Origin of the sequence: Streptomyces sp. NPDC093252 (assembly GCF_040683675.1) — a bacterium.
In the GTDB taxonomy this organism is placed as follows: Bacteria; Actinomycetota; Actinomycetes; order Streptomycetales; family Streptomycetaceae; genus Streptomyces.
In genome coordinates this window covers 1-57,671 of the sequence record NZ_JBFBEM010000026.1, presented here as the reverse complement: position 1 = coordinate 57,671, position 57,671 = coordinate 1, and the positions used below count along the sequence as shown (strand labels likewise).

Here is a 57,671-nt window from a genome sequence, read left to right as displayed (position 1 = left end):
CCCCCTCGATCGAGGACAGCAGCGCGTCCAGGAAGACGGCGCCCTTCGAGGACCAGCGGCGGTAGACGGTGTGCTTGCCCACGCCCGCGCGGGACGCGATGCCCTCAATGCTCAGCTTGGCGTAGCCCACTTCCTGGGCGAGCTCGAGGGTGACCCGCATGATGTCGGCGGTGCGTTCGGCACCGCGGCCGTCACGTGAGGGAGGAGATTTGTCAGTCACACCACCACCATAATGACACGGCACGTGCCGTACCACATTTGCTCCCGGCGTGCGGACACATCATGGAAGCCCTTTCACCCTCCCGCCCGGACAGGCGCTCCCGTCACCCCGCGGGGCGAGGCCCCGGCCTTCCCGCCCGCCCTCACCCCTCAGTCACAGGGAACTGCGGACGCTTCCGCCGGTCGGCGGAAGGAACCGAGCGAGACCGACGATCCATCGTGGGCTGCGCCGGAAGCGCCGCCGGCCGCCGGGGGAGGCATCCCGGGTGCGCTCGACGCGCCCGACGCGGTGGGTCAAGGGCGGACGGCGATTGCGTCGACCTCGAAGAGCATGTCGGGCAACGCCAGGGCGGCGACGCCCAGCAGGGTCTGGGTGGGGGGCGCGTCGCCCCAGATCCGCTTGATCACGGCAAGGAGCGTGTCGAGTCTGCCCGGTTCATGGCCGACGATGTATGTACCCAGGCGTACGACGTGGCTCGTGTCGAGTCCCACGGCGGCCAACGCCGTGGCCAGATTCTCGAACGAGCGCTCGACCTGTTGGGCGAAGTCCGCCGACATGACGTGACCTTCGGTATCGGAGGCGTACTGGCCTGCTACGAGAACGATGCCGGGGGAGGGTGCGTCGACGAGGTGGCTGTAGCCGTATTCGACGGGGTTGTGCAGTCCGGCCGGGTTGATGACTGTATGCGACATAGTGTCATTTCTCCTGTGTTCGAATGCGCGGGTCGCCATGTGAGGAGCCGTGGCAGAGGGCGGCTCGGGTGAAGGGAGCGTCACCATCCTCGGAAGGCGGGAGATCGCGGAATCAGGCCGGCGCCTGCCGCAGCGGTCAGCCGTCGAGACGGACGAGCATCCTGTCGGCTCGCCGGGCGTGATTCGAGGTGGTCCGGAGGGCGTACGGGCGAAGACATGGTGCTCCGACGATGGAATCGACGGGGCTCGTGCGTCGAGCCGGGCCACGTAGGTGGCCCAGCGTCGTTGCGGGCCGTTGGGGCGGTGCCCGCTCCCTGCGCCGACCGGTCCCCGCGATTTCGACCCACACGCCGACCGTGTCCGTCCATCCCCGCATGCGTCGTCACCTTCCTTCGAGGGATCGGAGGTCCGGGGTATCCCGCGGTGTGTCGAACGCCCACGCCGTTCGCCATCGACCGCAGCCCACGCCGTCCTCGTCTCGGCCAAGCGCGCGGAGCGCTCGCTTGCCCGCCCACTGGGGATCACGTCGTTCCCAGCCGTCCGGCGAACATGACAGGCCCGTGTGCGCTGCCCTCAAGCCTCCATCGACGTCATCGTCCGGATCAAGATCGATTTTGCCCGGTTCTGTTGACCTTGACTAAACGATCGGCGGACGCAACAGACTTGAGGGACCACGGACATCGAGCGTGACCCGAGTACGCCAGCGGTACACCTCATCCCCACAGATGGAGAACGGGAGGGTTCCTCGGTTACTACCAGCGACTCGTGGCCCCCGTCGGCAACGGCGACCGCACCTTCGGGCCCCCTGCCGGCACGAACAGCGTGGTCGCGAGGACGAACCCACCAGCCCGAAGTCGGTGGGAACATCCAAGGAGAAACCACCACCAGCCCGCTGCCACGCGTCTCCGTCCTCATCCGTTTCGGCTGCTACCGCCGCCGGCAACGCGGATGACACCGTTGACGCGACATCGCGCGGACCCCGCACAACTCGTCTCGGGCTGGACCGCCGAGTAGTCAGCGCGACAGCCGACGCGGGTCTGATCACCACCGAGGTGACGCAGGTGAGTGACATCGGGCGGGTTATCCCCTGACGCCGGGTTTGCACAGGGTGGCGTATACGGTGGCCGTGCGCGCGGCGACCGTCCGGTGCAAGGGACTGGTGGGCGGATCGTCGCGCAATGGGCGCATTGTGATCGGATCGGCCATCCGGGTTTGTGCGTACACGGCACGCACCGTGCCGTGTCGCTATGATGGGTGGGTGACGGACAACCTTCCCTCCCGGGGCAGCCGTGGCGCCGACCGCACTGCAAGCATCATGCGGGCCACCCTGGACCTGGCGCAGGAAGTGGGTTACGCGAAGCTCAGCGTCGAGGGCATCGCGGCCCGCGCAGGCGTAGGCAAGCACACCATCTACCGCCGTTGGCCCTCCAAGGGGGCGGTGTTCCTGGACGCGCTGCTGTCCTCGCTCGACCACGATCTCAATTTCCCGTACACCGGCGACATCGTGGCCGATCTGCGCGAGCAGATGACCAATGCCGTCGCACTGCTCGCGAGCCCACCCTTCGGCCGCCTCTACGCGGCGCTCGTGGGAGAGGCACAGCACGATCCGGCGGTCGCCGCGACCCTGTACGAGCGGTTTGTGAAGCCGCAGATAGACAAGGCGATCGCCCGGCTCAAGACGGCGCAGGACGAAGGGCAGTTGTCCCTCGATCTGGACCTGAGGATGGCGCTGGCGATCCTGTACGGCGCCTACTATCACAATCTTCTGCTACTGCCCGACGCAGTGTCGGTGAAGGATGTCGACGCTGTCATCGACACCCTCTTCAAGATCGGCTTTGGTCCCCCGCAAGGAGCCTAGCCCCCAGCGGGTGACTTGAAGGGCTTGCTCCTGGTTCGTTCACCGCCGGCCCAGAGGTCGAATCGCTCTTCCAGGTGTGCCCGCATGACGCCGGCCCGACGGCCCCACCCGCGACCGAGAACCGGGCCATGACGTGACGTGACGCAAGCTGTACGAGCTGTACGAGCTGTACGAGCTGTACGAGCTGTACGAGCTGTACGAGCTGAGTGAATCCGATGGCATTCACCCCCGAATCAGCAGCCATCTGTTGCACAGGTTCCTGCTTCCAGGGCCCACTCGCCGCGGAGCCAAATCAGACAAGACACACAGAGTGGACAGGCGGGCACTCGCCCTGTCCGGGGTGTCCCGGGCGGGTGCTTGCAGTCGGCCCGTTCGCGAACGGGCCTGATTCGGCATGCCCGGCGCACTGAATCATCCGAGGCCCGGCTCGCCATGTCCGCGGCGGCCTCCGAGCCCACCTCGCTTCCCGATGCCCACCCCTTCACACCAGAAACGGCACGGCACGTGCCGTTGACAAGTGGCGATTTCTTCCGCATTCTCGATCTACAGAACGGCACGTGCCGTTCTGTAGATCGAGGGGTTTGTCATGTCTTCAGTACCGAGAAGCACACTTCACCAGAGCCCAGGGCGCCGCCCAGGCCCGGTGCTGGCCCTCCTGGCCTTCGCCCAGGTGATCATCTCGATCGACTACAACATCGTGTACGTCGCGCTGCCCGAGATCGGCACCGCGCTGGGCTTCACGCCACAGACCCTGCAATGGGTGATCAGCGGGTACGCTGTGGCGTTCGGCGGATTCCTGCTGCTGGGCGGCCGGGCGTGCGATCTGTTCGGCCCCCGCCGGATGTTCGTTCTGGGACTGTCGCTGTACGCCGTTTCTTCCCTGGTCGGCGGGCTGGCCCTGAATCCCGAACTGCTCATCGCGGCCCGCGCCGTGCAGGGCCTCGGTGGCGCATTTCTGTTCCCCGCGACGCTGACGCTGGTCAGCACGAGCTTCGCCGAGGGGCGGGAACGCAATCGCGCCTTCGCGGTCTGGGGCACCGCCGGCGGTAGCGGCATGATCCTCGGCTCGCTCCTGGGCGGCGTGCTGACCCAGTCGCTCGGCTGGGAATCCGTGTTCTACGTCAACGTCCCGCTCGCCGTAGCCGCAGCGCTTCTGGCCTTCCCGCTGCTTGCCCGAGACCCGGCCCGCGCGTCAGGACGCAGGTTCGACCTGGCGGGCGCCCTCACCTCCACGGTCGCGAGCACACTGATCGTCTTCGCCATCGTCGAAGGACCCGAATCCGGCTGGACATCCCCCTTCATCGTGGTCACCGCCCTCGTCGGCGTGGTGTTGATCCCCGTGTTCGTCATGATCGAGAAGCACAGCGGCGACCCGCTCATGCCACTGAGGCTTCTGCGCAACCGAAACCTGAGCACGGGCATGCTCATCACGTTCCTGTTCATGGCAACCTTCGGCACCCTGCTGTACTTCCTCACCGTCTACTTCCAGAGCGTGCACCGCTACAACGCCCTGGAGACGGGCCTGGCATTCCTGATCCCGATGGTCGCCATCGCCGCAGGCGCTCAGGGCGCCGGACGGTTCGCGACCCGGTACGGGATCCGCGCCGTGATGATCGCGAGCCTGGTCGTCGGTGCCGCCGGTACGGTCGTCCTGGGCCTGAGCATGGGCACCGACGCTTCCTATGCCGCGCTCGTTCCCGGCCTGGTGATCGTAGGTCTGGGCCAGGGCGCCGGCTACACCCTGATGTTCGGGGCCGCAGCCGTCGGCATCGCGAGCCACGAACAGGGCGTCGCCTCGGGCATGGCTTCCACCAGCCAGCAGGTCGGCGGAGCCGTGGGCCTTGCCCTGCTGGTCGCGATCGCCAACTCCGGCACCGAAGGCGTCACCGGCCACGCCCTGCGCACCGCTGTCACCGACGGCCTGCGCACCGCCGTTTTCATCGCCGCCGCAGGCATCGCCGCCACGGCGCTGATCGCCCGCAACCTCGGCCGAGGCACCGCCGGGACCATCGTGGAGGCACCCACCAAGACCACGCGCCAGCGGAACCCCGCCGACTTCACCGCGCTGTCCGATCGCCACCGCGTCGGGCGCCGGGACGGTCCCGGCGCATGACACCGCGGCGCCCCCAGACCACTACCAAGTCAGCCGTACGCCGGCCCCGGAGCCGCGGGCCGCCGAGGTTCTCATCGCGGACCAGCAGCGGCCGATCACCGCCGACAGCAGCACGCCGAGCCCGGAACCGGTCACCGACACCACGTTCGCCAACCCCGGAGCACTGAGGCTGCCCGGACCTCGTTCCACGGTCACGGCCCGCTCCATCAGGTCCGAATCCGTACACGTCAACAGAACCAACACCGGCCCGAAGCCGGTGGAAACAGCACAAGGAGAAACCCTGTGAACGCCACCACCCCTCAGCCGCAGCTCCCCGTCCTCGTCCGCGCCGACCAGGCCGCGACCATCCAGGACGGCGCGACCAGCCTGATCACCCTGCTCGCCGAGGCCGACGACCCCGGCGCCGCGCTCACCGCGAACCGGGCCACCCTCCGGAAGGGCTCGCCCGGCGCGCCGGCGCACTTCCACACCAAGGCAACCGAGATGTTCTTCGTCCTCGGCGGCGCGATGCGGTTCCTGGTCGGCGAGGAGGTACTGACGCTGCGCACCGGCGACTTCCTCACCGTCCCTGCGACGGTGCCGCACGCCTTTGCTCCCGCCGCGGGCGAGGAGGGCGACATGCTCGTCGTCTTCACCCCCGGCCTGCAGCGCTTCGACTACTACCGCCTCCTGGAGCGGGTGTATCGCGGCGAAGCCACCATCCAGGACATCCGCGACAGCTCCGAGCAGTACGACAACCACTACTTCGACAGCCCGGTCTGGAAGCAGTCACTCGAACAGGGCTGATCCGACGCCGGAGCGCCGCCCGCCGAACGGGGAATCCGCAGTCCCTGTTCGGCGGGCCGCGCCACACCCGTGCCGGCCGGCGCAACGACGGACACGGTTCCCGAGACCCGGCCGGATCCAGGAAGTCCTCGGTCCTCAGCGGGATCGGCAACCCTTGTGCCGTCCGCTGCGCACCACCCTGGCGGACCAGGGAAGTTCGAGAAGAGGGAGTATCGATGAGCCGCGCCGGGACCCACGTACCGTCCGGCTACTTCGAGGGACACGGAACCGGTGCCGGCGATCCGTCGCCCTCGCTGCACTACACACCAGAGCGCGGACGGTACGTTCGCACCGCTGCCGCCGACGCCGGTCGGGGATCGCCGGGTACTCCCGGTCGACCACCGGCTCCACGGGCCACGACGGTCGTCGACCGTCCGCCGCGATGGGAACCGTCGGTGGATGACATCGCCGCGCTGGTCACCCCGAACCAGTTCGCACCGCCTCCACGACCAGCCATTGAGGGATCCATGGAACGCTGTGAGATCGAGGCATTTCTCACCCTGGCCGAGGAGCTTCACTTCACCCGGGCCGCAGAGCGGATGCACCTCTCCCCCGGCCGGGTGAGTCAGGTGATCAGCAGGCTGGAGCGCCGGATCGGCGCGCGCCTGTTCGACCGCACCAGTCGCCGGGTCGCCCTCACCCGGATCGGGGCACAGTTCCACGAGGACCTGAGCCCCGGTTACCGCCAAGTCCAACACGCCCTGGAATACGCCGTCATGGCCGCCCGAGGCTTCGACGGCCCTTTGAACATAGGGTTCCTGGGCGCCGCCGGAGGCCAGTTCCTGCTGCGAGCGACGCGCGCCTTCCGCGCCGAGCACCCGACGGCGGAGATCGGTCTCCAGGAGTTCCAGATGAACACCGTCATCACCGGCCTGCGCGCGCGGGACTCCGACATGGCTCTCCTGTCACCGTTCGCCGACCCGGAACTGGTCGCCGGACCTGCTCTGTGGACCGAGCGGCGGTACTTGGCTGTCTCGTCCCGCCATCCTCTGGCGTCCCGCGCCGAGATCCGCCAGGAAGACCTGGCCGAGGTCGTGCTGTTGCGCATGCCGGACAACTGCCCGGCCTCCATCTCCGAGGACCGGGTCCCCTCGCGCACCCCCATGGGCAGACCGATTGCCCACGGCCCGGCCGCCACCACCTTCCTGGAAGTCCTCCTCCTGGTAGGCGCCGACGAGGGTGCCTTTACTGTGGGGGAGGAGGTGAATCGTTTCTACACCCGCCCCGAAGTCACCTACCTCCCCATCACAGACGCGCCTCCGATCGCACGGAGCCTGGTTTGGCGCCGGTCCCATGAAACCGAAAGGATGCGCGCCTTCAACGAACTGGCCGTCAGACTCAGTCGCGAACACACCACGCCATGAGGACACCCGGCTTTCCGTCCGGCGCCGGGACGTTCGGCACCCCACAGTCGAAGGAGGCACCGGAGTTGAGCGACGCGGCCAACTCGGGACCGGTGCCGGACGTCGCAGCGCCGGTGACTCAAAGACGGTTTCTTGAGACCTTCGTGATCGGCCGGGAGGGTAGATCCAGTGAATGGGAACTACCAGTTCCCACTACACTGAGCCGACCCGTCCACGGCCTGCATTGACTAGACAGCCACCGTATGCCAACCACCTCAACCGGAGGCTGGAATTGGCGGCTGATTCGATATCGAGCGGGCCAGTCAATGGGGAAGCGGAAATGTGATACAGGTCCCATCCGGAGCGTTAGTCAACCGTTGTGAAACGTGAAGTCGCGGAAGCGCCGAGCATCTCCCGCATTCTGCGGCAAGCCCGTGCACGTCGCGGCACTTCGAACATCCCGGATTCACTGCGACTTTCGGCAGCAGATCGGCTCCCGGTCTCCCCCAGGAGGAGACGGCGACACTGGCGGGGGTGAGCAGGCGCTGGTACAGCGCGCTGGAGTCCGGCAGGCCCGCGTCCTACAGCGACTCCCTCCCCGGACGCGATCCGGGAACTCGTCGAGAACAGCGAGAACTGCCCCGCCTACGCCAGCGATCACCGCTGGGACGTCCTGGCGCACAACCCGCGGATGGGCGAGATCTTTCCCTGGATGGGCTATGGCCTCAATGTGATGGAGTGGGCGCTGACCTGACCCGAGGCCCGGAAGCAGTTGATCGGCTGGGAGAAGGAATGGGCACTGCCCATGATCGCCAAGCTCCGGTTGCACGCCGAGCAGTATCCGGGTGACGAGCGCTTGAAGGAGGTCATCCGCACCGTCCGTACCGACCGTACCGACGCCACAGCACGGAAGCTGTGGGACTCCCCCGACCTGCCGAGCGTCACCCACCCGTCCTTCATCCGTCCTCCGCCCGTCCCCGGCGCCTCTATCTGCCCCGGCAGGGCGGAAAGGAACTCTCCGTCCGCCTCGTGGCTCTGATGCCGATGGATTTCCCTTTCCTGCCGCCTCCTGTCCATCTCTCCCGCGTAGACCAACGCCACCGGGAAATGTCCGCTGAAGGGTTGAGCGGTGCGTGCGGCAACCGTTGGAATGACGCGGCAAGCCGTGGTTGAGGATCTCCGCTGTGGAGTCACCCGGCCAGTTCTGCAATGACGTTGCTCCAGCAGCGATTGGCTCAGGCAGACACGAATGGTGCTGATGCTGCGGGCGCCGGGTGAGCCCGTGCAGGCCGTGCAGGCCGTGGCCGAGACCGCCGGAGATGCTGGAGCGGGTTCAGTCGCGCGAACGGCGGATCTATCGTGTCGTCCATGTCCGAGAGTGTGCGTGCCGATCCGTCTTCCCGGCTCCGGTCCACCCTGGCCGGCCACGAGCACGGCGTCTGGTCGCTGGCCGCTGCCGTGGTGGACGGCCGGCCCGTCGCCGTCACCGGCAGCCAGGACGAGACGGTCCGGATCTGGGACCTCTGTGACGGCCGGCCTGTGGGTGGACCCCTGGTCGGCCACAACGGTCTCATCCGCAACGGCGAAGTGTGGTCGCTGGCGACAGCCGTGGTCGGCGATCGTCCGGTCGCGGTATCCGGCGGCGGGAGCAATCTCATACAGATGTGGGACCTGGCAACGGGCCGGCACGCGGGTGAGCCGCTGGATCACGGCACCGGGGGCGTGTGCGCGGTGGCGACGGCTGTTTGCGACGGACGTCCCCTCGCGGTCACCGGTCATGCCGACGCAACAGTCCGGGTATGGGACCTGGCCCGCCGCGAACAGATCGGTGAGCCGCTGGCCGGGCACACCGACTGGGTGGAGGCGACAGCCACGGCCGTGGTCGACGGCCGGCCCGTCGCGGTCACCGGCAGCAACGACGAGACGGTACGGGTGTGGGACCTGACCGACCGGAAACCGATCGGCGAGCCGCTGGCAGGCCACACCAGCGCGGTGTGCGCCGCAGCGACGGCCGTGGTCGATGGCCGTCCCGTCGCCGTCACCGGCGACTTCGGCGGGACGGTGCGGGTCTGGGACCTGGCGACGCGTCGGCCCGCGGCCGAGCCCCTGGAAACGCGTTCCGAGACCGGTGCGATAGCGCCGGTTGTGGCGCGAAGCCGTCTCCTCGTCCTGGTCGGCAGTGGGGGCGGGACGGTGCGGCTGTGGAATCCGGCCACCGGCGGTCCGGTCGGCGAACCCCTGGAAGGCCACAGCGGCACGGTACGGGCGGTGGCAACGACCGTGCTGCACGGCCGGTCCGTCGCCGTCACCGGCGGCAACGACAGGACGGTACGCGTGTGGGACCTGGCCGGGCTCGCCAGGTCGCCCGGCCGCAGACACACGGGCTGAACAGCACGGCGAACCACACCGACGGCCCCTCCGCCCGCGTGCTCACGCTCATCACCACACAGTTCACGGCGTGCTGCTGGCGCGAGTGAGGAGAACTCCCGTCGGCTGATCAACCAGCCGACGAGGAAACCGGGCGGGAGGCGACACTCAGTGCGAGCCCAGGTGTTCGGAACTGCGGGCGCTGCTCATGCGGGGGCGTGCGTCTGCTCCGTGCCGGCGGAGATGGTCCGGCGGTGCGTTGCCCGGCCGCCAGTCCTCAGCTCACCGCCCGCCCTTGCCCAACGTGCGCCTGACACCCCATCAGAACGAGCGTCAAATGAGCGTCACGAGCGTCATTCCAGCGTCAAGATATCCCCCGTAACGCCCCCACCGCACATAACTCACACGCGCAAGACCACAGGTCAGGAACCCTTCCCCACCGGCTCCAGAATCGCCACGCACTCCACATGGTGCGTCATAGGAAACAAATCAAACGCCCGCAACATCCGCACCCGATACCCCCCACCCCGGAAATACCCCAGATCCCGCGCCAACGCCGCCGGATCGCACGCCACATACGCGATCCGCCGCGCCCCCAGCCCCACCAACTGCTCGACCGTCTTGCGTCCCGCCCCCGCCCTCGGCGGATCCAGGACGATCAGATCGACCTCCGTGATCCCGGTCCGCGGCAGCACCGCCTCCACCTTGCCCTGCTCGATCCGCACCCGGTCGAAGTCCGCCAGATTGTGCCGCGCGTCCTCCACCGCCCGCTTCCCGGACTCGATGCCGAGGACCGCGCCCTTCTCGCCGATCCGGTCGGCCAGCGCCCCCGCGAAGAGGCCCACCCCGCAGTACAGGTCGAGCGCCATGTCGCCCTTGCGCGGCAGCAGCCCCTGCATCACCGCCGTCACCAGCGTGTCCGCCGCCTTCGGATGCACCTGCCAGAAGCCCCCGCTGCCGACCCGGTACGTACGGCCGTCGGCCCGCTCCCGGACGAAGGGACGACCGTGCACCCGGTGCACCCCGCCGTCCTTCTCCCCCACCCGCATCACCGACACCGGCCGGTCCAGCTCCACGATCGGCAGCCGCGCGCCCTCCCTCGGCGTCAGGATCACCTGCCGGTCCTGCGACCCCGTCGCCGCGATGGCCTCCACCGACTCCATCCCGGTCCAGTCCCGCTGCTCGACCCCCAGCTCGTCCACACCCTCCGCGGCGATCATGCAGTGCTCGACCGGCTCGACCTCGTGCGAACGGTGCCGGCGCAGCCCCGCCCGACCCGTCCCCGCGTCCACCGCGTACTGCACCCGCGTCCGCCACCGGGGCACCTCGCCCGCCGGCAGCTTGTCGCCCTCGGCCGGCATCACCGTGCCGTCCCAGCCGGCCTCCTCCGGGGTCAGCCCGGCCAGCCGCTTGAGCTGCTCGGTGAGCACCTCGCCCTTCAGCCGCCGCTGCGCCCCCGGCTTGGCATGCTGCCAGTCGCACCCACCGCACCGGCCGGGACCGGCGTACGGGCACGGCGCCTCGATCCGGTCCTTCGACGCCTCCCGCACCTCGACGGCGTCCGCCCGCAGAAACCGCGCCCCCTCCTCACCCTCGGTCACCCGCGCGACCACCCGCTCCCCCGGCAGCGCGTGCCGCACGAACAGCACCTGCCCCTCGTCGGTCCGCGCGATGCAGTGCCCCCCGTGCGCCACGGGCCCGACCTCGACCTCGTACTCGGCCCCGACCAGCGATTTCCTAGGTTCTGCCTGCATGGCGGGATGACTCCAGTACGTGAAGGGGGGAGGGAACGGGGAAGGAGATGAGCGACGAGCCCGGACAACAGCCCACCAGTCTACGTCGCCCCACCCAGCCCCCACGCACGCTCACACCCGCAGCGCCACCCCCACTCCCGCTCACACCCGCAGCGCCACCCCCACCCCCTTCCCACCCGAAGCCCCACCCCTCAGCCCACCCCACCCACACCAGGAGCCCCACCCTCACCCCAAGCCCGACTCCTCAGCCCACCCCCCGCTCACACCCGGAGCACCCCCTCACCCCTCACCCCGCTCAGCATCCACCCCCCGCTCACCCGCACCCGAACCACTACCCGCACCCCTACCCGTCCCCACACCCTGCCCTAGACCTTGCCCCGCACCCTGCCCCGCCCCCCGCACCGGCCCCCGCCGCACCGCCCCCGGCGCATTCCAGTCCTGCCGCCGCCGCGCCCGCTGCCGCGCCGCCTCCGACGACTCCAACTGATACGGCACCGACGTCACCATCACCCCCGGCGTGAACAGCAGCCGCCCCTTCAGCCGCAGCGCGCTCTGGTTGTGCAGCAACTGCTCGTACCAGTGCCCCACCACATACTCCGGGATGATCACCGACACCGCGTCCCGCGGCGACTCCCGCCGCAGGCTCTTCACGTACTCGATCACCGGCCGGGTGATCTCCCGGTACGGCGAGTCCAGCACCTTCAGCGGGACGTCGATCCCCCGCCGCTCCCACTCCTCCCGCAGCGCCTTCGTCTCGGCCGGGTCCACATTGACGCTGAGCGCCTCCAGCGTGTCGGAGCGCATCAGCTTGGCGTAGGCCAGCGCCCGCAGCGTCGGACGGTGGATCTTGGAGATGAGGACCACCGAATGCACCCGCGAGGGCCGCACGCTGTCGTCGCTGGGCTCCTCCGGCGCGGCCAGTTCCTCCGAGACCCGGTCGTAGTGGCGCCGGATCACGGTCATGACCCCGTAGAAGAGCACCATGCCGAGCAGCGCCACCCAGGCCCCATGGGTGAACTTCGTGACCAGGACCACCACCAGCACCAGCCCGGTGAAGAACGCGCCGAACGCGTTGATCGCGCGGGAGCGGATCATCTGCCGCCGCTTCGCCGGGTCCTTCTCGACCGCGAGATGACGGTTCCAGTGCCGGACCATGCCGGTCTGGCTGAGCGTGAAGGAGACGAAGACCCCGACGATGTAGAGCTGGATGAGCCGGGTCGAGTCCGCGCCGTAGACCCAGACCAGCAGGCCCGCCGCGCCCGCCAGCAGCACGATGCCGTTGGAGAAGGCGAGGCGGTCGCCGCGGGTGTGGAGCTGGCGCGGGAGGTAGCGGTCCTGGGCGAGTATCGAACCGAGCACCGGGAAGCCGTTGTACGCGGTGTTGGCCGCGAGGAAGAGGACGAGGGCCGTGGCCGCCGCCAGGAGCAGGAAGAAGAAGCTGCCGTTGCCGAAGACCGCCTCGGCGACCTGGGAGATCACCGGGTTCTGGACATAGTCCGAGCCGACCGGGACGCCGTTGTCCAGCAGTTCGTACGCCGGGTTCTCCGCCATCCGTACGTCGCTGGCCATGGCCAGCCCGATGATCCCGCAGAACATCGTCACCGCCAGCAGCCCCATCAGCGCCAGCGTGGTCGCCGCGTTGCGGGACTTGGGCTTGCGGAAGGCCGGCACCCCGTTGGAGATCGCCTCCACACCCGTCAGGGCGGCGCAGCCGGACGAGAACGCCCGCAGCAGCAGGAACACCAGGGCGAAACCGGCCAGCCCCTGATGCTCCGCCTTGATCTCGAAGCCCGCGGTCGGCGCCCGCATGGTGTCGTCCAGGACCAGCCCCCGGTACGCCCCCCACGCGATCATGATGAAGACACCGGCGACGAACACATACGTGGGGATCGAGAACAGCGTGCCCGACTCCCGCACCCCGCGCAGATTCATCACCGTCAGCAGCACGATCACCCCGATCGCGCAGGCGACCTTGTTCTCGACCACGAACGGGATCGCCGAGCCCAGGTTCTCGATGCCCGAGGAGATGGAGACGGCGACGGTCAGGACGTAGTCGACGAGCAGCGCGCTGGCGACCGTCAGTCCCGCCTTGGGGCCCAGATTGGTGGTGGCCACCTCGTAGTCGCCGCCGCCGCTCGGGTAGGCGTGCACGTTCTGCCGGTAGGAGGCGACCACGGTGAACATCAGCACCACGACCGCCAGCGCGATCCAGGGGCTGAACTGGTACGCCGACACACCCGCGATGGACAGCACCAGCAGCACCTCGCCCGGGGCGTACGCCACCGAGGAGAGCGGGTCGGACGCGAACACCGGGAGGGCGACGCGCTTCGGCAGGAGCGTTTCCCCCAGCCGGTCACTGCGCAGTGCGCGCCCGATGAGGATCCGTTTGGGCACGTCGGTCAGTTTGGACACGACTGAGCATCGTACGGGCTCGAACGCCCGACCGCCCACATCGTGCACGAGATCCGGGCCACAGATCCGGCGCCCCCCGCACAGCCGCCCCCGATCTGCCCCACGGGTGAATCACACCCCCGATTCGGCCGCACCACCCCCCACCTTTCCGGTACGACAACCACGCCTGTACGACGATCCCCCCAGCGCCCCCCTCTCAGCCCCCAGCGCCCCCTCACCCCCTCGGCGCCCCCGCAGCGCCCCGGAACGCCGGACAGGCACCGACCGCCCTCCCTGCGTCTCCCTTCACAGACACCCGCCCCCTCCTTCCCCTTGGAAGCCTCCTTGAAAGCCCTCTGAAAGCACCCTGAAAGCCCCCGCCCTCCCCAGAGCCCCCTCGGAAGCCCCTCGGAAGCCCCTCGGAATCCCGGAGGTCCCATGCCCGCCACCGCAGAGCTGATCGGCGCCACCGCCGCCCTCATCGGCCTCGGCATCCTCACCCTGCTCAGCGTCCGCCGCATCAGCAGGCGCTGACCATCCCCCTGCCCCCAGAAAAGGACCCCATCGGACGGAACTGCACAGGGGTGCCCTCCGGCCACCGTGCGTGTGTAGCTTGGGCGGCGGTCTGAGACCCTAGAACCAGCCACGTCAACAACACCCGTGACCTCGGAAGGACGGTCGTGCACATCGTCATCATGGGCTGCGGCAGAGTGGGTTCCGCTCTCGCCCAGACCCTGGAGCAACAGGGGCACACGGTCGCCGTGATCGACCAGGACCCCACCGCCTTCCGACGCCTCGGCTCCTCCTTCGGCGGTCGCCGGGTCACCGGTGTCGGCTTCGACCAGGACACCCTGCGCGAGGCCGGCATCGAGGAGGCGGGCGCCTTCGCCGCCGTCTCCAGCGGCGACAACTCCAACATCATCGCCGCCCGGGTGGCCCGCGAGATGTTCGCCGTGGAGAACGTCGCGGCCCGGATCTACGACCCCCGCCGCGCCGAGGTCTACCAGCGGCTCGGCATCCCCACGGTCGCCACGGTCCGCTGGACCGCCGATCAGATGCTGCGCCGTCTGCTGCCGTCCGGCTCGGAGCCGCTGTGGCGCGATCCCACCGGCGGTGTCCAGCTCGCCGAGGTCCACGCCTCGCACGCCTGGGTCGGCCACAAGATCAGCAGACTCCAGGAGGAGACCGGCGTCCGGGTGGCGTTCCTGACCCGGCTGGGCGAGGCGATCCTGCCGTCGTCGCAGACGGTGCTCCAGGAGGGCGACCTCGTGCACGTCATGATGCGCACGGACGAGGTCGAGAAGGTCGAGGCGGCCTTCGCCGAGGGCCCGAAGGAGGGCGGCAACTGATGAGGGTCGCCATTGCCGGGGCCGGTGCGGTGGGCCGCTCGATCGCGGGCGAACTGCTGGAGAACGGCCACGAGATCCTGCTGATCGACAAGGCCCCGACCGCGATCTCGGTCGAGCGGGTGCCCCAGGCGGAGTGGCTGCTGGCCGACGCCTGCGAGATCACCTCCCTGGACGAGGCCGCGCTCCAGCGCTGCAATGTCGTCATCGCCGCGACCGGCGACGACAAGGTCAACCTGGTCGTCTCCCTGCTCGCGAAGACGGAGTACGGGGTTCCGCGGGTCGTCGCCCGGGTGAACAACCCGAAGAACGAATGGCTGTTCAACGAGGCGTGGGGCGTGGATGTCGCCGTCTCCACACCGCGGCTGATGTCGGCGCTGGTGGAGGAGGCGGTGAGCGTCGGCGACCTGGTCCGGCTGCTGCGCTTCAGCCACGGTGACGCCAACCTGGTCGAGCTGACCCTCCCCGAGGAGTCCGCCCTGGCCGGGACGCAGGTCGGCGATGTCGACTGGCCGGAGGACACGTCCCTGGTCACGATCATCCGCGGCACCCGTGTCCTCACCCCCACCCGCGAGGACTCCTTGGAGGCCGGCGACGAACTCCTCTTCGTCGCCGCCCAGGCGAGGGAGGAGCAGTTGGAGGACCTGCTGTCGGAACGCCGGGAGGGGTCGGCGGGGTAGGTGGGAGGAAGAGGGGCCCCGCGAGAGGAGAAGCGGGGCCCTTTGTGGCTTCTTTGCGACCTGGCGACTTTGTAACGACGACTTTTTGACGAACCGAGACGGTCGGCAGGGTGGGCACAGGCCCGGAGGTCCGGGGGCGAAACCCCCGGCAGGCTCACGGCAACGCCGGGCCCCCACCAACCGCCCCGCACCCCTGCTTCTACTTCACGGCCCCCTTGGCAGCTTCCTCCCGCTCGGCCGCCTCCATCTCCGCGAACACATCGATCGGCGCCGGCGCCTTCGCCAGGAAGACCCACGTCAACCACACCGCCAACAAGAACGGCGGAATCTTCAGACCCACCAACACCCACCCGAGCTGCGTCGTGTCCGCCCACCAGTACAGCGGGAACAGAATCGCCGACTTGCCGAGCAGAATCAGCCCCCACGCCCAGCTCGCCTTGGCGTACGCCTTCTTCCGCCCGGGATTGCGGGTCCGCCAGGACAGGTTCTCCTTGAACACCGGCCCCAGGATCAGCCCGATCAGCGGCACCCCGCACAGCGTGGTGACGATGTAGGCGAGGCCCAGCCCCACCGTGTAGAGCATGCCCGGCAGATAGAAGTCCTTGGCGTTGCCGGTCATCATCGCGAAGACCACACCGAAGGCGACCCCGAAGACCCCGCTGAAGGCGTGCTTGACGGTGTCCTTCATGGCGAGCCGGACCACCACGAGCACCAGGGACACGGCCAGCGCGGCGATGGCCGACAGATGCAGGTCCTTGTTGATCGTGTAGATGCTGACGAACAGCAGGCCCGGGACGACCGTCTCGACCATGCCCCGGACGCCGCCGAACGCCTCGAACAGGGCGGCCTCGGTGACCGCGCGGGAATCGTGCTCCCGCTCCTGCTGGGCGTCTTCGGTCGGCTTGTCGAGCGACGTCACCGGCTACTCCCGTCCGAGGGGTCTCAGTTCGTACTTGGGATTGAACAGCACTCTGCGGCCCCGGCTCATCGAGATCCGGCCCGACGCGATCATCCTGCGGCCCGGCTCGATCCCGACGATGGAACGCCGCCCCAGCCACACCACGTCCAGCGCGGCGGAGCCGTCGAACAGCTCGGCCTCCAGGGCCGGGACACCGGCCCGCGGACGCAGCGTGACCGTGCGCAAGGTACCAGTAACCGTCACGATCTGTCGGTCGTGGCAGTCACAGATACGGGTGCACCCGGTGATGTCCGCGTCCTCGCGCAGCTCCTCGGACTCCAGGTCCTCCTGCGATGAGGAGAGCCGGTCGAGCATGCGCCGGAACCGGCCCACCGGCTTGTCGGAACCAGGAACAGCACTCATGTCTGAAGGGTACCGGGGCACCCCGACAGCCCAGTACCCCCTCATTTCTCGAAGCGGTATCCCATCCCCGGTTCGGTGATGAAGTGCCGGGGGTGCGAGGGGTCCGCCTCCAGTTTCCGGCGGAGCTGGGCCATGTAGACCCGCAGATAGTTGGTCTCCGTCCCGTACGACGGCCCCCACACCTCCTGGAGCAGTTGCTTCTGGCTGACCAGGCGCCCGGTGTTGCGCACCAGCACCTCCAGCAGATGCCACTCGGTGGGGGTGAGCCGTACGTCCTTCCCCGCCCGGTTGACCTTCTTCGCGGCGAGGTCGACGGTGAAGTCGTCGGTCTCGACGGTCACCTCGTCCTCACCGGCCCCGGTGGGCTCGGCCCGGCGCACGGCGGCCCGGAGCCGGGCGAGCAGTTCGTCCATGCCGAAGGGCTTGGTGACGTAGTCGTCGGCGCCCGCGTCCAGCGCCTCGACCTTCTCGTCGGAGGAGTGCCGCGCGGAGAGCACCAGGATCGGTACGCGGGTCCAGCCCCGCAGCCCCTTGATCACCTCGACGCCGTCCATGTCCGGGAGCCCCAGGTCCAGCACGACCACATCGGGGTGGCGGGCGGCGGCGAGCTGGAGGGCGGTGGCCCCGTCGTGGGCCGCGTCGACCTCGTACTTGCGGGCCTTGAGGTTGATCACGAGGGCGCGCACGATCTGCGGCTCGTCGTCGATCACGAGCACCCGGGTCATGAAGCCCGCCTTTCGGTTCGTAGGGGGCCCTCGGCCCCGGTGCGCGGCCGGTCGGCCCGCGCTGTCGTCACATCCGCCGGCTGCCCGGCATCCACCGGTTTCCCGGCGCCGTCCGCCCTGGCCGGTTGCCCGGTACCGGGCGCCTCGGCCGGTTGCCCGGTGCCGGGCACCCCGCCCGGTTCCCCGGTACCGGGCGCCGCGGCCCGGTCCGCGTCCGCCCGGCCCCCGTGCACCCGCCCCCCGTCCGTCCGGTCCCCGCCCGCGCGGTCCGCGTCCGTCCGGTCGCCGTCCCACCGGTCGTCCCCGTCCCGCCGGGCCGCCCGCAGGGTCAGCACCATCGTCAGACCGCCGCCCGGGGTGTCCTCCGCGGTCAGTGTGCCGCCCATCGCCTCGGTGAAGCCGCGCGCGACGGCGAGGCCGAGGCCGACACCCGCCCCGCGGGGGACGTCCCCGTGCCGCTGGAAGGGCTCGAAGATGCGTTCCTTCGCCTCGTCCGGCACTCCCGGCCCCCGGTCGACCACCCGCACCTCCACCCGGTCCGCGATGGCGCTCGCGGCGACCAGCACCGTCTGCTCCGGCGGGCTGTACTTGACGGCGTTCTCCACCAGGTTGGCCACCGACCGCTCCAGCAGCCCGGCGTCCACGGACACCATGGGCAGAGTCTCCGGAATATCCAGTTCCACGCTGTCCTCGGGCACCCCGCCGAGCGCCATCGGCACCACCTCGTCGACGTCGATGTCCCGGATGATCGGGGTGACGGTCCCAGTCTGGAGGCGGGACATGTCGAGCAGATTGCCGACGAGGTGGTCGAGCCGGTCGGCGCCCTCCTCGATGCCCTCCAGCAACTCGGCCTGGTCCTCCTCCGACCAGGCCACGTCGTCCGACCGCAGTGAGGAGACGGCGGCCTTGATCCCGGCGAGGGGCGTGCGCAGATCATGGCTGACGGCGGCCAGCAGCGCGGTGCGGATGCGGTTGCCCTCGGCCAGTGCCCGCGCCTGGTGGGCCTCCTCGCGCAACCGGCGCCGGTCGAGCACCACGGCCGCCTGCGCGGCGAAGGCGGCCAGCACCCGGCGGTCGGAGGCGGGCAGCACCCGGCCGGTGAGCGCGAGCGCCATGTGATCGCCGACGGGGACGTCCACATCGGCGTCCTCGGGCCGCTCGGGGGCCGGCCCGACGCCCGCGCGGCCGACGCAGGTCCAGGGGTCGACGTCGCTGGACCGCTCCAGCATGGCCGCCGATTCCATGCCGAAGGTCTCCCGGACCCGTTCCAGCAGCTCTTCGAGGCTGGTCTCGCCGCGCAGCACATTGCCCGCGAGGAAGGAGAGTATGCCCGCCTCGGCTCTCAGCCGGGCCGCCTGATGGGTGCGCCGGGCGGCGGTGTCCACGACGGACGCGACGGACACCGCGACCCCGATGAAGATCACCAGGGCGACGATGTTCTTGGGGTCGGCGATGGTCAGCCGGTGCAGCGGATAGGTGAAGAACCAGTTCAGCAGGAGCGAGCCGACGGCGGCCGAGGCGAGCGCCGGATAGAGCCCGCCGAGCAGCGCGGCGGCGACCGTCACGGTGAGGAAGAGCAGCATGTCGTTGGCGAGGCCGATACTGACCGTGCTCAGCAGCAGCGTCAGCAGCGGCGGCCCGGCCAGTCCGACGATCCAGCCCCACAGGATCCGCCCCCGCCCGAGCCGGGCGCCCCGGGCGACGGGCAGTCCGCGCCCCTTGGCGGCCTCCTCGTGGGTGACGATGTGGACATCGAGGTCGGGCCCGGACTCGCGGGCGACGGTCGCCCCGACACCCGGTCCGAAGACGTACTGCCAGCTCTTGCGGCGGGAGGAGCCGAGCACGATCTGTGTGGCGTTCACACCCCGCGCGAAGTCCAGGAGGGAGGCGGGAATGTCGTCCCCCACCACATGATGGAAGGTGCCGCCGAGATCCTCGACCAGCGTGCGCTGGACGGCCAGTTCCTTGGGCGAGGCACCGGTGAGTCCGTCGCTGCGGGCGATGTAGACGGCGAGGACCTCGCCCCCGGCGCCCTTCTCGGCGAGCCGGGCGGCCCGGCGGATCAGCGTCCGCCCCTCGGGACCGCCGGTCAGGCCGACGACGATCCGCTCCCGCGAGCCCCAGATCTTCGACACCCGGTGCTCGCTGCGGTACTCGGTCAGATACTCGTCCACCCGGTCCGCGACCCAGAGGAGGGCCAGTTCCCGCAGGGCGGTGAGGTTGCCGGGCCGGAAGTAGTTGGAGAGGGCCGCGTCGACCTTGTCGGGCTTGTAGATGTTGCCGTGCGCCATCCGGCGGCGCAGGGCCTCCGGGGACATGTCGACCAGCTCTATCTGGTCGGCCCGCCGCACCACCTCGTCCGGCACGGTCTCCTGCTGCCGCACCCCCGTGATGGACTCCACGACATCGCCGAGTGACTCCAGGTGCTGGATGTTGACGGTGGAGACGACATCGATCCCGGCCGCCAGGAGTTCCTCGACGTCCTGCCAGCGCTTGGGGTTGCGGGAGCCCGGGACGTTGGTGTGGGCCAGTTCGTCCACGAGGGCGACCTTGGGGCGCCGGGCGAGGACCGCGTCCACGTCCATCTCCGTGAACGTCGTGTCCCGGTACTCCAGCTCCCGGCGCGGGATCTGCTCCAGGCCGTGCAGCATCACCTCGGTCCGGGGCCGGGCGTGGTGCTCCACGAACGCGACCACGCAGTCCGTGCCCCGCTCGACCCGGCGATGGGCCTCCGAGAGCATGGCGTAGGTCTTGCCGACGCCCGGTGCCGCACCGAGGTAGATCCGAAGCTTGCCGCGTGCCATGTCCCTATTGTCTTCCCGTCACTGCCGCGTACGCAGCGTAGACCTTACGGCCAACGATGCCGACAAAGGGGACGAGCGTGAGTCGAGGGGACGTCTTTGACAGAACTCTGATGCGCCGCCGTACCCCGTGGTGACCGAGCGGATGGCCCCGGTCACGCCTCCACGATCGTCCCGTCACTCAGCTCCAGCACCCGGTCGGCGAGGTCCAGCAGGGTCGCGTCATGGGTGGCGACGAGGGCGGTGACGCCCTCGCTGCGGACGACCGCTCTGAGCAGCTCCATCACCGCGTGCCCGGTCTCGGCGTCGAGCTGGGCGGTGGGTTCGTCGGCGATGAGCAGGGCGGGGTTGTTGGCGAGGGCGCGGGCGATGGCGACCCGCTGCTGCTGGCCGCCGGACAGCTCGCCGGGCCGCTGGGCGGCGTGCTCGCTGAGGCCGACCAGGGCGAGCAGCAGCGCGACGCGTTCGTCCCGCTCGCGCGGGTCGGTCCGGCGCAGCCGCAGCGGCACCCCGACGTTCTCGGCGGCGCTGAGGATCGGGATGAGGCCGAAGGACTGGAAAACGAAGCCGATCCGGTCCCGGCGCAGCTCCAGCAGGCCGCTCTCGCCGAGCCCGGTCAGATCCCGCCCGTCGAGGGTGATCCGGCCCCGGTCGGGGGCGTCGAGCCCGCCGACGATGTTGAGCAGGGTGGTCTTGCCGGAGCCGGAGCGGCCCTTGAGGGCGACCAGCTCGCCGCGCGGCACGGCGAACGACACCCCGCGCAGGGCATGGACGGCGGCGGCGCCCTGCCCGTACGACCTGTGGACGTCCTCGACGCCGACCATGGTGTCGGTGACCACCTGATGCATGCTCTTCCTCCCCCGTGACCGGCCCGGGAGCGTCCGGAACCACTCGCTGGGCCGGGCGCCAGTATCGCCGGGGGCGCCCGGCCGATCAACGGATAAGACGCGCCGGGATCAGTTCGGGTTGTCACCGTGAGTGAGGGTTTCCCAGGCGACGAAGAGATTGTTGCTGCCGGACGGACGGTTGCGCTCGGTCAGCGCCTGGGTGTTGGACATGGCGATGCCCAGCCGGTTGTGCAGGGCGTTGTAGCCGACCTCGGTGATCGGGCCGAGGCCCCGGTTCAGGGTGCCGCCGCACAGCCAGCCCGGCGCGGCCTCGCCCAGTTCGTAGCGGGCCTGGAAGCCGAGGGCGTGCCGCAGCCGCTCGCCGACGTCGGTGCCGTAGAGGTCCTGGCCCTGGATGCGGCTGGTCTCGGCGACATGGGAGATCGCGGAGATGCCGTATCCGGTGTGGGTGAAGTCGCGGCAGGTCTCCTGGGTGAGGCCGGTGACGAAGGTGGACTGGCCCTGCCAGTAGCCGACGATCTTCTCGCGGGTGTTGAGGTTCTGGCTGGGCACGGTCCTCGGCAGGTCCCCGTCCGACGCGAGGTACACGAAGGCGGCGGTGCGGGTGCGGAAGGTGGCCATGGCCCGGTCGTAGGACGTCTTGTCCTCCAGGAAGACGGAGATGCCTATGGCGGCCTCCATCATCGACAGCTCCCAGTTCCCGTTGGAGTTGGAGCCGTTGATGATCTCCGGGAGGTAGACATTGCGGAGCATGGTGGCGAACCGCCCGGAGTTCGGCCAGCCGCCGGTGTACGTGTACTTGATGATCTCGGCGGCCTTGGGCCAGGAGGAGCCGGCCCAGCCGGTCTGGAGCGGGGCGTTGCTGTTGGTGTGGTCGGTGAGGGTGCCCGACCATGCGTCCATGAGCTGGATGGCCTTCTGCGCGTAACGGGCGTCCCGGGTGACGTACCAGGCGAGCGCGTTGGTGTAGGCGGCGATGGCGTCCTCGCGCTCATCGGTGCACCCGTTGTTGGGGTTGGAGTACGAACCGCACTCCACGACCGCGCGCGGCTTGGGCGCCCGGCTCTGGACGGCGTACTTGCTCGCCATCATCTGGTCGTAGGCGCCCTTCCAGGGCTGGGCTCCGGCCAGAACCTTCTCGCGGGCGAAGTCGAGCTGGCTCTTGGAGACGGTGACGCCGGGGTGGGTGAACGTGGCAGGGGCGGCGCCCGCGGGGGCGGCGCCCGGTCCGGCGAGCAGTCCGGCGACGAGCGCCGTCGCGGCGGTGACGATGGTGGCGGTGAGGGACGTGGCTCTGCGGCGGTGCCGTGTGGGGGTGTTCGGCATCGTGGAGGTCCATCCGTTCTCGACTGCGAATGCCCTGGCGGGCATTCTCGTATATGAACGACGACTCCCTCCATGAACAGGAGGGTTGGCCGGAGACGATAGGTATGGACCAGGAGGGCGTCAAGGGTCGCCGTCACGGAAACCGGGTGACCGGTGACTGATGACTGATGACCGGCGATTGACGACCGGCGATGGATGACCGGTGACCGGTGCCCGCCGGAAACGGCGATGGGCCGCGCCCCTCTCGGGAACGCGGCCCATCCTCGTTCGACTGTGAATGCTGTGGAATGCGGTGGAATGCGGTGAATGCCGCGGATCCGGTGACCGTCGGCTAGCGGACCTCCGTGATCTCCGGTCCGCGCTGGAGCTGGCCCATGCCGCCGGAGAAGCGGGAACCGGCCTGGTCCTCCTGCTGCACGCCCTCGGGGACCATCTGGGCGTCGTTGGGCAGCTTCAGGACGATCGGGTCGCGGGGCGCCATCGGGCCCTCGCCGCGCACCACCACCGTGTCCCGGAAGATCTGCTCCAGGAGCCCGGCGGCCTGCGGCTGCACCGCGCCCTGCCCGGAGATCACTCCGCGCAGGAACCAGCGGGGGCCGTCCACACCGACGAACCGGACCACCTGGAAGCCGCCCGTGCCGTCCGGGAGCTGCACCGGCACCTGGGCCCGCAGCTCCCAGCCCAGCGGCCCCTCGACCTCGTCGACGATGCCGCCCTGCTGGGTGATGCCGGTGGCGATCTCCTCGCGCACCTCGCCCCAGATGCCCTCGCGCTTCGGCGCGGCGAACGCCTGGAGCTGGACCGCGCTGTCACGCAGGACGACCGTGGCCGCGACGATCGCGTCACCGGCGACCTCGACCCGCAGCTCCATGCCGTCCACACCCGGGACGAAGATGCCGCCCAGGTCGACCCGGCCCTCGGCCGGCTCGGTCACCTCGGTGCTGTCCCAGGGCCCGTCGGGCCGGGGCTCGGGCTCCAGGCGTACGCGCTCGCGCCCGCCCTCGCCGCCGCCGTCCGCTGCGTCGTCCGCCTCAGTGCCGACACTGTCGACGACCTGCTCGGCCTCGCCGGCCGCGTCCTCGGCGGCATCCTTCTTCTTGCGACGTCCGAACACGTCACTGTCCTTCCCGGTCGGATACGACCGATGCGTATCGATTCCCACCCGTCGTGCCGCCCGCGGCGGCATGACCGTTTGTGCCGCTTGTTGTGTCGCTTGTTGTACCGTTTGCTGTGCCGCTGACCGTCCCGTCGGCGGCACCGGTCGTGCCCACGGCGGCATGGCCTCCGGTGGACCCGAAGCCCCCCGCGGCCCGCGCCGAGCCGGGAAGTTCCGCCACCTCCTGGAAGCGGACCCTCTCGACCTGCTGGACAACCAGTTGGGCAATCCGGTCGTAGCGCTCGAACCGCACGCGGTCGCGCGGGTCGAGATTCACCACGATCACCTTGATCTCCCCACGGTACCCGGCATCAACCGTCCCCGGGGCATTCACGAGGGCGACGCCGCAGCGGGCGGCGAGCCCGGACCGGGGGTGCACGAAGGCCGCGTACCCCTCCGGGAGCGCCACGGACACCCCGGTGGGCAGAACGACCCGCTCCCCCGGCTTCAGCTCGCACGCCTCGGTGGTCCGCAGATCGGCCCCGGCGTCCCCGGGATGCGCGTACGCGGGCAGCGGTACGCCGGGGTCGACACGGCGGACGAGAACGCCGAGCGGTTCGCGGCTCACGGGTTCACCTCGAAGGCGCGGGCACGCCGGATCTGGTCGGGATCGTTCATGGCGGCCCGGATCTCCTCCTGGCGGCCGTTGTCGACGAAGTGGTCCACCTTGACCTCGATGAAGAGGGCGTCCGCGCGGACCGCGAGGGGCCCGTCGGGGCCGCCGATCCGGCCGGTGGCCGTGGAGTAGATCTTCCGCCCGGCCACCGCGACGACCTCGGCCGCCAGATGCAGGGTGGTGCCGACCGGGACCGGCCGGACGAAGTCCGTCTCCAGCCGCCCGGTGACGGCGATGACCCGCAGCAGCCAGTTCAGCGAGCCGAGGGTCTCGTCCAGGGCGGCGGCCAGTACCCCGCCGTGGGCGAGGCCGGGGGCGCCCTGGTGGGCGGCCTGGACGGTGAACTCGGCGGTGATCGACACGCCCTCACCGGCACGGGCCGCCAGATGCAGTCCGTGCGCCTGTTCGCCACCGCAGCCGAAGCACTGGCCATAGTGCGATCCCAGCAGCTCACCGGGTGCGGGAGCGTCGGGATGCCGGACCGGCGGCACGGCGTCGGCCGGGGGCTTCGGGCTCGGGGAAGTACCACTCACAGCCGCAGACCTTACCCGCCCGCACTGTGACCTACGGCTCTCCCTCCCACGGTCCCTCCACCCGGCTTCCCCCATGGCCTCCCACCCGGCTCGCCCCACGGCCTCTCGTACGGCTCCCCCTACGGGCTCTCGTACGGGGTTCTTGTACGGCGTCTTGTACGGCTTCGGCGACGGCCTGGGCGGGACCGCCCTGGCGACGGCCCCCCGCACCCTCCGTGCCAAGCTAGTGCGCATGGAGCAGCTCTCGGCGACCCCGTACGAAGAACGCCTCACCGCGCCCAAGACCTGGTGGGGGATCTCCCTGCTGGTCGGGATCGGTCTGGCGCTGACCCTGCTGCCGTTCGGCACCCTGCCGCTGCTGGGCGGTCTGGTCGGCGGCACCGCCGTGGCGGCCGTCGCGGGCAGCTCGTACGGCTCGGTGCGGATCCGGGTGGTCGGCGGCGCGCTGGTCGCCGGGGAGGCGAAGATCCCGGTGACGGCGCTCGGCGAGGCGCACGTGCTGGACCGCGAGGAGGCCGCCGCCTGGCGGACCCACAAGGCGGACGTCCGCGCCTTCATGCTGCTGCGGGCCTACATCCCGACCGCGGTGCGCATCGAGGTCACCGACCCGGAGGACCCCACTCCGTATCTGTATCTGTCGACCCGCCACCCGGAAGAGCTGATCGAGGCGGTACGCGGGGCACGCGCGGCGGTCGCCTGAGGGACGGGGCCGCCCGGCGGGCTGCGTTTTGCCCGGTGGGGCGGGGAGCCTGGGGGCGGAAGTCATCTGCGGGGCCACCGTCGCTCGGCAGGTCGCGGTCGTTCGGCGGGGCGCGATCGCTCGGCGGGGCACGGCTGTTTGGCGGGGCGCAGTCGCCTGAAGGGCCGGAGAGGCTTGGCGGTCAGCGATCACGAGGCAGTGGGCAGGCCCTTGACGGTGGCGCGGGCCCTTGACGGTGGGCGGGGGCCTGGTGGGTCGAAGTCGCCCGAGGGGCCGCGGTCGCTCAGCGGCTCGCGGCCCTTTTGGCGGGCTGCGACTGTCGCGCGTGCCCCAGTCGCCCAGAGGGCTGTGGCCGCTGGGCAGTCAGCGGTCACCCGGCAGGCACCTGACGGATCGCGAGTCATTGACGGTGGGCGGACGCCCGGCGCGCCGTGGTCGCTGGGCGGTCGGCGCTCGTCTGGCGATGGGCGGCCCGCTTCTGCGGCGGATGCTCCTCCGACAGTGGGCGGCCCGCTTCTCCGGCGGACGCTCCTTCGACGGTGGACGGCCGCTCCGCGGCGGGCGCTCGGCGACGAGCGGGGCTCCGGCGGTCAGCGGGCGCCGGGGGCGCCGGAGGCTTCCCCCGGACCTTCGGGGGCTCCCCCAGGGGTTTGCCCGGAGGACTTCCCGGAGGGCGCCCCGGAGGACTCCCCGAGCGCCTCGCGCAGCGGCAGGGGCAGCGGCTCGGCCGGCTGCTCCAGCGTCGGCAGCTCGGTGAGCTGCTCCCAGGGGATCTGCATGCCGTGCAGATCGGCGCGGATGCGGTGGGCGAGCTTCTTGGTGTCGCGGCGGTTCATGACCGCGCCGACGGCGGCGCCGACCATGAACGGCATCAGGTTCGGCATGTTGCGCACCATGCGCTTCATGATCTGCTGGCGCAGCTCGCGCTTCATCTGGCCACCCAGGGCGGCGTTGACCGACGCGGGTTTCATCACGTCGATACCGCGCTCGCCGGACCAGGAGCGCAAGTAGGCCGTACTGCGGTCCTTGAGGGTGCCGGGCGGTCTGAGGCCGTACACCTCGTGCAGCTCGGCGATCAGCTTCAGCTCGATCGCGGCGACCCCGGTCACCTCGGCCGCCAGCTCCGTGGGCATCGCGGGCGGTACCGGCATCATCGCGGCGGCGCCGACTCCCGCTCCGACGGTCGCCGAGGCGTTGGCGGCACCGGCCACCAGCTTGTCGGCGATCTGCTCCGGCCCGAGCCCGGGGAACTGCCGGCGCAGGGTCGCCAGATCCCGTACGGGGATCCGCGGTGCCAGATCGATCAGCCGGTCGGCGAGAAAGGCCAGGGACGCCCTGGCCCGGTTGCCGCCCTTGCGGGCGCCTTCCACGGCCAGGTCCCTGGCCCGGTCCCTGATGACCGCCACCCGGCGACGGGCGACGGGCGCGGGCCCTTCCAGCGGCAGAGGCCCTTCCAGCGGCAGGAGCCCCGCCGACGGTGCCGGGAGGTCGGCCCCGGCCGCCGGTTCGAGCGAGGCCGAGCCAGGGCCGGGTTCCGTACCGGAATCAGCCGTGGAAGGGCCTCGCTCGTCGTCACGCACGCCGTACGGACCGTCCTGGGACGGTCCCGAGTCCGCCTTCCGTCCTGGAAAGCGGCGCTTCCAGGGGGAGGTCGAGCCAGTCATGCCCGACCCCTCCTCAGTCGCAGTCGCGGCAGATCGGCTGGCCGTTCTTCTCGCGGGCCAGTTGGCTGCGGTGGTGGACCAGGAAGCAGCTCATGCAGGTGAACTCGTCCTGCTGCTTGGGCAGCACCCGGACGGCCAGCTCCTCATTGGAGAGGTCTGCTCCGGGCAGCTCCAGGCCCTCCGCGGCCTCGAACTCATCGACGTCGACGGCCGAGGCGGACTTGTCGTTCCGCCGGGCCTTCAGCTCTTCGAGGCTGTCCGAGTCGACGTCGTCGTCGGTCTTGCGTGGGGTGTCGTAATCGGTTGCCATGTTCGCTCTCCCCCTCCGGGTGTCTGCGGTGTCTCCAGCGCACGTAACGCGTGAGAGGCCGGACTTGTGCCCGACCCGAGGCGGAGATTTTGCCTCACATCAAGGTCTGTTACTCAATCGACACCCAACCGGACTCCTCAAGAGTGATCGGCTGGGATGGCGATGGGGACCGTACACGGTCCGCGTAGTGCACTCCAAAGGCGTCCCACCGTGTACTTCCCGTGATCAAGCCCCTGGAAAACCAGGACTTTCCCGGCCTAGCCTTGGCCGAAACAATTACGGAGAGTATATGGCCGGAAATTCGCCCCTGTGATCGATCACACAATGGTCTACTCCGCTCGCGGCTCAAAAATTCAGCGCAAAGCGAACAACCCCGCGTGTGTCATCACTCAGGCCCGTCATGATCTCAGACGGGCAGGGTCACTCTCATCACCAGCCCACCCCCTTCACGGGGCTGCGCGGCGATGTGCCCGCCGTGCGCCCGCGCCACCGACCGGGCGATGGAGAGGCCGAGGCCCACGCCCTTGTCGCTGCCCGTGCGCTCGGTCCGCAGCCGCCGGAACGGCTCGAAGAGATTGTCGATCTCGTACGCCGGCACCACCGGCCCGGAGTTCGCGACCACCAGCACCGCGTGCCCGTGCTGCATCCCCGTGGTCACCTCGACCCAGCCCCCGTCCGGAATGTTGTACCGGACGGCGTTCTGTACGAGGTTCAGCGCGATCCGCTCCAGCAGGACGCCGTTGCCCTGAACCACCGCCGCCTCCCGCGTGCCGCGGATCGCCACGCCCTTGGCCTCCGCCTCGGCGTGCACCTGGTCGATGGCCTGCCCGGCCACCTCGGCGATGTCCACGGGCTTGCGCTCGACGATCTGGTTGTCGCTGCGGGCGAGCAGCAGCAGGCCCTCCACGAGCTGCTCGCTGCGCTCGTTGGTGGCCAGCAGGGTCTTGCCGAGCTGCTGGAGCTCGACCGGGGCGTGGGGGTCGGAGAGATGGACCTCCAGGAGCGTGCGGTTGATCGCCAGGGGCGTGCGCAGCTCGTGGGAGGCGTTGCCGACGAAGCGCTGCTGGGCCGTGAAGGCGCGCTGGAGGCGCTCCAGCATGTCGTCGAAGGTGTCCGACAGCTCCTTCAGCTCGTCGTCCGGGCCGTCCAGCTCGATCCGCCGGGACAGGTCCGAACCGGCGACCGCGCGGGCGGTGCGGGTGATCCGGCCGAGCGGCGAGAGGACCCGGCCGGCCATCGCGTAGCCGAAGGCGAAGGCGATCACGGCGAGGCCGAGCAGGGCCAGCAGGGAGCGGCTGAGCAGATTGTCCAGGGCGTGCTGACGCTGCTGGTTGACGCAGGCGTTCATGGCGTCGTTGAACTCGCTCGCCTGGCCCGACTCCGGGAAGTTGCAGATCCCGCTGGAGATCTTGCCCTCGACGATCCGGAAGGGCAGCTCACTGCCCACATTGAGCGCCTGCGCGGCCAGCAGGTAGATGATCGACAGCAACAGGATGCCGGCGATCAGGAACATCCCCCCGTACAGCAGCGTGAGCCGTATCCGGATGGTGGGGCGCAGCCAGGGCACGGGCGGCACCGGCCTGCGGGGGTCCCAGGTGGGTTTCGGGGGCGCCTGGGGAGGCGCGGGTGTGGCGGCCACGCTGGATCAGATCCGGTATCCGGAGCCGGGCACGGTCACGATCACGGGGGGCTCGCCCAGCTTGCGGCGCAGGGTCATCACTGTGACGCGGACCACATTGGTGAAGGGGTCCGTGTTCTCGTCCCAGGCCTTTTCCAGCAACTGCTCCGCCGAGACCACCGCCCCCTCGCTGCGCATCAGCACCTCCAGCACCGCGAACTCCTTCGGCGCGAGCTGGATCTCCCGGCCGTCCCGGAAGACCTCGCGGCGGTTGGGGTCCAGCTTGATGCCGGCCCGCTCCAGGACGGGCGGCAGCGGCACGCTGGTACGCCGGCCCAGCGCGCGCACGCGCGCGATCAGCTCGCTGAAGGCGAACGGCTTGGGGAGGTAGTCGTCGGCGCCGATCTCCAGGCCCTCCACCCGGTCGCTGACATCGCCGGACGCCGTCAGCATCAGCACGCGGGTGGGCATGCCCAGCTCGACGATCTTGCGGCAGACGTCGTCGCCGTGCACCAGAGGCAGGTCGCGGTCGAGGACGACCACGTCGTAGTCGTTGACGCCGATGCGCTCCAGGGCAGCCGCACCGTCGTACACGACGTCGACGGCCATGGCCTCCCGGCGCAGTCCGGTGGCCACCGCATCGGCGAGCAGTTGCTCGTCCTCGACGACGAGTACGCGCACGTCGCTAGTCCTTCCTGTGTCCGCCCGGCTGCGCGAGGGCGCGGCCGGGCAGGGGTCGCTGGGGAGTGTTGACCTCCATCCTGCCCTTTTCGGTCGTAAGTCGGCGGTAAGCCGGTGTCACGGCCGTCCCACGGGGGCCTCTGGCGTGATCGGGCACCGCGACGGAAGGATCTCCGCCGGGCCCGGGGAATGCCGGATTTTCTGTTCCGGTTGAGGTTTCCGCGGAAGGGAGCGGGGGGAGGACGGCTTTACACCCCGCGATCACGCTCTGCACGCACCGTCGTATCCGTCGGTGCTCCGCGATCCGCTTGCCGCAGAGTGGGCGTGGGTGTCCGGCACCGTCGCCGCCCGGCACGGCAGCGCCGGGCACCCGCATCGGCGTGATCGCCCCTTCCGATCGGCACACCCCCGTGCCACCGACCCACGACCCAGGACGAGGGGGCGCAGCATGGACGCATTCACCGCAGGGCTTTTGCAGCGCATAAGGGCTACCGAGTCCGACCTGACGCGGGCGCAGGACGAGGGCGACGACTTCCTCGTCGAGGTCGAGCAGAGCGAGCTCGACGACCTGCGCCGCCTCGCCGCCGAGCATGGTGTGGAGGTCGGCGCGACCAGCGTCTGACCGGCGAGATCGAGGAGAGAGCAGCACGAGGAAGCCCCCGGCGGTCCAGGGCCGGGGGCTTTGTCGTGGGGTGATTCGGGAGGGGGCCCGGGGCGTCCGGTGTGGGGGTGAGGGTGGAGGGCTTGGCGTGGGGCGGCGTGCCGGGTGGCTCGGTGGGAGTCGTGCCGGGTGGCTCGGTCCAGCGGCGCGGGCAGCCCGGTGTCGGGCGCGGCGGGTGACACGGGGTGAAGCGTGCGAGGCGGGCCGCCTGTGCCGGTGCCGGTCGTGCGAGGCAGCTCGGTGCGGCGCGCCGGGTGGTCCTGTGGGGGGCATGCGGGGGCTGAGCCCGGGGCGGGCGGGACGGTCGGTTCTTGCGTGGCAGTGGGTTCGGCGCGAGGCGTGGGGCGGTCCCGGTGTGCGTCGCGCGGGGTGGCTCGGTTCAACCCGCTCGGGTGGGCCGGCGTCTGTGGAGCCGAGCGGGTCGGCGGGCGTCGTGCCGGGCGCTCGGTCTGCGGCGGGTGAGGCGCCGATCCCGGCCGGTGTGAGGCGTGCGAGGTGGTCCGTTCAGTCGCGCCGGACGGCACGGTGCCGGGTTCACCTGGTGACCCGGTGTGACGCATGCCGGGCGACTCGGTCTGAACCCGTGCGGGTCGGCGGTCCGGTATCAGCCGCGCAAGGTCGCCCGGCCCGAGTCCTGTCGGCCGGTCACCCGACCTGGCGTCGGTCGAGTTGCCCGGCCCGGCCCGGCGGGCTGCCCGGAGGCGGTCGAGCTACCCCGCTCGGCCCGACGCGATGCCCTGCGGCTCGTCGCCGGTCGTGCCGGGCAGGGCGGTGTGCGTCGTGCCGGACGGCTTCGCCTCAGCCGCTCCAGGCGGCCCCATCTCGTCCGGTCGTTCCGGGCGAGCCCGCGTGAGGCGTGCCCGGTGGCTCCGCCCGGGCCGTACTCGGTGCCCCGTCACCCGCGCCAGGGCTGCCCGGCTGCGCCGCGCCGGACAGATCGGCGTCGGTCCCGTCGCCCCGCCCCGCGGGACGCCACGCCGCGCCCAGCAGCTCGGCGCCCGGTCGTGCCGGACAACCCCTCAGTCGTGCCACGCCCCGAAGTCCTCCAGCAGGCGTTGGAGGGGCTCGAAGACGCCCGGTGTGCCTGCCACCGTCAGGTCGCGTGCGGGGCGCTCTCCGGGGCGTCCACCGGTCAGGGCGCCCGCCTCCCGGGCGATCAGGTCACCCGCGGCCACGTCCCACGCGTTGAGGCCGCGCTCGTAGTAGCCGTCGAGCCGACCGCAGGCCAGGTCGCAGAGGTCGACGGCGGCCGAGCCGCCCCGGCGGATGTCCCGCAGCAGGGGGATGAGCCGGGCGGCGACCTCGGCCTGGTGGGCGCGGACCTCGGCCACGTAGTTGAAGCCCGTGGAGACCAGGGCCTGGTCCAGCGGCGGAGCCGGGCGGCAGGCGAGGCGGCGCTCGCCCTCCCAGGCGCCCGTGGCATGGGCGCCCGCGCCGCGCACGGCGTGGAAGGTCTCACCGCGCATCGGGACGGCGACGACCCCGGCGACCGTCTCGCCGTCCTGCTCGGCGGCGATGGAGACCGACCAGGTGGGCAGGCCGTAGAGGTAGTTGACCGTGCCGTCGAGGGGGTCGATGATCCAGCGGATGCCACTGGTACCAGCGGTGGAGGTGCCCTCCTCGCCGAGGAAGCCGTCGTCGGGGCGGGCCTCGGAGATCAGGCCGGTGATCAGCTTCTCCGCGGCGATGTCCATCTCGGTCACCACGTCGATCGGGCTGGACTTGGTGGCGGCGACGGCCAGGTCCGCGGGGCGGCCGTCACGCAGCAGGGCACCCGCGCGGGCGGCGGCCCGCCGGGCGAGGGTGAGCAGCTCGGTGTGCAGGGGATCCGTCACGGGGGTCCTCACGCGTAGGGGCTGTCGGCGCCCGCGGCGGCGGGACGCGGGGTGCGGGCGGGGCAGCAGCCGACGGGACAGAGGTCGTGGGCGGCGCCGAGGGCACCCAGGGCGCAGCGGGTGACCGGCTCGCCGCGCTCGGTGCGGGCGCGTTCGAGGACCAGGTCGCGGATGGCGGCGGCGAAGCGGGGGTCGTCCCCGACGGTGGCGGAGCGGCGGTAGGGCAGGCCCAGTTCGGCCGCCTTGTCCTTGGCCTCGGTGTCGAGGTCGTAGAGGACCTCCATGTGGTCGGAGACGAAGCCGATGGGGGCGACGACGACGGCCGGGGCACCCGCCTTGTGCAGGTCCTCCAGGTGGTCGCAGATGTCGGGCTCCAGCCAGGGGATGTGCGGGGCGCCGGAGCGGGACTGGTAGACGAGCCGCCAGGGGCGGTCGACGCCGGTGCGCTCGCGGACGGCGTCGGCGATCACCCGGGCCACGTCCAGGTGCTGGGCGACATAGGCGCCGCCGTCGCCGTGGCCCTCCACCGGGCCGGAGGTGTCGGCCGCGGTATCCGGGATGGAGTGGGTGGAGAAGGCGAGGTGGACCCGGTCGCGGACCTCGGCGGGGAGGTCGGCCAGGGCGGCGAGCACACCGTCGGTCATGGGCTCGACGAAGCCGGGGTGGTTGAAGTACTGGCGGAGCTTGTCGACCGCGGGGAGGTCGAGTCCCTCGGCGCGGAGGGTCTCCAGGGCGTCGGCCAGGTTCTCCCGGTACTGGCGGCAGCCCGAGTACGAGGTGTAGGCGCTGGTGGTGAGGACCAGGACGCGGCGGCGGCCGTCGCGGACCAGGTCGCGCAGGGTGTCGGTCAGGTAGGGCGCCCAGTTGCGGTTGCCCCAGTAGACGGGCAGGTCCAGGCCGTGGTCGGCGAAGTCCTTGCGGAGGGCGTCGAGCAGGGCGCGATTCTGCTCGTTGATGGGGCTGACGCCGCCGAACAGGAAGTAGTGCTGCCCGACTTCCTTGAGGCGTTCTGTGGGGATGCCGCGCCCGCGGGTCACGTTCTCCAGGAACGGAACCACGTCGTCCGGTCCTTCGGGGCCGCCGAAGGAGAGCAGGAGCAGGGCGTCGTACGGGGCGGCATCGAGCACGTCTGGCATGCCGTCGATCCTGCCACCCGCCACTGACAGCCGGGGCACCGGCGGGGCGGAGTGGCGGGGTGCGGTGCGTGGACGTCGGCAGGGGTGCATTAGGGTCGGCTCACTCGTAAGCTGTATCGGCCATCTATGCGCCTGACCGCCGAGAGGTGCCGGACCGGCCGCGGCGGAGCCGCCCCCGGCCGGTCCGGCGCTCGGCCCTGTCGGCCACCCAGCCCCACCGAACCGCCGGAGACGCACGTGCCCAGCCCCTACCGCGCCCTGTTCGCCGTCCCCGGCACCAAGGCGTTCGCCGCGGCCGGGTTCCTCGGCCGGATGCCGCTGTCGATGATGGGCATCGGCGTGGTGACCATGGTGTCGCAGCTCACCGGGCGCTACGGGCTCGCGGGCGCGCTGTCGGCGACCATCGCGCTGTCCGCGGCGGTGGCGGGCCCCCAGGTCTCCCGGCTGGTGGACCGGCACGGGCAGCGCCGGGTGCTGCGCCCGGCCACGCTGGTGGCGCTGGCGGCGGCGGCCCTGCTGCTGCTCGCGGCGCACTTCACCTGGCCGGACTGGGTGCTGTTCGTGGCCTGTGTCGGTATCGGCTGCGTGCCGAGCGTGGGCGCGATGGTCCGGGCCCGCTGGGCGGTCCTGTACCGGGGGACGCCCCAGTTGCACACCGCGTACTCGTTCGAGTCGGTGATCGACGAGGTGTGCTTCATCTTCGGGCCGATCATCTCCATCGGGCTGTCCACTGCCTGGTTCCCGGAGGCCGGGCCGCTGCTGGCCGCCTGCTTCCTCGCGGTGGGCGTGTTCTGGCTGACCTCGCAGAAGGCCACCGAGCCGGTGCCGCACCCGCGGGAGCAGCACACCGGGCGGTCGGCGCTGCGCTCCCCCGGCCTCCAGGTGCTGGTGACGGCCTTCGTGGCGACCGGCACGATCTTCGGCGCGGTGGACGTGGTCACCGTGGCCTTCGCCGAGGAGCAGGGCCACAAGGCGGCGGCCAGCCTGGTCCTCGCGGTGTACGCGGCCGGCTCGTGCCTGGCGGGCATCGCCTTCGGCCTGGTGCACTTCAAGGGCGCACCGGAACCCCGCTGGCTGCTGGGCGTCTGCGGGATGGCCGTGAGTATGATCCCCCTCCTACTGGTCGGGAACCTGCCGTTTCTGGCCGTGGCGCTGTTCCTCGCGGGTCTGTCCATCGCTCCGACGATGATCACGACGATGTCCCTCATCGAGCAGCACGTACCACGCGCGCAGCTCACCGAGGGCATGACCTGGACCAGTACGGGACTGGCGGTGGGCGTCGCCCTCGGTGCCTCCGCGGGCGGCTGGGTGATCGACACCTCCGGGGCGCGCGCCGGGTACGTGGTTCCGGCGGTGGCCGGGGCCGTCGCGGTCGCGGTCGGTTTCCTCGGTTACCGCCGGCTCAAGCGGCCGGCTCCGGGTCGGGGAGGGTCCGTTGAGCAGCACAACGAGCCGCAGGAGCGGCACGTGGCGTAACTGGGGCGGCAATGTGGTCGCCCGTCCCGCGCGGGAGGTCACCCCTGCCTCGGTCGAGGAACTGGTCGCCGCGGTGCGGGCGGCGGCCGAGGACGGGCTGACGGTGAAGGCGGCCGGCAGCGGCCACTCCTTCACCGCGATAGCGGCCACCGAGGGTGTGTTGATCCGCCCTCAACTGTTGACCGGTATCCGCAGCATTGACCGTGCGGCCGGGACGGTCACGGTGGAGGCCGGTACACCGCTCAAGAGACTCAACCTGGCCCTGGCCCGCGAGGGTCTGTCGCTGACCAACATGGGCGACATCATGGAGCAGACGGTCTCCGGCGCCACGGGCACCGGCACCCATGGCACCGGCCGCGAGTCGGCCTCCATGGCCGCCCAGATCACCGCCCTGGAGCTGGTCACGGCCGACGGCTCCGTCCTGACCTGCTCGGTCCGGGAGAACGCCGATGTCTTCGCCGCCGCGCGGATCGGGCTCGGCGCCCTGGGCGTGGTCACCGCGATCACCTTCGCCGTGGAGCCGATCTTCCTGCTCACCGCGCGCGAGGAACCGATGCCCCTCACGCGCGTGCTCGGCGAGTTCGACCAGTTGTGGGCCGAGAACGAGCACTTCGAGTTCTACTGGTTCCCGCACACCACCAGCACCAACACCAAGCGCAACAACCGCAGCGCCGGCCCCGGGCAGCCGGTTGGCCGCCTCGCGGGCTGGTTCGAGGACGAGTTCCTCTCCAACGGCGTCTTCCAGGCCGCCCAGTGGGTCGGCCGCGCGGTGCCCCCGACGGTGCCGGCCATCGCCAAGGTGTCCAGCAGGGCCCTCTCCGCCCGCAGCTACACCGACATCCCCTACAAGGTCTACACCTCCCCCCGCCGCGTCCGTTTCGTGGAGATGGAGTACGCGGTTCCGCGCGCGGCGGTGGTCGATGTCCTGGGCGAGCTGAAGCGGTTGGTGGACCGCTCCGGGCTGCGGGTGAGCTTCCCTGTGGAGGTGCGCACCGCCCCGGCCGACGACATCACCCTGTCGACCGCGTCCGGCCGGGACAGCGCCTATGTCGCGGTCCACATGTTCCGGGGGACGCCCTATCAGGCGTACTTCACCGCCGCGGAGCGGATCTTCACCGCCCATGAGGGGCGCCCGCACTGGGGCAAGATCCACACCCGTGACGCGGAGTACCTCGCGGGCGTCTATCCCCGGTTCAGAGAGTTCACGGCGTTGCGGGACCGCCTCGACCCGGAGCGCCGGTTCCAGAACGACCATCTGCGGAGGGTGCTGGGGGCGTAGCGGGCGCACTGGGGGCGGTGGGGTCGGGGGTGCCCGTTCCGCTGCCGGGGGTGCCGCCGGGGCTCTCCGTGCCGTCCGGCGCGCCCGAGCCGGGCGGCGGGCTCGTGCCGGGGCCGTTCTCCGGGGCGCTCGGCGTGGGGGCGGGGGTGCCGTCGTCGGGGGCGGCGGGGTCGCCGCTCGTACCGGGCGCGGGGGTGGTCGTACCGGAGTCGTCGCCCGGGGCGGGATCGCCGGGGTCGGTGGAGGACGTGGTTCCGCCGGTGAAGGCGTCGCCGACCGTGGTGCCGCCTCCGCCGCTGAAGTTCTCGCCGGAGGTCATCTCGTAGGCGGTGATCCCGGCCATGGTGACGCCGAAGACCAGGGCCGCCGCGAGGAGCGGGCGCTTCCAGGTGCGCCGGGCGCGGGCCCGCGCCCGGTAGACGGTTCCCTCGGTGAACGCGCCGGGTGCCGGGGGTTCCCGGCGCGGGGGGTCCGGCACGGGGGCGGGGGGCGCGGTCGGCGCCGCGTCCCCGAACTGTTCGCCGGTGCGGGTGAAGAAGTGCTGGAAGACCGAGCCCCCGCAGGTGGCGACGACACTGACCAGACCGGCGCCCAGGATGGTGCCGTAGACACCGAAGGACGAGGCGAGTTTCGCGGCGAGCACCGCGGCGATGGCGCTGCCCGCGACCTGGGGCACGCTGAGGTCGAGGCGCCTCTTCCTCACGCCCTCCCCGCTGTCCGGTTCCTGCACGACTTCGGGCCTTTCACGCATTCCTGGATCTTGCCTGCCTTTCCCGTACCTGGTCGGTCAGTTGTACGAGTGGGGGACGACCCGGCAAAACGGATAGTTCCGCTTCCGGGGTTTCCGTGAAGTTCGCCACTTTCATGATCACCACAACCGCCGCACCACCGGGACGCGGCACCCCTTGCGGGAAGTTGAGCGGCGTGCCCACCCGCGCACATGGTCCAAATGGAGTACTGTTGCGAGCCCTGGGCCCGGCCTCCCTTCGGGGTGTCCGGGACCGGGAAGAACCGCCGGGAGGGGGCTTGTTGCACAGGGTGACGGAGTTAGTCACTTAGCGTTGCGAATAGGTAACCGTGCCATAACGGCGGCCCAGGGCCCGTGCCCGACACGCCGGGCAACTCGGCAAGGTTGTGGCAGGCTGCACCCGGGCAGGCCACACTCGACTAGCGGAAGCAGCGACGCAGGTGACGTCGGCAGGCACCACCCGGGAGGTCCCCATGCCCGAACTGCGTGTCGTGGCCGTCTCCAATGACGGCACACGGCTGATCCTCAAGGCTGCCGACGCAACGGAGTACACCCTTCCGATCGACGAGCGGCTGCGGGCCGCCGTGCGCGGCGACCGCCCCCGTCTCGGCCAGATCGAGATCGAGGTCGAGAGCCACCTCCGCCCCCGCGACATCCAGGCGCGTATACGGGCCGGCGCGACCGCGGAAGAGGTCGCGCAGATGGCAGGCATCCCCGTCGACCGCGTCCGGCGCTTCGAGGGTCCCGTACTGGCCGAGCGCGCCTTCATGGCCGAGCGCGCCCGCAAGACCCCCGTCCGCCGCCCCGGGGAGAACTCCGGGCCGCCCCTCGGCGAGGCCGTGCAGGAGCGACTGGTGCTGCGCGGCGCCGAGAAGGACACCGTCCAGTGGGACTCCTGGCGCCGGGACGACGGCACCTGGGAGGTGCTGCTGGTCTACCGGGTCGCGGGCGAGCCCCACGCGGCGAGCTGGACCTACGATCCGCCGCGCCGCCTGGTCCAGGCCGTCGACGACGAGGCCCGCGCGCTGATCGGCGAGTCCGACGACCTCGGCACCCCCGAGCCCAGCTTCCCGTTCGTGCCCCGCATCGCGCGGCTGCCGCGGGACCGCCCGCTGGACCGGTCCGCCGACCGGGAGCGCCCGAGCCTGCCCCCGGTACCCGTCCCCGAGCCCCTGGACGAGCCGGTCGCCGAACGGGACTCCCTGACCAGCCTGCTGGAGGCCGTACCCAGCTTCCGCGGCGATCTGGTGGTCCCCGAGCGGCCGTCCGATCCCGCGCCCGAGGAGCCCGCCGTCCAGCCGGAGCCCGAAGAGCCCCCGGCGCCCGCCGCGTCGGCCGGGTCCGCCTACGCCGATGTCCTCATGCCACGCTCGGTGGGCAGCCACCGCGACCGGCTGGTCGGCGCGACCGACCGCCAGGCCGAGGCCGACGGCGTCCGCCCCGGCCGCCGGGCGGCCGTCCCGAGCTGGGACGAGATCGTGTTCGGGACGCGGCGCAAGAAGCAGGAGTAGCGGTAGGCGGGGGCAGCAGGCGCAGAGCGCCGCTCCCGGTGCGCAATCACAGCGGTGTGAGGGCCCGTGTCCTTGGGTGGACGCGGGCCCTTCGGCGTGTCGTGGGGTGCGGATCCGCCGTTACCGGGGGTCCGGGCCCACCGCCACCGGGCGGTCCGGGTCCGAGGACCACTCCGACCAGGAACCGACGTACAGCGCGGCCGGGATACCGGCGACCGCGAGCGCGAGGACCTCATGGGCGCCGGAGACGCCCGAACCGCAGTACACGCCGACCTCGGCGCCGCCGTCCGCGCCCAGGGCGCGGAAGCGCTCCGCCAGCTTGCCGGCGGGCAGGAAGCGGCCGTCCTCGGCGACGTTCTCGGACGTCGGTGCGGACACCGCGCCCGGGATGTGGCCGCCGACCCGGTCGATCGGCTCGACGTCGCCCCGGTACCGCTCCCCCGCGCGCGCGTCGAACAACACACCGGACTTGGCCAGGGCCGCCGCCGCGTCGGCGTCGAGCAGACCGGAAGCGCCCGGCACCGGCTGGAAATCGCCCTCGGCGGGCGCGGGGACGTCGGTCGACAAGGGGCCCTCCCACGCCGGCAGCCCACCGTCGAGAACCCGCACCCGCGGGTGCCCGGTCCAGCCGAGCAGCCACCACGCGCGGGCCGCCGCCCAGCCCTGGCCGCCGTCGTAGACGACCACCGGGGTGCCGGTCGAGACACCGGCGCGGCGCATGGCGGCGCCGAAGGCCGCCAGGTCCGGCAGCGGATGCCGGCCCCGCCCGCCGGGCGCCGAGGCCAGTTCCTCGTCCAGGTCGATGTAGACGGCGCCCGGGACATGGCCCGCGGCGTACTCGGCGCGGCCGTCGAAGGGCGGTTCACCGGCCGCCTTGGCCACGCTGAGCTGCCAGCGGACATCGAGGACGACCGGCGGCTCGGCGCCCGCCAGGTCGCTCGCGAGTTCGGATGCGGAGATGATGGCGTTCATGGCCACCATCCTTGCGCACGGGGGTGGCCGGAGCGTGCCTGTCCGACTACTCTCCACCGCCGGGCGAGGCCGGTCACCGGATGTGGTGAATCGGGCACCCATGGTGCGGGACGCCGGTGTCTGAGGCTTGACCGTGTGCATGGTCGTGCCATGGGCGGGGCACGGGGTCGTGGATCTGCGCCGGGCCGGTTCCGGGCCTGCTCGGAGTCTGCTCCCACACCGGCTCGGGGTCTGCTCCCGGGCCTGCTCCGGGCCTGCTCCGAGGTCGAGTCCGCGCCTGCTCCGGGTCCGGTGACACGCCCGGGAAGCGGGCTCCCGCGCGCGGGTGGGCGCACTTCACGGGCTCCGGCGCGGATGTCCCCGTACGTGCCGGGCTCCTGGGTGGGGACATGGGGGTTCCGTCGGCGGACTTGGGGTACGGAGATGGGCACGGGGTGCCGTGAAATGATCTCGGTGGCCCGGATGATGGGCACGGGGTGCCGCGCGGGTGGACGGGAGCCCCGGGCGCGGGCACGGACACGGGGGGGCTCCCTGCGGATTCGAGGCGGCCCCAGGTGAGGGCCAGGAGAGAGTGACGATGACCGAGGCACAGGGCTCGGCTGGCGCGGAACACGCGCGGTACGCGCCCGGCACGCCCTGCTGGGTGAGTCTGATGGTGCACGGGCTGGAGGCGACCCAGGACTTCTACCGGGGGCTGTTCGGCTGGGAGTTCCGTCCGGGCCCGCAGCAACTCGGCCCCTATGTGCGGGCGCTGCTCGACGGACGCGAGGTGGCGGGCATCGGCACGCTGCCCCGGGGCCGCCAGTTGCCGGTCGCCTGGACGCCGTATCTGGCCTCGGACGACGCGGACACCACGGCCGAGACGGTACGGCTGTGCGGGGGCACGATCGGGGTGGGTCCCCTGGACGCGGCCGAGGCGGGCCGGATGGCGATCGGGTCGGACCCCGCGGGAGCGGTGTTCGGGATCTGGCAGGGGGCGGCGCATGTGGGCGCGGCGGTCTCCGGGGTACCCGGCACGCCCGCGTGGAACGAACTGCGGACCTTCGACACGGTGGGCGTGACCAAGTTCTACGAGACGGTGTTCGGTTTCGAGGCGGAGGGAGCGGGCTCGACGGACACCGACTATGTGACGCTGCGGGTCGGCGGGCGGCCGGTCGCCGGGGTCCTCGGCATGGGGGACGCGCTGCCCCGGGACCGGGGGCCGCACTGGACGACGTACTTCGAGGTCGACGACCCGGACACAGCGCTCGAACGGGTGACCGAGCTGGGCGGGCAGGTGCTGAGCCCCGCGCGGGACGCCGAGCACGGGCGGGTGGCGCTGGTGACGGATCCGGAGGGGGCGCGGTTCGCGCTGGTGCGGTCCGTCCGGTGAGGCGGGGACGGGCGGCGGGCGTGCCGGGTCAGTTCGGCGGGACCGGGAGGACATCCGGGGACAGGGCCGCCGCGTGGGCGGACGCGGCCGTCATGCGGCGGCGGTGGTGCCTGCGGCACAGCACCTCGTAGCCGGTCTCGGCCGCCGGATTGACGTCGCCGACGACGACCTGGGCGCCCTCCACCACCATCGCGCCGCCGATCGTGCGGGCGTTGTGGGTGGCACGGGCGCCGCACCAGCACAGGGCCTCGACCTGGAGCACCTCGATCCGGTCGGCCAGCTCCACCAGCCGCTGGGAGCCGGGGAAGAGCTTGCTGCGGAAGTCGGTGGTGATACCGAAGGCGTAGACGTCCAGCCCGAGGTCGTCCACCACGCGCGCGAGCTGGTCGATCTGCTCCGGCGCCAGGAACTGGGCCTCGTCCGCGATGACGTAGTCGGCGCGCCGCCCGTGCGAGAGATGGTCGACCAGATGCGCGTACAGGTCCATGCCGTCGGGTGCCTCCACCGCGTCGGTCACGAGGCCGAGGCGGGAGGAGAGCTTTCCTTCGCCCGCGCGGTCGTCACGGGTGAAGATCATGCCCTCCAGGCCCCGCGCGGAGCGGTTGTGCTCTATCTGGAGGGCGAGGGTCGACTTCCCGCAGTCCATCGTTCCGGAGAAGAAGACCAGCTCGGGCATGGGGTGGGTGCGCACCTTTCGGGGTGTTGCGGCGCGGGTCGGGTCAGCGACAGGGGGGAGGGGCGGGGGCGATGGGCCTCAGGAGCCTACTTCGAGCAGCGGGACGAACTGCTCGGCGGGGGTCAGGGAGCCATGGTTGCCGACCATGGCGGACTCCTTGGGCTCCCGCTCGGAGGCGATGATCAGGACGTCGTCCCGCGCGGCGGCGAGAACGTCGCCCACGCGCGCGTAGACCCGCTCGTCGATCTGCGGGCCGAACCAGCCCGCGTCGATGGCCTCGTCGCGGGAGGCCACCCAGAAGCGGTCCCCGAGCACCTCGCGCCAGCAGGTCAGGACATCGGTCTCGGCACCCGGGAGGGCGTACACGTGCCGGGCGCGGCCCTCGCCGCCCAGGAGGGCGACCCCGGCGCGCAGCTCCCAGTCGAGGTCGAAGTCGATGCGATGGTCCTCGTCGAAGGGAACGTCGACCATGCCGTGGTCCGCCGTGACGTACAGGGCGGCGCGCGGGGGCAGTTGTTCGGCGAGTCGCTGGACCAGCCGGTCGACGTACATGAGCTGGCCGCGCCAGGGGTCGGAGTCGACTCCGTGGCGGTGGCCCGCGCCGTCGAGTTCGGCGTAGTAGGTGTAGACCAGCGCGCGGTCGCCCGCGGCGAGCTGCTCGGCGGCGAGGTCCATGCGCTCCTCGCCGGTGAGACGTCCGTGGAAGGTGCCGCCGCTGAGCGCGACCTTGGTCAGCGGGGTGTTCTGGAAGAGCGGGGAGGACACCTGGGCGGTGTGCACACCGGCGGCGTCGGCGCGTTCGAACACCGTGGGGTACGGCTGCCAGACGGCCGGCTCGGTCCACGGCTGCCAGCGGAGCTGGTTCATCAGCTCGCCGGTGGCCGGATTGCGCACCGTGTAGCCCGGCAGACCGTGGGCGCCCGGGGGCAGACCGGTGCCCACGGAGGCCAGGGAGGTCGCCGTGGTGGCCGGGTAGGCGGTGGTGAGGGGGGTGCCCGTGCCGCCGCGCGAGGAGGCGAGCAGCGAGGTCAGGTACGGGGCCTCGTCGGGGTGCGCCTTGAGCTGCTCCCAGCCGAGGCCGTCGATCAGGAAAACGCAGGCCCGGTCGACGGGGGTCAGCTCGCTGATCGCGGCGGTCGTCCCGGGTACGCCCAGACCCGCCGCCAGGGTCGGCAGCAGATCGGCGAGGGAGCCGGTGCCGTAGGCGGGGCGGGGCGCCGAGCCGACGGCGAGGGGCTCGGGGTGGTCGTCCCAGTCGGCGGCGCCGGTGGTCACGGGCGCGGCCATCAGCGGGTGATGCCCGCGGTCGCCTCGGAGATGGCCTGGGCGAAGGTGAGGGCCTCGCGGACGGTCTCCGGGCCGTCCCCGGCCTCGCTGACGCGCAGGCTGAGGTCGTCGGCGGTGGAGCTGCCCGTGTAGCCGTGGTCCGCCTCGCAGTTCGGGTCGCCGCAGGCGGCGGGCTCCAGGTCGAGCCGGGAGACCGCGCCCCAGCCGATGGTCAGCACGACCTCGCGGGGCAGGGTGCCCGGACGGTACTGCTCCGGATTGGCGACCACCCGGCTGACCACGACCGACGAGATCCGGCCGAGCTTGACCGACTCCGTGGAGGTGGTGGCGTAGGGGGTCGGGGAGGTGCTGTCGGCGGTCTGCTCGTCGGTGTGGCTGACGATGAAGCGGTTGTCCGTGAGCACCAGCACCGTGACATGCCGGCGGACCTCGTTCTGGTCGAACGTGGTCTCCTGGTGGACCAGGTACGACCGCATGGGCTCGCCGCCCACGGCGGCCTCCACCGCCTCGGCCACGAGGGCCGGGTAGTAGCCGCTGCGCTCGATCGCCGCACGCAGCCCCTGGGTCGTCGTACTGGTCTTGGCCATGCCGTCCATCCTAATCCCCGGGTCGGGCCGGTCCGGCCCAGTCAAGACCACGGCCGGGCAATCGAACAACGGGTGGGGTGGGGTGGGTCTTGTGGGGGTGGGGTCTCTGGGGGGCGCGGGGAGGCTCGGGAGGGGTCTCAGGGGTCTCAGGGGTCCTGGGGGTGGGGTGGGTGTCGGGGGCGGGCGGGGTCTCTGGGGGTGGGGTCTCGGGGTGTGGGTGTTGGGAGCGGGTTTCCCCTGGGGGTGGGTCTCCTGGGGGGGGGTGGTTTCGGTGGGCGCCGGGTCGGTCAGTACGCGGGGAGTGTGCGGGGGCCCAGGTCGTCGCGGGCCGGGGGCGGGGCCAGGCGGACGGAGGCGCCCAGGACGGTGAGGTCGTGCGGGGCGACGACGACGGGTTCCAGGGTGACCGCGACGACCTCGGGGTGGTCGTCCACCAGGCGGGAGACCCGGAGCAGCAGTTCCTCCAGCGCGGGCGTGTCGACGGGCGCCGAGCCGCGCCAGCCGAACAGGAGGGGGGCCGTGCGGATCGAGCGGATCAGGGAGGCCGCCTCGCGGTCGGCGACCGGGATCAGCCGGTGGGCCGTGTCACCGAGGAGCTGGGACGCCGCCCCGGCCAGCCCGAACGACAGCACCGCGCCCGCCGCCGGGTCGATCACCGCGCGCACGACCGTGTCCACCCCGCGCGGGGCCATCCGCTGCACCACCGGCCGCAGTTCCTCCGGCATCCCGAACAGCTCGCTCAGCTCGCTGTAGGCCCGCAGCAACTGCTCCTCGTCCGCGAGGTCGAGGCGTACCCCGCCGAGGTCCGCGCGGTGCCGCAGATGCGGGGCGGTGGCCTTCAGGGCGACGGGGTAACCGAGGTCCCGCGCGGCGGCGACGGCGGCCCCGGGGGTGGGCGCGGGCAGCGCGCGCTGGACGGTGACGCCGTACCGGCCGAGCAGCGCGCAGGTGTCGTCCGCGTCGAGGGTGAGGCCCTGCCCGCGCGCGAGGAGCCCGTCGACCAGGCGGGCGGCGCCCTTCTCGTCGATGTCGTCGTACTCGGGCACTCTGCCGGGGGCCGCGGCCTCGCGCCGCCACTGCCCGTAGCGGACGGCCTCCGCGAGTGCGCGGACGGCGCGTTCGGCGGCGGGGTAGGCGGGGAGGGGGCCGGGGGTGGGAGGGGCTTCGGTGAGGGGCCCTTCGGCGGGCTGGTCGTTGGGCGCTTGGGGGGTGGGGGTTGGGACCGGGGTGGCGGCCTGGGGTGTTGGGGAGACCGGGGTAGTGGTGCCCTGTGCTGCGGGGGACAGGGTGGTGGTTCCCGGTGCTGCGGGGGCCGGGGCGGCCGGGGTGGTGGTCGGGGGTGGCGTCTCGGCGGGGGCGGCGTACGGGGCGGAGGCCGACGGTGTCGTCGGGGCCGGGGTGTTCGGGGTGGCGGTCGGCGGTGTCGTCCCGGTCGGGCCGGCAGCCTGCGGTGCTGTGCTGGTCGCGGCCGAGAGGGCCTCCGCGAGGCCGCCCAGCTCGACGTGGACGACGAGCACCGGCTTGGCGGCGGTACCGGCGGCAGCGGACCTCAGTGCCTCCGCCAGGGCCTCGTCCCCGGCCGGGGTCTCGCCGATGGCAGGTATCGCGGTGACCACGACGGCGTCGCAGCCGTCGTCCGCCAGCGCGCGGGCCAGCGCCCGGCGGAAGTCCTCGGGCGACGCGGCGGTCGTCAGGTCCTGGGGCGGGGCCGGGCGCAGCCCCTCGGACAGGCAGGCGTCATAGGTGAGCAGGCCCAGGGACTCGGAGTTCCCCAGAATCGCCACCCGCGGGCCGGCGGGAAGGGGCTGGCGGGCGAGGAGCAGTCCGGTGTCGACCAGTTCCGTGATGGTGTCGACGCGGATCACACCGGCCTGGCGCAGCAGCGCGGAGACCGTCTCGCTCGGCAGCCGGGTGGCGCGTACGGCGTGCCCCTGGGGGGCGGCTCCGGCGTGTCGCGTGCCCTGGACGACGACCAGCGGCTTGGCGGCGGCGGTGCGGCGCGCGAGGCGGGTGAACTTGCGCGGGTTGCCGATGGACTCCAGGTACATGAGGGCGACGTCGGTGTCGGGGTCGTCGTACCAGTACTGGAGGACGTCGTTGCCGGAGACGTCCGCGCGGTTGCCGGACGCGACGAAGGTCGACACGCCGGTGATGCCGGTGACTCCGCCGCCGCGCCGCTCCAGCCGGGACAGCAGGGCGATGCCGATGGCTCCGGACTGGGCGAACAGCCCGATACGGCCGGGGCGGGGCAGCTCGGGCGCCAGGGAGGCGTTCAGCCGGACCTCGGGCGAGGTGTTGATGATGCCGAAGGCGTTGGGCCCGATCAGCCGCATGCCGTACGCGCGTACCTGGTGGAGGAGTTCACGCTGGCGGTCCTTGCCCTCGGGGCCGCTCTCGGCGTACCCGGCGGAGAGCACGACCAGGCCCTGGACGCCGTGTTCGCCGCACTCCGCGACGACCTCGGGGACCTGCCCCGCGGGGACGGCGAGCACGGCGAGGTCCACGGGCCCGTCGACCTCCCGCACGGAGCGGTGGGCGGGCACCCCGTCGATGTCCGCCGCCCCCTCGGGAAAGGCACGGTTCACGGCGTGCAGCCGGCCGGTGAAGCCCGCCGCGCGGATGTTGTCCAGGACGCTGCGGCCGACGCCCCCGGGCGCGCGTCCGACCCCGATCACGGCGACGGAGCCGGGCGTCAGGAGCCGCCGTACGGAGCGGCCCTCGGCGCGCTGCTCCCGCGCGCGTTGCACCGCGAGCGAGCGGTCGGTGGGTTCGAGATCGAACTCCAGGCGCACGACACCGTCCTCGAAGCTGCGCTTCTGGGTGTATCCGGCGTCCGTGAACACCTTGATCATCTTGGTGTTGGCGGGCAGCACTTCGGCGGCGAAGCGGCGGATGCCGCGCTCGCGGGCGACGGCCGCGATGTGCTCCAGGAGCGCGGAGGCGACCCCGCGGCCCTGGTGGGCGTCCTGCACCAGGAAGGCGACCTCGGCCTCGTCGGCGGGCGCGGAGGCGGGCATGCCGTCGGGGCCGATGCGGTCGTAGCGTACGGTGGCGATGAACTCGCCGCCGATGGTGGCCGCGAGCCCCACCCGGTCCACGAAGTCGTGGTGCGTGAAGCGGTGGACGTCCTTGGCGGAGAGCCTCGGATACGGGGCGAAGAAGCGGTAGTACTTCGACTCGTCGGAGACCTGCTCGTAGAAGCTGACCAGGCGGTCGGCGTCATCGACGACGATGGGCCGGACGCGCGCGGTACCGCCGTCGCGCAGCACCACGTCCGCCTCCCAGTGGGCGGGGTACTCGTGCCGGTCCTGCGGGTCCGCCGGGATCTGCATGGGCCCAGCGTACGGCTCGGCTGTGACAACGGCCCGAGGCAGTGCGGGGTGGGCGGAGCGGGCCCGGAGGGGGCTGTCCGGGAAGGGCCCAGAAGAGCCGGAAAGGGTCTGCCATGGCGGGGACACTCGGACACGCAGGGGGGTGCGCCGGATCGGTGCAGCGGTCCGGCGACACTCCGGAGAGGCACGGGGCGGGCCACAGAGCACCCGGGTCATGGGGCATCCGTGGTCCCGGGACATCTGTGGGCCTCGTCCGGGCCTCATCGGGGCACGCTCCACCGTATGGGACACTGGTCTAGACAACCCTGAGACACTGAAGGGCAGCATCACATGGCTGAGCGCCGCGTCAACGTCGGCTGGGCCGAGGGCCTCCATGCCCGCCCCGCCTCCATCTTCGTCCGGGCCGCCACGGCCTCCGGGGTTCCCGTGACGATCGCCAAGGCCGACGGCAGTCCCGTCAACGCGGCCTCCATGCTGGCCGTTCTGGGCCTGGGCGCCAAGGGCGGTGAGGAGGTCGTCCTGGCCTCCGAGGCCGACGGCGCCGACGCGGCCCTGGACCGCCTGGCCAAGCTGGTCGCGGAGGGGCTGGAGGAGCTTCCCGGGACCGTCTGAGCCGCCGGGGCGGGCCACGCCTGCTGTTCGGCATCGCCGCTTCGGACATGGAGCCGCGTCACCCCGCACCGGGGGGCGCGGCTTCTGCGTTGGGGGGCGCGAGAGGGGGTGGAGTCGCCCGAGAGTCTTCCCGGGGGCCGGGCCGCCCGGTCGTCGCCGGAAAGCCTCGCCGGAGGGGCGCCCTTGCGCCCCGGAGGCGGCCTTGCCTGGCCCGCCCTGCGCGCGGGGGGTGCCTCGCGTCTCGCCGAGGCCGTCCCCCGCACCTCGGGGGTCTCGGTGGGCCCGCATCGCTCGCCCTGGACGCCCTGCCCGAGCCGGCCCGGAAGCGTTGGCGTTCAGTGGCGGCGGCCGGGGAGGGGCATGCCGCGTGCCCCGGCGGGGGTTTGCTGCTTCCGTCCTCCGCACGACCCGCTGGAGTTGGCCCCATCGATGCCCCAAGGGACCCGCGTACGCACCCGACACCCCGACGCAGACCCCCGCAACACCCCAGCAACGCCCCCGACGCCCCGACGCCCCGACGCCCCGACGCCCCGACAGACGAATTCCCCGCCCCTGGTTTCCCCTCCATCGCACGCCGAATTGAACGCCCGGCGCGCGCCGAAGCGTTTGTTGGGTGGCCGGATGCGCAAGCGCACCGAAATACACCGGAGCCGGACGAGTAGAATCCCTCCGCACACCGGAAAAGGACAGCCGAAATTCCCGGCCGCCGAATATTCTCTTCTTTGTATACGGCGCTTTTGTTAAAGCCGCTGGCCCGACATGTTTACGGCATGTTGCGAAGTCCTCACACGCTCCGCGCCGCCGGCGGTGAACCGCAGCCGGAACGCGGACGTGGCGCGCTCGGCGTGCAGCGCGGTGAGCGCCCGCGCGCGTTCCGCGTCGCCGCGTACCACCGCGTCCACGATGGCGCCGTGCTCGGACCAGGACTCGGCGGGCGCGGACGGCGCCTCCACCGCGTACATCCAGGCGATCTTGTGGCGGAGCTGGGTGAGCATGGAGACCAGGGAAGGGCTGCCGGACGCCTGCGCCAGCGTCTCGTGGAACCAGCTCCCCAGGGAGCGCAGATCGTCGCTGCTGCCCCGGCGGGCCCGCTCCTGGCCGAGGCGGACGAGGCCGCGCAGCACCTTCAGATGGGCCTCCGTGCGCCGCTGGGCGGCCCGGGAGGCGGCGAGGGGCTCCAGGAGCACGCGCATCTCCAGCAGGTCGGCAGCCTCCTGCTCGCTGGGTTCGGCGACGCACGCGCCCGCGTGCCGCCGGGTCACCACGAAGCCCTCGGCCTCCAGGGTGCGCAGTGCCTCGCGGACGGGGACGCGTGAGACGCCGTACCGGCGGGCGAGGACTTCCTCGGTGAGCCGGCCGCCGCGTTCGTAGACACCGGCGATGATGTCGTCCCGGATCGCCGTGCACACCGAGTGCGCCGGAATACGCATGACCGACCTCCGCCTTAATCCCCGTGAAACGTCTCCGATTGACGTCGGAACAGTGACTCTATTGCAATCGGACGGAATTTCCGACGGGGCCCCTGATTCCATGGATATTTTTTGGACAGGGAGTGCCTGAAAGGGCGAAAGCCCCGGCCTGGGGGCCGGGGCTTGTCGGTGGGGGGAACTCGACGGGGGCGCGGTGGGTCAGATGCCGACGCCGTGGGCGCGGAGGTAGGCGACCGGGTCCAGGTCGGAGCCGTACTCGGGGCTGGTGCGGGCCTCGAAGTGGAGGTGTGCGCCGGTGACATTGCCGGTGGCACCGGAGAGCCCGATCTGCTGCCCCGGCGCGACCGTCTCGCCGGCCGACACGCCGATGGACGACAGATGCCCGTACTGGGTGTATGTACCGTCGTTCATCTTGATCACGACTTGATTGCCGTACGCCCCGCCCCAGCCTGCCTCCACGACCGTGCCGAAGCCGACCGCGTGGACGGGGGTGCCGGTGCCGGCGTGGAAGTCGATGCCGGTGTGGCTGCCGGAGGACCAGGTGGCGCCGCCGGCCTGATAGCTGGTGGAGACATAGGAGCCGGGTATCGGCGACACGAAGGTGTTGAGGCGCTTGCGCTCGGCCTCGCGGGCGGCGCGCTCCTCGGCCTCCCGCTGCCTCTCGGCCTCCTCGGCGGCGCGCTTGCGGGCCTCCTCGGCGGCCTTCTTGCGGGCGTCGTCCCGGGCCTTCTGCCGCGCGGCCTCCATCTGGGCGGCGGCCTGGGCGTCGATCTGGTCGGCGACGTCCTCGCCGATGCTGACGACGGGGGTGAGGCCGGTCTGCTCGGGGGCCGCGGCGAACGCCGGGGCGGCCAGAGTGCCGGCGACTCCGGTGGTGGTGAGCGCCGCGACACCCGCCGCGCGGGCGGTGGTGCGGTGCGTGGGGGTGGGACGCCGGTGCTTCCCGGTGGCGCGCGTGAACGCCATGGAGTGGCTGGTCCTTTCCTTCCCTCTCGCCTACCGGGTTAGCTGACGGGTTCGGAGCAGGAAGGTCTCCTACGGCTTCCCGGCACGCACGCGCGCGGGAGGCCGATTCACCCCAGGGACCTGGGTCCCCGGCTCCCCTGGCTCGCGCCGTACGGGGACTCGGCGATGACTGTCCGGTGCCGCGGACGCGGCGCACTGCCTGACGGACAGCCTGGGTGACGCTAAGCGGGAGATCTTTCAATCCCCAAACGGATCGGGGTTTTTGTTGCACATGCCACAGGGCAGACAGGCAGCCTCTCCCGCAATCCGGACATAGCGCTGCGGGCACGGCACATCCGGCACGGCACATCCGGCTCGGCACTTCGGACACGACCCGTACGGACACGACCCGTACAGAAATGGCCCGTACGGGTACCGCCCTTCAGGCGGCACGGCACCTCGGGCACGGTGTTCCGGACGCCGCGTTCCGAACAGGATGTTCCGGACCAGATGTTCCGGACCAGATGTTCCGGACAAGGTGTTCGGGACACGGCGTTCCGGACAAGGAAGGGCCCCGGCGACGCGATCCGTCCGTCGCCGGGGCCCCGCGCGGGTGCGCCTGCCCGCCGTGCGCTACTCGGCGGCCACCACCGTGACCGGCCCGATGCCCAGGGCCTCCACGGGCTCCTTGATCTGCGCGGCGTCGCCGACGAGGATCGTCACCAGGCGGTCCACCGGGAAGGCGTTGACGACGGCCGCGGTGGCCTCGACCGTGCCCGTGGCGGCGAGCTGCTGATACAGCGTCGCCTGGAAGTCGTCGGGCAGATACTGCTCGACCTGGTCGGCGAGGGTGCTCGCGACAGCCGCGGCGGTCTCGTACTTGAGCGGCGCCACGCCGACGAGGTTCTGCACGGCGGTGTCCCGCTCGGCGTCGGTGAGCCCCTCCGCGGCCAGGGTGCGCAGCACGGTCCACAGGTCGTCCAGCGCCGGGCCGGTGTTCGGCGTGTCGATCGAGCCGCTGATGGCCAGCATGGACGCCCCGGCGCCGTCCGGCGCGGACCTGAGGACCTGCCCGAAGGCGCGGACGCCGTAGGTGTAGCCCTTCTCCTCGCGCAGGACGCGGTCCAGCCGGGAGGTGAGGGTGCCGCCCAGGCAGTACGTGCCGAGCACCTGGGCGGGCCATACGCGGTCGTGCCGGTCGGCGCCGACGCGGCCGATCAGCAACTGCGTCTGGACGGCTCCGGGGCGGTCCACGATGACGACCCGCCCGGTGTCGTCGGCGCTGATCGGCGGCACGGGCCGGGGCGCGGCCGAGGAGCCGGTCCAGGCGCCCAGTGTGTCGCCGAGCAGCGTGTCGAGGTCGACGCCGGTCAGGTCACCGACGACCACGACGGTGCCGGTCGCCGGGCGGACGTGCTTCTCGTAGAAGGCGCGTACGGCCGCGGAGTCGATGCCGGCCACGGACTCCTCGGTGCCCTGGCGCGGGCGCGACATGCGCGAGGTCGCCGGGAACAGCTCCTTGGACAGCTCCTTGGCGGCGCGCCGCGAGGGGTTGGCCAGCTCGTGCGGGATCTCGTCGAGCCGGTTGCGCACCAGGCGCTCGACCTCGCTGTCGGCGAACGCGGGCGCGCGCAGGGCGTCGGCGAGCAGTCCGAGGGCCTTGGACAGCCGGGAGACCGGCACTTCGAGGCTGATCCGCACGCCCGCGTGGTCCGCGTGGGCGTCCAGGGTGGCGCCGCAGCGCTCCAGCTCGGCGGCGAACTCCTCGGCGGAGTGCTTGTCGGTGCCCTCCGAGAAGGCGCGCGCCATGATCGTGGCCACGCCCTCCAGGCCGGCCGGTTCGGCGTCCAGGGGGGCGGCCAGCAGCACCTCCACGGCCACGACCTGCTGGCCGGGGCGGTGGCAGCGCAGGACCGTGAGCCCGTTGTCGAGCGCACCGCGCGTGGGCGCCGGGAAGGCCCAGGGGCGGGCCTCGCCGGGCTGCGGCTGGGGGTGGAAGTCCATCGGGGCCAGCTCGCTCACTTGGCCGCCTCCTCGTTCTCGTCGGTGGCCGCGGCCCCGGTGCCGTCCGTGTCCGCCGGATCGTCCGTCTCGGGGGCCGTCGGCTCGTAGACCAGCACCGCGCGGTTGTCGGGCCGCAGACGCGCCTGGGCGACCTCCTGGACCTCCTCGGCCGTCACCTCCAGGACGCGCTGTACGGCGGTCAGGGCGAGCTGCGGGTCACCGAACAGCACCGCGTACCGGCACAGTTCGTCGGCGCGCCCGGCGACCGTACCGAGCCGGTCCAGCCACTCGCGCTCGAGCTGGGCCTGGGCGCGCTCCATCTCCTCCGCCGTCGGGCCCTCGGCGGCGAAGCGGGCCAGTTCCTCGTCGATGGCGGTCTCGATGACCGGCACCTCGACGTCCCCGGAGGTCTTCACGTCCAGCCAGCCCAGGGAGGGTGCCCCTGCCAGCCGCAGCAGGCCGAAGCCCGCCGCCACGGCCGTACGGTCGCGGCGTACGAGGCGGTTGTAGAGCCGGGAGGACTCGCCGCCGCCGAGGACGGTGAGGGCGAGGTCGGCGGCGTCGCACGCGCGCGTGCCGTCCTCCGGGAGGCGGTAGGCGGCCATCAGGGCGCGGGCCGGGACCTCCTCCTCGACGACCTCGCGCAGTTGCCCGCCCATGGTCACCGGGAGCGTGCCGTCGCGCGGGGCGGGCTTGCCGTCATGGGTGGGGATGGAGCCGAAGTACTTCTCGATCCAGGCGAGCGTCCGCTCCGGGTCGATGTCGCCGACCACGGACAGCACGGCGTTGTTGGGCGCGTAGTAGGTGCGGAAGAACGCGCGGGCGTCCTCCAGGGTGGCCGCGTCCAGGTCGGCCATGGAGCCGATCGGTGTGTGGTGGTAGGGGTGGCCCTCCGGGTAGGCGAGGGCGGTGAGCTTCTCGAAGGCGGTGCCGTAGGGAACGTTGTCGTAGCGCTGGCGGCGCTCGTTCTTGACCACGTCCCGCTGGTTCTCCATGGACTCCTCGTCCAGGGCGGCCAGCAGCGAGCCCATGCGGTCCGCCTCCAGCCACAGCGCCAGTTCGAGCTGGTGGGCGGGCATGGTCTCGAAGTAGTTGGTGCGCTCGAAGCTGGTCGTGCCGTTCAGCGAGCCGCCGGCGCCCTGCACCAGCTCGAAGTGCCCGTTGCCCTTGACCTGCCCGGAGCCCTGGAACATCAGGTGCTCGAAGAGGTGAGCCAGGCCCGTGCGCCCCTTGACCTCGTGGCGCGAGCCGACGTCGTACCAGAGGCACACCGCCGCGACCGGGGTCAGGTGGTCCTCGGAGAGCACCACGCGCAGACCGTTGGCCAGGCGGTGCTCGGTCGCTGTCAGGCCGCCGGAGCCTGCCTCGGCTGTGGTCGTGTGACCCATGGGCATGTACGTCCCTTCGATCGCGGAAGCGGTCGTTCCGACCGCGGTTGTTCTGCCGGTCCTGTCACTGTATGCAAGTGTGCGCGGCACCGGCGAAGTTCCCGGAGCGCGTACGCCGACAGCGGATCGCGTAGCCTGCGGGCAGCCGTGCCTCCCCCGGAGGGGGCCCGGGGCGGCGCGTAGAGGCCCCGGCGGTGCCCTCCGGCCCCGGGCCGGCCTCCGTTTCCGGGGGCGCGTTCCGGGTGTGCGGTCCGGGTTGTCAGTGCCGCGGTCCACAATGGTCCGCGTCAGATCCCGTTCCACGCTTCAGCAAGCAAGAGCGAGCCGCGGGGCGGGTCGGTGTCGGCAGGACGAGCGGGCGGATCCCGCCCGGCGTCCTGGCGGCACCGGCTTCGGCGCCCCCCAGGCGAGCGACCAGAAAAGAGGAGCCAGGCAGCGATGGCCCGCCGCAGTACGAAGACCCCGCCGCCGGACGACTCGTACGAGGAGCGCATCCTCGACATCGACGTCGTCGAAGAGATGCAGGGCTCCTTCCTGGAGTACGCCTACTCGGTCATCTACTCCCGTGCCCTGCCCGACGCGCGCGACGGCCTGAAGCCCGTCCACCGCCGCATCGTCTACCAGATGAACGAGATGGGCCTGCGCCCCGAGCGCGGGTACGTCAAGTGCGCGCGGGTCGTCGGCGAGGTCATGGGCAAGCTCCACCCGCACGGGGACTCGTCGATCTACGACGCCCTGGTGCGCATGGCCCAGCCGTTCTCCATGCGCCTGCCGCTGGTCGACGGCCACGGCAACTTCGGCTCGCTGGGCAACGACGACCCGCCGGCCGCCATGCGGTACACCGAGTGCCGGATGGCCGCCGCGACCGGCCTGATGACCGAGTCCATCGACGAGGACACGGTCGACTTCGCGCCCAACTACGACGGCCAGGAGCAGGAGCCCGTCGCCCTCCCGGCGGCCTTCCCGAACCTCCTGGTCAACGGCGCCTCCGGGATCGCCGTCGGCATGGCCACCAACATGCCGCCGCACAATCTGTCCGAGGTCATCGCCGCCGCCCGTCATCTGATCCGGTATCCGAACGCGGATCTGGACACGCTGATGCGGCACATCCCGGGCCCCGATCTGCCGACCGGCGGCCGGATCGTCGGCCTGTCGGGCATCCGGGACGCCTATGAGACCGGCCGGGGCACGTTCAAGATCCGTGCCACGGTGGCGGTGGAGTCCGTCACGGCCCGCCGCAAGGGCCTGATCGTCACGGAGCTGCCCTTCACGGTCGGCCCCGAGAAGGTGATCGCGAAGATCAAGGACCTGGTGGGCTCCAAGAAGCTCCAGGGCATCGCCGACGTCAAGGACCTCACCGACCGTGCGCACGGGCTGCGGCTGGTCATCGAGATCAAGAACGGCTTCGTGCCGGAGGCCGTCCTGGAGCAGCTCTACAAGCTGACCCCCATGGAGGAGTCCTTCGGCATCAACAACGTGGCCCTGGTCGACGGCCAGCCCCTCACCCTGGGCCTCAAGGAGCTGCTGGAGGTCTATCTCGACCACCGCTTCGAGGTGGTCCGGCGGCGCTCCGAGTTCCGCCGCACCAAGCGCCGCGACCGGCTGCACCTGGTCGAGGGCCTGCTCACCGCGCTGGTGGACATCGACGAGGTGATCCGTCTGATCCGCTCCAGCGAGAACTCGGCGCAGGCCAAGGAGCGCCTGATCGAGCGCTTCTCCCTGAGCGAGGTACAGACCCAGTACATCCTCGACACGCCGCTGCGCCGACTCACCAGGTTCGACCGGATCGAGCTGGAGTCGGAGAAGGAGCGGCTCAACGCGGAGATCGCCGAGCTGACCCGGATCCTGGAGTCCGACGCCGAGCTGCGCAAGCTGGTCTCCGGGGAACTCGCCGCGGTCGCCAAGAAGTTCGGCACCGAGCGCCGTACGGTCCTCCTGGAGGCGTCCGGCACCCCGGCCTCCACCGTGCCGCTCCAGGTCGCCGACGACCCGTGCCGGGTGCTGCTGTCCTCCACGGGGCTGCTGGCCCGTACGGCGGACGGCGCGCCGCTGGAGACGGACGAGGACGCCAGACGGGCCAAGCACGATGTGATCGTGTCGGCGGTACCGGCCACCGCGCGGGGCGAGATCGGCGCGGTCACCTCCGCCGGGCGGCTGCTGCGGATCAATGTCATCGACCTGCCCCAGCTCCCCGAGACGGCGTCCGCGCCGAATCTGGCGGGCGGGGCCCCGCTGGCGGAGTTCGTGTCCCTGGAGGGCGACGAGACACTGGTCTGCCTGACCACGCTCGACGAGTCCTCGCCGGGCCTGGCCCTCGGCACGGAGCAGGGCGTCGTCAAGCGCGTGGTCCCCGACTATCCGACCAACAAGGAGGAGCTGGAGGTCATCACGCTCAAGGACGGCGACCGCATCGTCGGCGCGGTCGAGCTGCGCACCGGCGAGGAGGACCTGGTCTTCATCACCGACGACGCCCAGTTGCTGCGCTACCAGGCCAACCAGGTCCGTCCCCAGGGGCGGCCCGCGGGCGGCATGGCGGGGATCAAACTCACGGACGGCGCGAAGGTGATCTCCTTCACGGCGGTCGACCCGGCGGTCGACGCGGTGGTCTTCACCGTCGCCGGTTCCCGTGGCACCCTCGACGACTCGGTCCAGACGACGGCCAAGCTGACGCCGTTCGACCAGTACCCGCGCAAGGGCCGCGCCACGGGCGGCGTCCGCTGCCAGCGGTTCCTGAAGGGCGAGGACTGCCTCGCCCTGGCCTGGGCGGGCCCCACGCCCGCGCGGGCGGCCCAGAAGAACGGCACCCCGGCCCAGCTCCCGGAGATCGACCCGCGCCGCGACGGCTCGGGGGTGTCGCTGGCGAAGACGGTGGCGGTGGTGGCGGGGCCGGTGTAGGCAGGTCCTTCGGGGACGACCGCCATCCATGAGCCATAGGGGGACGGGCTCCAGGGGCCGTGCCCCCTAGGGACGGGGTTCGCCGCGTCGCGCATGACGGCCGACACGGCGAGGCCCGGCGGGTCCCCTATGAGCGGGGTTCGCCGCCGTCGCCGTCCACCGGGGCCGACGCGTCGGCCCCGTCCCCCTCGCCGTCACCCGCGGGGTCGCGGACGTAGCGCAGGACGCCCCACATGCCGTACTCGTCGGCGTGTGGGGCGTCGCTGGTGGATGCCTCCAGTTCCTTGCCGAGGGCGTCGGCGTCGATGCCTGAGCCGATGAGGACGAGCTGGGTGCGGCGGGGCTCCCGGGCGGGCCAAGGCTCCGGGTGGAACCGCAGGAAGCGCCCGACGGCGTGCACGGAGTAGCGGTTGCGGGTGTCGTACGGGCCGAAGTCGATGTACCCCTTGATGCGGTAGAGGCCCTCCGGGCGGCTGTCCAGGAACGTCATCAGGCGGCGGGGGTCCATGGGCGTGCCGGAGACGAAGGAGAGGGTGTCGTAGGCGGCGTGGAGGTGGGGGGTGGTGCCATTCTCGCCGTGGTTGTGGCCGTGGCCGTCGTCGTGGTCGTGGTCGTGCTCCCGGCCGTGGCGGCCGTGGTCGTGCAGGTCGTCGAAGGACAGTTGCCCGATCCGTTCCTCGCTGGGTCGGCAGTCGAAGAGGAGTTCGGGGTCGATGCGGCCGTAGCGCGCGGGGACGACGGCGGCGCGGTCGGAGAGGGTGCGGATGAGGGCGAGCAGCCGGTCGGCGGGGTCGAGGGGGACGGCGCTCGGGGGCCCGGTGGCGGCACGGTCGAGTTTGTTGACGACGACCAGGTCGGCGAGCGCGAGATGCCGGTCGATCTCGGGGTGCCTGGCACGGGTGGCGTCGAACTCGGCGGCGTCGACGACCTCGACCAGGCCGCCGTAGACGACACCGGGGTGCTCGCTGGCCAGCACCATGCGCACGAGTTCCTGCGGTTCGGCCAGCCCGCTGGCCTCGATGACGATGACGTCGATCCCGGCGGCGGGGGCGGCGAGCCGCTCGAGGTAGAGATCCAGCTCACTGGCGTCGACGGCACAGCACAGGCAGCCGTTGCCGAGGGAGACGGTGGAGTCGCCGAGCGCGCCGGCCACGGCCATCGCGTCGATCTCGATCGCGCCGAAGTCATTGACGATCGCACCGATGCGGCTGCCGCCGCTGTGGTGAAGCAGATGATTGAGCAGGGTCGTCTTTCCGGAGCCCAGGAATCCGGCGAGGATGACGACCGGGATCTGCCGCTGACCCGGACTGTGGCGCACCGTGCGACCTCTCTCACGCCTGTGGCACACCGGCTCACGGCCGCGCGCACCACGCTCGATGGAATGCCGCCCCAGGATACGAGGCGCCGTGTGCGCGCCGAGGTGAACCATTGACTGCGGGCGCTCAAGAAGCACTGGTGAGAGGTGTGGGGGGCGATACCGCAGCACATCACACGATGATCGTCTCCGGCACCCGCACCGCACCAGGTTCCGTGGATCGCCCCCTAGGGATTGTCCGGCCGATCATGTTCGGAGCCAGATGGTGAGGGCTGCGGCGGTTACGGTACCGAGGTAGATGTAGCCGCGCTTGTCGTAGCGG

Annotated in this window: 48 protein-coding genes and 1 riboswitch (1 of these 49 running past the window's edge); of the genes, 17 read left to right on the top strand and 31 right to left on the bottom strand. The window is 71.5% G+C overall.

Annotated features, from left to right (window positions below; all coding sequences use genetic code 11):
- Both AB0O01_RS35810 and AB0O01_RS35805 read right to left on the bottom strand, forming a co-directional pair.
- Window positions 1–220: the start of a TetR/AcrR family transcriptional regulator gene (locus tag AB0O01_RS35810; RefSeq protein ID WP_365320214.1), read on the bottom strand. The gene continues 383 nt to the left of window position 1, outside the view; 220 of the gene's 603 nt are visible here — the first part of the coding sequence; it begins with the start codon at window positions 218–220; the stop codon falls past the left edge of the window.
- Window positions 221–513: 293 nt separating this feature from the next.
- A complete protein-coding gene (locus AB0O01_RS35805; protein WP_365320212.1) occupies window positions 514–912 on the bottom strand; it encodes a RidA family protein in 399 nt (132 codons plus the stop codon).
- Between the two features lie 1,258 nt (window positions 913–2,170).
- Between AB0O01_RS35805 and AB0O01_RS35800 the strand changes: the two genes are divergently transcribed.
- Window positions 2,171–2,770, top strand: coding sequence for a TetR/AcrR family transcriptional regulator (locus AB0O01_RS35800; protein ID WP_365320210.1), 600 nt, complete (start codon window positions 2,171–2,173; stop codon window positions 2,768–2,770).
- A 643-nt stretch (window positions 2,771–3,413) separates the two neighbouring features.
- A complete protein-coding gene (locus tag AB0O01_RS35795; RefSeq protein WP_365320209.1) occupies window positions 3,414–4,883 on the top strand; it encodes an MFS transporter in 1,470 nt (489 codons plus the stop codon).
- 21 nt (window positions 4,884–4,904) lie between these two features.
- Here AB0O01_RS35795 and AB0O01_RS35790 read toward each other — a convergent pair whose 3' ends face one another.
- Complete coding sequence (locus AB0O01_RS35790) at window positions 4,905–5,078, bottom strand: hypothetical protein (protein WP_365320207.1); 174 nt, start codon at window positions 5,076–5,078, stop codon at window positions 4,905–4,907.
- Between the two features lie 87 nt (window positions 5,079–5,165).
- On the opposite strand from AB0O01_RS35790, the gene AB0O01_RS35785 reads away from it, so the two are divergent.
- The 5 genes from AB0O01_RS35785 (at window position 5,166) to AB0O01_RS35765 (ending at window position 9,439) form a co-directional block, all read left to right on the top strand.
- Complete coding sequence (locus tag AB0O01_RS35785) at window positions 5,166–5,669, top strand: cupin domain-containing protein (RefSeq protein ID WP_365320206.1); 504 nt, start codon at window positions 5,166–5,168, stop codon at window positions 5,667–5,669.
- 434 nt (window positions 5,670–6,103) lie between these two features.
- Window positions 6,104–7,072, top strand: a complete 969-nt coding sequence (locus AB0O01_RS35780; RefSeq protein WP_365320204.1) for a LysR family transcriptional regulator — start codon at window positions 6,104–6,106, stop codon at window positions 7,070–7,072.
- A 586-nt stretch (window positions 7,073–7,658) separates the two neighbouring features.
- Window positions 7,659–7,805 (top strand): hypothetical protein, encoded by a 147-nt coding sequence (locus AB0O01_RS35775; RefSeq protein ID WP_365320227.1) that lies wholly within the window; start codon window positions 7,659–7,661, stop codon window positions 7,803–7,805.
- 51 nt (window positions 7,806–7,856) lie between these two features.
- Window positions 7,857–8,090 carry a hypothetical protein gene (locus AB0O01_RS35770; protein WP_365320202.1) on the top strand — a complete coding sequence of 78 codons (234 nt, stop codon included), beginning with the start codon at window positions 7,857–7,859 and terminating at the stop codon, window positions 8,088–8,090.
- Between the two features lie 329 nt (window positions 8,091–8,419).
- Entirely contained in the window at window positions 8,420–9,439 is a 1,020-nt protein-coding gene (locus AB0O01_RS35765; protein WP_365320200.1) for a WD40 repeat domain-containing protein, read from the top strand.
- Between the two features lie 401 nt (window positions 9,440–9,840).
- Here the strand turns inward: AB0O01_RS35765 and AB0O01_RS35760 are convergent, their stop codons facing one another.
- Window positions 9,841–11,172, bottom strand: coding sequence for a class I SAM-dependent RNA methyltransferase (locus AB0O01_RS35760; protein WP_365320198.1), 1,332 nt, complete (start codon window positions 11,170–11,172; stop codon window positions 9,841–9,843).
- Between the two features lie 279 nt (window positions 11,173–11,451).
- Window positions 11,452–13,584 carry an APC family permease gene (locus tag AB0O01_RS35755; protein WP_365320196.1) on the bottom strand — a complete coding sequence of 711 codons (2,133 nt, stop codon included), beginning with the start codon at window positions 13,582–13,584 and terminating at the stop codon, window positions 11,452–11,454.
- A gap of 659 nt (window positions 13,585–14,243) precedes the next feature.
- Here AB0O01_RS35755 and AB0O01_RS35750 point away from each other — a divergent pair.
- Window positions 14,244–14,912, top strand: coding sequence for a TrkA family potassium uptake protein (locus tag AB0O01_RS35750; RefSeq protein WP_355744422.1), 669 nt, complete (start codon window positions 14,244–14,246; stop codon window positions 14,910–14,912).
- On the top strand, window positions 14,912–15,589 hold the full coding sequence (locus tag AB0O01_RS35745) for a TrkA family potassium uptake protein (RefSeq protein ID WP_365320194.1): 678 nt from the start codon (window positions 14,912–14,914) through the stop codon (window positions 15,587–15,589). Before AB0O01_RS35750 ends, AB0O01_RS35745 begins: the two co-directional genes overlap by 1 nt.
- A 199-nt stretch (window positions 15,590–15,788) precedes the next feature.
- Here the strand turns inward: AB0O01_RS35745 and AB0O01_RS35740 are convergent, their stop codons facing one another.
- The 9 genes from AB0O01_RS35740 to AB0O01_RS35700 form a co-directional block, all read right to left on the bottom strand.
- Complete coding sequence (locus tag AB0O01_RS35740; RefSeq protein ID WP_365320192.1) at window positions 15,789–16,508, bottom strand: DUF3159 domain-containing protein; 720 nt, start codon at window positions 16,506–16,508, stop codon at window positions 15,789–15,791.
- Between the two features lie 3 nt (window positions 16,509–16,511).
- Window positions 16,512–16,910, bottom strand: a complete 399-nt coding sequence (locus AB0O01_RS35735; protein ID WP_365320190.1) for an OB-fold nucleic acid binding domain-containing protein — start codon at window positions 16,908–16,910, stop codon at window positions 16,512–16,514.
- 41 nt (window positions 16,911–16,951) lie between these two features.
- On the bottom strand, window positions 16,952–17,635 hold the full coding sequence (locus tag AB0O01_RS35730) for a response regulator (protein WP_355744410.1): 684 nt from the start codon (window positions 17,633–17,635) through the stop codon (window positions 16,952–16,954).
- A complete protein-coding gene (locus AB0O01_RS35725) occupies window positions 17,632–20,439 on the bottom strand; it encodes a sensor histidine kinase KdpD (protein ID WP_365320188.1) in 2,808 nt (935 codons plus the stop codon). The genes AB0O01_RS35730 and AB0O01_RS35725 overlap by 4 nt, the downstream gene beginning before the upstream one ends.
- Before the next feature lie 152 nt (window positions 20,440–20,591).
- The gene (locus tag AB0O01_RS35720; protein ID WP_365320186.1) at window positions 20,592–21,284 is read right to left on the bottom strand and encodes an ABC transporter ATP-binding protein; all 693 of its coding nucleotides are present in this window, start codon (window positions 21,282–21,284) and stop codon (window positions 20,592–20,594) included.
- 108 nt (window positions 21,285–21,392) lie between these two features.
- Window positions 21,393–22,610 (bottom strand): alginate lyase family protein, encoded by a 1,218-nt coding sequence (locus tag AB0O01_RS35715; protein WP_365320184.1) that lies wholly within the window; start codon window positions 22,608–22,610, stop codon window positions 21,393–21,395.
- A 331-nt stretch (window positions 22,611–22,941) separates the two neighbouring features.
- Window positions 22,942–23,724 carry a DUF3710 domain-containing protein gene (locus AB0O01_RS35710; protein WP_365320182.1) on the bottom strand — a complete coding sequence of 261 codons (783 nt, stop codon included), beginning with the start codon at window positions 23,722–23,724 and terminating at the stop codon, window positions 22,942–22,944.
- A 1-nt stretch (window position 23,725) separates the two neighbouring features.
- Window positions 23,726–24,334, bottom strand: a complete 609-nt coding sequence (dut, locus tag AB0O01_RS35705) for a dUTP diphosphatase (RefSeq protein WP_365320180.1) — start codon at window positions 24,332–24,334, stop codon at window positions 23,726–23,728.
- Window positions 24,331–24,915, bottom strand: a complete 585-nt coding sequence (locus AB0O01_RS35700) for a PaaI family thioesterase (RefSeq protein ID WP_365320178.1) — start codon at window positions 24,913–24,915, stop codon at window positions 24,331–24,333. The genes dut and AB0O01_RS35700 overlap by 4 nt, the downstream gene beginning before the upstream one ends.
- 232 nt (window positions 24,916–25,147) lie before the next feature.
- Here AB0O01_RS35700 and AB0O01_RS35695 point away from each other — a divergent pair, with 232 nt between their 5' ends.
- The gene (locus AB0O01_RS35695; protein ID WP_365320225.1) at window positions 25,148–25,615 is read left to right on the top strand and encodes a DUF3093 domain-containing protein; all 468 of its coding nucleotides are present in this window, start codon (window positions 25,148–25,150) and stop codon (window positions 25,613–25,615) included.
- 590 nt (window positions 25,616–26,205) lie between these two features.
- On the opposite strand, the gene AB0O01_RS35690 is transcribed toward AB0O01_RS35695, so the two are convergent.
- The 4 genes from AB0O01_RS35690 to AB0O01_RS35675 form a co-directional block, all read right to left on the bottom strand.
- A complete protein-coding gene (locus AB0O01_RS35690; protein ID WP_365320176.1) occupies window positions 26,206–27,279 on the bottom strand; it encodes a hypothetical protein in 1,074 nt (357 codons plus the stop codon).
- 13 nt (window positions 27,280–27,292) lie between these two features.
- A complete protein-coding gene (locus AB0O01_RS35685; RefSeq protein ID WP_003993510.1) occupies window positions 27,293–27,589 on the bottom strand; it encodes a DUF4193 domain-containing protein in 297 nt (98 codons plus the stop codon).
- 406 nt (window positions 27,590–27,995) lie between these two features.
- Window positions 27,996–29,228, bottom strand: coding sequence for a HAMP domain-containing sensor histidine kinase (locus AB0O01_RS35680; protein WP_365320174.1), 1,233 nt, complete (start codon window positions 29,226–29,228; stop codon window positions 27,996–27,998).
- Window positions 29,229–29,234: 6 nt separating this feature from the next.
- A complete protein-coding gene (locus AB0O01_RS35675) occupies window positions 29,235–29,888 on the bottom strand; it encodes a response regulator transcription factor (RefSeq protein ID WP_069778299.1) in 654 nt (217 codons plus the stop codon).
- A 448-nt stretch (window positions 29,889–30,336) separates the two neighbouring features.
- Here AB0O01_RS35675 and AB0O01_RS35670 point away from each other — a divergent pair, with 448 nt between their 5' ends.
- Window positions 30,337–30,510: a hypothetical protein gene (locus AB0O01_RS35670; protein ID WP_365320172.1), complete on the top strand. Its 174-nt coding sequence runs from the start codon at window positions 30,337–30,339 to the stop codon at window positions 30,508–30,510.
- Window positions 30,511–31,568: 1,058 nt separating this feature from the next.
- Here AB0O01_RS35670 and AB0O01_RS35665 read toward each other — a convergent pair.
- Together AB0O01_RS35665 and AB0O01_RS35660 are read right to left on the bottom strand one after the other, a co-directional pair.
- Window positions 31,569–32,384, bottom strand: a complete 816-nt coding sequence (locus tag AB0O01_RS35665) for an inositol monophosphatase family protein (RefSeq protein WP_365320170.1) — start codon at window positions 32,382–32,384, stop codon at window positions 31,569–31,571.
- 8 nt (window positions 32,385–32,392) lie between these two features.
- A complete protein-coding gene (locus AB0O01_RS35660; RefSeq protein ID WP_365320168.1) occupies window positions 32,393–33,520 on the bottom strand; it encodes a ferrochelatase in 1,128 nt (375 codons plus the stop codon).
- Between the two features lie 237 nt (window positions 33,521–33,757).
- Here AB0O01_RS35660 and AB0O01_RS35655 point away from each other — a divergent pair, with 237 nt between their 5' ends.
- Both AB0O01_RS35655 and AB0O01_RS35650 read left to right on the top strand, forming a co-directional pair.
- Entirely contained in the window at window positions 33,758–34,996 is a 1,239-nt protein-coding gene (locus tag AB0O01_RS35655; RefSeq protein WP_365320166.1) for an MFS transporter, read from the top strand.
- A complete protein-coding gene (locus AB0O01_RS35650) occupies window positions 34,956–36,275 on the top strand; it encodes a D-arabinono-1,4-lactone oxidase (RefSeq protein ID WP_365320164.1) in 1,320 nt (439 codons plus the stop codon). The genes AB0O01_RS35655 and AB0O01_RS35650 overlap by 41 nt, the downstream gene beginning before the upstream one ends.
- Here the strand turns inward: AB0O01_RS35650 and AB0O01_RS35645 are convergent.
- Window positions 36,199–37,026, bottom strand: a complete 828-nt coding sequence (locus tag AB0O01_RS35645) for a hypothetical protein (RefSeq protein ID WP_365320162.1) — start codon at window positions 37,024–37,026, stop codon at window positions 36,199–36,201. The two genes, AB0O01_RS35650 and AB0O01_RS35645, sit on opposite strands and share 77 nt — an antisense overlap.
- 470 nt (window positions 37,027–37,496) lie before the next feature.
- On the opposite strand from AB0O01_RS35645, the gene sepH reads away from it, so the two are divergent.
- Window positions 37,497–38,534, top strand: coding sequence for a septation protein SepH (gene sepH / locus AB0O01_RS35640; protein ID WP_365320160.1), 1,038 nt, complete (start codon window positions 37,497–37,499; stop codon window positions 38,532–38,534).
- Between the two features lie 120 nt (window positions 38,535–38,654).
- Here the strand turns inward: sepH and AB0O01_RS35635 are convergent, their stop codons facing one another.
- A complete protein-coding gene (locus AB0O01_RS35635) occupies window positions 38,655–39,506 on the bottom strand; it encodes a sulfurtransferase (RefSeq protein ID WP_365320158.1) in 852 nt (283 codons plus the stop codon).
- A 577-nt stretch (window positions 39,507–40,083) separates the two neighbouring features.
- On the opposite strand from AB0O01_RS35635, the gene AB0O01_RS35630 reads away from it, so the two are divergent.
- Window positions 40,084–40,878, top strand: a complete 795-nt coding sequence (locus AB0O01_RS35630) for a VOC family protein (RefSeq protein ID WP_365320156.1) — start codon at window positions 40,084–40,086, stop codon at window positions 40,876–40,878.
- 28 nt (window positions 40,879–40,906) lie between these two features.
- On the opposite strand, the gene AB0O01_RS35625 is transcribed toward AB0O01_RS35630, so the two are convergent.
- The 4 genes from AB0O01_RS35625 to AB0O01_RS35610 all read right to left on the bottom strand — a co-directional run bounded on the left by AB0O01_RS35625 (window position 40,907) and on the right by AB0O01_RS35610 (window position 46,760).
- Window positions 40,907–41,554 (bottom strand): thymidine kinase, encoded by a 648-nt coding sequence (locus tag AB0O01_RS35625; RefSeq protein ID WP_365320154.1) that lies wholly within the window; start codon window positions 41,552–41,554, stop codon window positions 40,907–40,909.
- A gap of 78 nt (window positions 41,555–41,632) precedes the next feature.
- The gene (locus AB0O01_RS35620; RefSeq protein ID WP_365320152.1) at window positions 41,633–42,841 is read right to left on the bottom strand and encodes a nucleotide pyrophosphatase/phosphodiesterase family protein; all 1,209 of its coding nucleotides are present in this window, start codon (window positions 42,839–42,841) and stop codon (window positions 41,633–41,635) included.
- The gene (locus tag AB0O01_RS35615; RefSeq protein WP_365320150.1) at window positions 42,841–43,437 is read right to left on the bottom strand and encodes a DUF5998 family protein; all 597 of its coding nucleotides are present in this window, start codon (window positions 43,435–43,437) and stop codon (window positions 42,841–42,843) included. The genes AB0O01_RS35620 and AB0O01_RS35615 overlap by 1 nt, the downstream gene beginning before the upstream one ends.
- A 278-nt stretch (window positions 43,438–43,715) precedes the next feature.
- Entirely contained in the window at window positions 43,716–46,760 is a 3,045-nt protein-coding gene (locus AB0O01_RS35610; protein ID WP_365320148.1) for a GNAT family N-acetyltransferase, read from the bottom strand.
- 330 nt (window positions 46,761–47,090) lie between these two features.
- On the opposite strand from AB0O01_RS35610, the gene AB0O01_RS35605 reads away from it, so the two are divergent.
- Window positions 47,091–47,372, top strand: a complete 282-nt coding sequence (locus AB0O01_RS35605; protein ID WP_365320146.1) for an HPr family phosphocarrier protein — start codon at window positions 47,091–47,093, stop codon at window positions 47,370–47,372.
- A 740-nt stretch (window positions 47,373–48,112) separates the two neighbouring features.
- On the opposite strand, the gene AB0O01_RS35600 is transcribed toward AB0O01_RS35605, so the two are convergent.
- The 4 genes from AB0O01_RS35600 to AB0O01_RS35585 form a co-directional block, all read right to left on the bottom strand.
- The gene (locus tag AB0O01_RS35600; protein ID WP_365320145.1) at window positions 48,113–48,802 is read right to left on the bottom strand and encodes a GntR family transcriptional regulator; all 690 of its coding nucleotides are present in this window, start codon (window positions 48,800–48,802) and stop codon (window positions 48,113–48,115) included.
- A gap of 198 nt (window positions 48,803–49,000) precedes the next feature.
- Window positions 49,001–49,768 (bottom strand): M23 family metallopeptidase, encoded by a 768-nt coding sequence (locus AB0O01_RS35595; protein WP_365320143.1) that lies wholly within the window; start codon window positions 49,766–49,768, stop codon window positions 49,001–49,003.
- A 12-nt stretch (window positions 49,769–49,780) separates the two neighbouring features.
- Window positions 49,781–49,943, bottom strand: a riboswitch (cyclic di-AMP (ydaO/yuaA leader).
- 437 nt (window positions 49,944–50,380) lie between these two features.
- Window positions 50,381–51,769 (bottom strand): pitrilysin family protein, encoded by a 1,389-nt coding sequence (locus AB0O01_RS35590; RefSeq protein WP_365320141.1) that lies wholly within the window; start codon window positions 51,767–51,769, stop codon window positions 50,381–50,383.
- Window positions 51,766–53,145 carry a pitrilysin family protein gene (locus AB0O01_RS35585; RefSeq protein WP_365320139.1) on the bottom strand — a complete coding sequence of 460 codons (1,380 nt, stop codon included), beginning with the start codon at window positions 53,143–53,145 and terminating at the stop codon, window positions 51,766–51,768. The genes AB0O01_RS35590 and AB0O01_RS35585 overlap by 4 nt, the downstream gene beginning before the upstream one ends.
- A 432-nt stretch (window positions 53,146–53,577) precedes the next feature.
- On the opposite strand from AB0O01_RS35585, the gene AB0O01_RS35580 reads away from it, so the two are divergent.
- Entirely contained in the window at window positions 53,578–56,034 is a 2,457-nt protein-coding gene (locus tag AB0O01_RS35580) for a DNA topoisomerase IV subunit A (protein ID WP_365320137.1), read from the top strand.
- Window positions 56,035–56,161: 127 nt separating this feature from the next.
- Here AB0O01_RS35580 and AB0O01_RS35575 read toward each other — a convergent pair whose 3' ends face one another.
- Window positions 56,162–57,352 (bottom strand): CobW family GTP-binding protein, encoded by a 1,191-nt coding sequence (locus AB0O01_RS35575; RefSeq protein WP_365320135.1) that lies wholly within the window; start codon window positions 57,350–57,352, stop codon window positions 56,162–56,164.
- Window positions 57,353–57,671: the final 319 nt, after the last annotated feature.

Coding starts and splice junctions, on each gene's coding strand:
- AB0O01_RS35585 (WP_365320139.1), bottom strand. CDS start 53,145: ATGCCCATGGGTCACACGACCACAGCCGAGGCAGGCTCCGGCGGCCTG.
- AB0O01_RS35730 (WP_355744410.1), bottom strand. CDS start 17,635: ATGACCCGGGTGCTCGTGATCGACGACGAGCCGCAGATCGTGCGCGCC.
- AB0O01_RS35695 (WP_365320225.1), top strand. CDS start 25,148: ATGGAGCAGCTCTCGGCGACCCCGTACGAAGAACGCCTCACCGCGCCC.
- AB0O01_RS35605 (WP_365320146.1), top strand. CDS start 47,091: ATGGCTGAGCGCCGCGTCAACGTCGGCTGGGCCGAGGGCCTCCATGCC.
- AB0O01_RS35720 (WP_365320186.1), bottom strand. CDS start 21,284: ATGCATCAGGTGGTCACCGACACCATGGTCGGCGTCGAGGACGTCCAC.
- AB0O01_RS35715 (WP_365320184.1), bottom strand. CDS start 22,610: ATGCCGAACACCCCCACACGGCACCGCCGCAGAGCCACGTCCCTCACC.
- AB0O01_RS35645 (WP_365320162.1), bottom strand. CDS start 37,026: ATGCGTGAAAGGCCCGAAGTCGTGCAGGAACCGGACAGCGGGGAGGGC.
- AB0O01_RS35615 (WP_365320150.1), bottom strand. CDS start 43,437: ATGGACGGCATGGCCAAGACCAGTACGACGACCCAGGGGCTGCGTGCG.
- AB0O01_RS35625 (WP_365320154.1), bottom strand. CDS start 41,554: ATGCCCGAGCTGGTCTTCTTCTCCGGAACGATGGACTGCGGGAAGTCG.
- AB0O01_RS35635 (WP_365320158.1), bottom strand. CDS start 39,506: ATGAACGCCATCATCTCCGCATCCGAACTCGCGAGCGACCTGGCGGGC.
- AB0O01_RS35600 (WP_365320145.1), bottom strand. CDS start 48,802: ATGCGTATTCCGGCGCACTCGGTGTGCACGGCGATCCGGGACGACATC.
- AB0O01_RS35610 (WP_365320148.1), bottom strand. CDS start 46,760: ATGCAGATCCCGGCGGACCCGCAGGACCGGCACGAGTACCCCGCCCAC.
- AB0O01_RS35690 (WP_365320176.1), bottom strand. CDS start 27,279: ATGACTGGCTCGACCTCCCCCTGGAAGCGCCGCTTTCCAGGACGGAAG.
- AB0O01_RS35745 (WP_365320194.1), top strand. CDS start 14,912: ATGAGGGTCGCCATTGCCGGGGCCGGTGCGGTGGGCCGCTCGATCGCG.
- AB0O01_RS35805 (WP_365320212.1), bottom strand. CDS start 912: ATGTCGCATACAGTCATCAACCCGGCCGGACTGCACAACCCCGTCGAA.
- AB0O01_RS35595 (WP_365320143.1), bottom strand. CDS start 49,768: ATGGCGTTCACGCGCGCCACCGGGAAGCACCGGCGTCCCACCCCCACG.
- AB0O01_RS35670 (WP_365320172.1), top strand. CDS start 30,337: ATGGACGCATTCACCGCAGGGCTTTTGCAGCGCATAAGGGCTACCGAG.
- sepH (WP_365320160.1), top strand. CDS start 37,497: ATGCCCGAACTGCGTGTCGTGGCCGTCTCCAATGACGGCACACGGCTG.
- AB0O01_RS35765 (WP_365320200.1), top strand. CDS start 8,420: ATGTCCGAGAGTGTGCGTGCCGATCCGTCTTCCCGGCTCCGGTCCACC.
- AB0O01_RS35770 (WP_365320202.1), top strand. CDS start 7,857: ATGATCGCCAAGCTCCGGTTGCACGCCGAGCAGTATCCGGGTGACGAG.
- AB0O01_RS35760 (WP_365320198.1), bottom strand. CDS start 11,172: ATGCAGGCAGAACCTAGGAAATCGCTGGTCGGGGCCGAGTACGAGGTC.
- AB0O01_RS35630 (WP_365320156.1), top strand. CDS start 40,084: ATGACCGAGGCACAGGGCTCGGCTGGCGCGGAACACGCGCGGTACGCG.
- AB0O01_RS35725 (WP_365320188.1), bottom strand. CDS start 20,439: ATGGCACGCGGCAAGCTTCGGATCTACCTCGGTGCGGCACCGGGCGTC.
- AB0O01_RS35735 (WP_365320190.1), bottom strand. CDS start 16,910: ATGAGTGCTGTTCCTGGTTCCGACAAGCCGGTGGGCCGGTTCCGGCGC.
- AB0O01_RS35685 (WP_003993510.1), bottom strand. CDS start 27,589: ATGGCAACCGATTACGACACCCCACGCAAGACCGACGACGACGTCGAC.
- AB0O01_RS35660 (WP_365320168.1), bottom strand. CDS start 33,520: ATGCCAGACGTGCTCGATGCCGCCCCGTACGACGCCCTGCTCCTGCTC.
- AB0O01_RS35580 (WP_365320137.1), top strand. CDS start 53,578: ATGGCCCGCCGCAGTACGAAGACCCCGCCGCCGGACGACTCGTACGAG.
- AB0O01_RS35620 (WP_365320152.1), bottom strand. CDS start 42,841: ATGGCCGCGCCCGTGACCACCGGCGCCGCCGACTGGGACGACCACCCC.